Consider the following 56,572-nt stretch of genomic DNA (forward strand, 5'->3'; position numbering starts at 1 on the left):
ATCTGGCTTTTAAGCAGTACCAGGAGCTTTCAAAAGCTAACAAGCCCTTTGGTCTTTTCTTGTTGACTGTAGATACTCACCATCCTGACGGATTTGTTAATAAATCCTGCAGCAAAGATGAGTACATGTTTGATGCAAAATCCAACTCATCTATGTCAGCTGTTTTTTGCTCACAGGAGCAAATTACTAAATTCATAAACAAAGTAAGATCGTCACCTGAGTTTAAAAATACAATTATTGTTGTAACTTCGGACCATTTAGCCATGAACAACACCGCCTACGATGCGTTGATTACCCACCCGCGCAGAGACCTGTTCATGCTTATTGACAGTGACATTAATGCCCGAAAAGTTGATTTAAGCAAAGAAAGAAGCAGTCTCGATAACGGAGCGACGGTCCTGGATGCAATGGGCGGTGATTCACGTATTGGACTTGGGAGAAGTTCGTTTAAAAGCGAAACCCTTTATGATAAATTCCCGGACATGGCTGATAAAGTCAACTCATGGAAAAGCTCCGTTATTGCACTATGGGGATTTCCCAAGTCAATCAGCACATTCACTATTAATAAATCTTCGATGCAGATTGAGCTTCCAGAAACATCATTCAAACTTCCTGTCCTTCTTAAGATTAATAAGGAATCTGTAGAGCCTTATTTCGACAGGGATGTAAGTGAATCTTTAGCTGAGCAGTTATCTTATTTTGATAAGGGTAGTCAGTTCCTGTGGATTGATGATTGCTTTAGAATAACACATATTTTCTCTGATAAAATAGAGCCGGGGCTGTGCGTCGCTTATGGAACAAATGATGGTGGAGTATTCCTAGACAAGATCACTGGTGATGAAAGTAAATCCATCTATGACTTATCTAAGGCTACAAATTTCGATAAAAGCTTTAAAGATCGCATGGCTCAACTTCAAACACCTTTGCGCGAATTAAGGTACCCTGGTAACAGGATTGACTTTAGTTATCCCGGGATGCCTGAGTACGTAAAATCTATAACTGGCGTATCCCACCGAGAAGAATGGGGCAGATGGAGTGATGCTTCTGAAGGGAAGTCTGTAATCATTCAGACAAAATCTCCCCTTCCCGAGAATGTCAGCATCGAGCTTGAGGCTAGCGCCTATAAAGATGGCGATGGTGGATTGGTCGATATCAAGGTGGGAAATGAAAAAAAACGAGTTGATTTCAAAACGATTGGGAATGTTCAAGGCCTGTTTTTTGCCAACAGTGAGCACTCTGACGAGATAGAGATAACGCCTGTGCACCCTTCATCTCCCCTATCACATGGTGAGAGCGGAGATGCCAGAATACTGGGGATTGGTTTAAGAAATCTTGTTGTAAACAACATTCAACAGGGTTAGATATGTTTGACGCTTTAATTGTTGTGATTTTGTGCGCTATTGGTTTCGTAATATAAACAGCAATGATAATTGATTGAAAACGCAGGCCCGGTATATCCGGGCCTTTTAACTACTTAAATGCGGGTTTTTCAGGCCAATTAAGGTCAGGTGGTGACGATGTATCAACTCGATTCAGAAGCACTCGATATTTCTTCCACGCTGTTAGTTGAGACTGCTCATCTTCTGTGGCCTCACCTAAATCAACTGAATCCTAAAGAGGCGCAACAGCATTGGTAATTATTGAAGCGGGCTTTACGCATGGTGATATCCTCAGGGACATAATCAGTATGTCTGAAGATCTCTAAAAGTGAATGATTCGGTTTACTGGGATGCTCACACCATGACGGTGGCATCACCACCATCGACAATTGCTGAAAGGGAATGCTCCGGCAGCCCATACGAATTAACTGCGCCGGTGTCGTTCTCATACAACTTATGCCGTGCCACGCCATTAACTTTGGCCAGAACATCACCGACAGCATTCAGGGCGTGAGCGATGGCAGCGCCACGCTTTGAGCCTGCCTAATGCGCAATCCGAATCCTTTTCGACGGCGGTACTTACTCTGGCCATGTTGGCGTTCATGTCAGATGTCCAGCCGCGTGTTGGCGTGTTGATTTGGCTATGCGCTGCGGCATGGCGATCGGGTCAAGTTGCAGACTCCGGGAGGCAGCGTCGAGGCCCAGATCAGCCTGCTGGATGGCGTGATGCCTGGCGTTATTGCTATTGAGCATGGTTATGGCCATCGCGAGATGGGCGCGCGAATAGACACTCTGGATGGTCAACCGTTGGCCGCGGATGCGCGCATTGCCGTCGGCATTAACCTTAACGATCTCGGCTTGCTCGATCCGACCCGCGAAATCAGCAATAGCTGGCTGGATTGGGTCAGCGGCGCGGCGGTGTGCCAGGGGGGGGGCGGTAAGGCTGCAGCGGTTGAGCTAAGCGGTAGGCCCACGCTCGGTCAATATCGGGAGTGGGCATTCAAAAGGTTAGTGTTGAGGGACGGCGGCCGTAGTGGGCTCTACGCTGTGCAGACGCACATAGCCCAGCTGTTCCGGCGTCAGGCCGCTGAAACGCAGCTCGAAGCTGTGCTCTGTTTTAGGCAGCAGGGAGTCCGCGCTGGCGATCGGCTGTGAAAGCGCATCGGCCGTCAGCGGCTTGCCGGTGGCCGCGTCCAGTTGGCCCCATTCTACCACTGCCGTGAACGCCGGCAGGGAAGCCTGTGACAGGGTGCGAACGTGCAACAAGGCCTGGGTGCCGTTGGCTTCGGTTTTCACGTGGCTGAGCGATACGCTCAGTTCGCCGAGGCTGCTGTGCAGGCGGGCGGCATTATTGGCCGTCGGCACCAGATAGACGCCGCTGGTGGAATTTTGATTCAGCAGGTTTTGCTGTTCCAGCGCCGTGGCCTGTTGGGTCAGGGTGGTTAATTTTTGATTCAGTTCAACCACCTGATTACGCAGCTTCGGCACCTCGCGAGTTTGCGCACAACCTGCCAACAGCACCAGTGCGCTGAGCAGGCAAATTTTGGGGTAACGGTTTGTCATGGCGGGCATTTCCTATTCAACATCTCCTGTTATCAGCTTAGCCCGCCAGACGGGGAAAGTCATGTTCACTGCCCTTTGGGGGGCCATTTCGAAGAAGGGCTCGCAACAAATAACCGGCGGCCTTTGTTGTGACCGAACTTCGGGGTAAACTGTTCTTAACTATGAAAACGTTTATCAGGACGTGTTATGCATTGCCCTTTCTGCGCCGCCGTTGATACCAAAGTCATTGATTCCCGCCTGGTGGGTGATGGTTCGCAGGTGCGCCGTCGCCGCCAGTGTTTGGTTTGTAATGAACGTTTCACCACCTTTGAAGTGGCTGAGCTGGTGATGCCGCGGGTGATTAAAAGCGATGAAGTTCGCGAGCCCTTCAACGAAGATAAACTGCGTCGCGGCATGCTGAAAGCGTTGGAAAAGCGCCCGGTCAGCTCCGACGACGTTGAAAATGCGATCAACCACATTAAATCCCAACTGCGCGCCACCGGCGAGCGTGAAGTGCCGACCAAACTGGTGGGCAACCTGGTGATGGATGCGCTGAAAAAGTTGGATAAAGTGGCCTACATTCGCTTTGCCTCGGTTTATCGCAGTTTCGAGGATATCCGCGAGTTCGGCGAAGAGATCGCCCGTCTGCAGGACTAGGGGAGCTTTGATGCATAACGACGAATTGTACATGGCGCGCGCCTTCGAACTGGCGCGGCTGGGGCGTTTTACTACGGCACCGAATCCTAACGTCGGCTGCGTGATTGTGCGGGATGGTGAAATCGTCGGTGAGGGCTACCATTTACGCGCCGGTGAGCCACATGCGGAAGTGCATGCCTTGCGCATGGCGGGCGAAAAAGCCCGCGGTGCCACCGCTTACGTCACGTTGGAACCCTGTAGCCACCACGGCCGCACACCGCCCTGTGCCGATGCGTTGGTCGCTGCCGGTATCACTCGCGTGGTCGCGGCAATGCAAGATCCCAACCCGCAGGTCGCCGGTCGCGGTCTGTATAAGCTGCAGCAGGCCGGGGTGGACGTACGCCACGGTGTGATGCTGGCCGAAGCCGAGGCGGTGAATCTGGGCTTTCTCAAGCGGATGCGCACCGGTTTCCCGTATGTGCAATTGAAGCTGGGCGCCTCGCTGGATGGACGCACGGCGATGGCCTCTGGCGAAAGCCAATGGATCACCTCTGAGCAGGCCCGTCAGGACGTGCAACGGCTGCGGGCGCAAAGCGCCGCCATTCTCAGCACCAGCGCCACGGTGTTGGCTGATGATCCGTCACTGACGGTGCGCTGGGATGAGCTGGACGCCGCAACCCAAAGCCTGTATCCGCGTGAAAACCTGCGCCAGCCTGTGCGCATCATTCTCGACAGCCAAAATCGCGTTACGCCACAGCACCGGGTGGTGCATCAGCCGGGGGCCACCTGGTTGGCGCGTCTGCAAGCGGACTCTCAAACCTGGCCGCAGGATGTCGAGCAACTGACGTTCCCGGCGCACGGTGGTGGGGTTGATCTGGTGGTGATGATGATGCAACTGGCGAAGCGCCAGGTGAACTCCCTTTGGGTCGAGGCCGGTGCGCAGCTCGCCGGTGCCTTGTTGCAGGCGGGGTTGGTCGATGAGCTCATTTTGTACATCGCGCCAAAACTGTTGGGCGATAATGGCCGCGGTCTGTGTCAACTGCCGGGCCTTGAAGGTCTGGCCGATGCGCCGGAGTTTGTGTTCAGCGAAGTGCGGCAAATTGGCCCCGATTTGCGCCTGCGCCTGAAAGCAAAATACTGAATTTGATGTCCGCGCGCCGGGGCGGTCAGCGTTTTACAAAACCGCCCGCGCAGGCAGATAAAGAATGTGATAGAATCCGCCCCCCTGCGGGGTATTGAACCCATTTTTAAGGAAAGCCCATGAAAGTTATCGAAGGTGTTGTTGCTACTCCAAATGCCCGTGTGGCGATCGCAATTGCACGTTTTAACAATTTCATCAACGACAGCCTGCTGCAAGGTGCTATCGATGCACTCAAGCGTATTGGCCAGGTTGCTGATGACAACATCACCGTTGTCTGGGTCCCGGGCGCTTACGAGCTGCCACTGACTGCACGCGTGCTGGCTAACACCGGCAAATACGATGCGGTTATTGCACTGGGCACCGTTATCCGTGGGGGCACCGCGCACTTCGAATATGTCGCGGGCGAAGCCAGTTCCGGCCTGGGCAGTGTTTCTCTGAACACTGAAATCCCGGTTGCCTTTGGCGTGCTGACCACCGAGAGCATCGAACAGGCTATCGAACGTGCCGGCACCAAAGCGGGCAACAAGGGTGCTGAAGCTGCTCTGACCGCACTTGAAATGATTAATGTTATCAAAGCTATTAAAGCCTGAATTTAGTTAAGGGGAATTCCGTGAAACCTGCTGCTCGTCGCCGCGCTCGTGAGTGCGCTGTTCAAGCGCTTTACTCTTGGCAGTTGTCTAAAAATGACATTGCCGATGTTGAACACCAGTTCCTGACGGAGCAAGATGTCAAAGATGTGGACATCGCCTATTTTCGGGAGCTGCTGTCCGGCGTGGCGGTGAATGCAGGTCTGCTGGATGGCCTGATGGCACCTTACCTGTCGCGTCAGCTCGAAGAGCTGGGCCAGGTGGAAAGAGCCGTCCTGCGCATTGCGCTGTTTGAGCTGAAAATGCGTGAGGATGTGCCGTACAAGGTGGCCATCAATGAAGCGATCGAGCTGGCGAAAACCTTCGGCGCGGAAGACAGCCACAAGTTTGTGAATGGCGTGCTGGATAAAGCAGCACCAAGCATCCGCAAGAAAAAATAAAAAAATTAAGGCCGGTATCCCCGGCCTTAATTTCTTCTATTGGAATCTCGACCATGGCATGTGGCGAATTTGACCTCATTGCCCGCTATTTTGACCGGTTTAAGAGTCTGCGCCGGGACGTACAGTTGGGCATTGGAGATGACTGCGCACTCCTGACAGTGGCAGAAAAACAGCTTTTGGCCGTCAGTACCGACACCCTGGTTGCGGGCGTTCACTTCCTGCCGGATATCGATCCGGCCGATCTCGGCTACAAAGCGCTGGCAGTCAACCTGAGCGATCTGGCGGCTATGGGCGCGGATCCAGCCTGGCTTTCACTGGCATTAACCTTGCCGGACGTGAATGAACCCTGGCTGAAGGCGTTCAGCGACAGCCTGTTCGAACAACTCAATTATTACGGCATGCAGTTGATTGGCGGCGACACCACGCGCGGCCCATTGAGCATGACGTTAACGATCCATGGCCTGATCCCGGCCGGCCGGGCGTTGACCCGCGGCGGTGCGCGTATCGGTGATTGGATTTATACCACGGGTACGCTGGGTGACAGCGCCGCCGGGTTGGCCATCTTGCAGGATCGTCTGCCGGTGGCAGATGCCGATGCTCGCGATTACCTGATAGGGCGTCATCTGCGGCCACAGCCACGAGTGCTGCAGGGGCAGGCGTTGCGCGATCTGGCCAGTTCGGCGATTGATATTTCAGACGGTCTGATTTCCGATCTGAAGCACGTATTGAAAGCCTCCGAGTGCGGTGCACGTATCAATCTGGACGAGCTGCCGCTGTCGCAGGCATTAAGCAGTCACACCGACGCAGAGCAAGCGTTACGCTGGGCGTTGACCGGCGGTGAAGATTACGAACTCTGCTTCACCGTGCCGGAAATCAACCGCGGCGCGCTGGAAGTGGCGCTGAGCCATTTGGGCGCGGATTACACCTGTATTGGTCAGATTGGTCCGCTTTCCGAAGGCATCAAATTCTATCGCAACGATGAAGCGGTAGAGCTGCCATGGCACGGTTTCGATCATTTCAGTGAAGGGCAGGCGTAACATGGATGAAGCTACACGCCGCTTGCGGATGAGCAATCCGTGGCACCTGCTGGCAACCGGCTTCGGTAGCGGTTTGTCACCGGTGGTGCCGGGCACCATGGGGTCGCTGGCGGCCATTCCGTTCTGGCTGCTGTTGATCCAGCTGCCATGGCAGTTATATTCGCTGCTGGTGATGTTCAGCATCTGCATCGGCGTTTATCTGTGCCACCAAACGGCCAAAGATATGAAGGTCCACGACCACGGCAGCATCGTCTGGGACGAGTTTGTCGGCATGTGGATCACGCTGATGGCGCTGCCGGTCAACGACTGGCAGTGGGTCGCCGCGGGTTTTGTGATTTTCCGCATTCTGGATATGTGGAAGCCGTGGCCGATCCGTTGGTTCGATCGCAACGTGCATGGCGGCATGGGGATCATGATCGACGACATCGTCGCCGGGGTGCTGTCCGCCGGTATTATCTACCTGATTGGCCACCACTGGCCGGCTGGGCTGTTCTGATGACAAGGGCGCAGTTCATAATACTGCGCCCTTGATACTCACTGTATTATTCAAATCCTGTCACATGATGCGGCACATAAGCCGTTTCCAGCTCGGCTATCTCTTCCGGTGTTAATTCAAGATCGACGGCAGCGACGGCATCTTCCAGGTGCTCATGGCGTGACGCGCCGATGATTGGCGCACTGACGACCGGCTTGCTTAATAGCCATGCCAGAGCGATTTGCGCTCGAGATACGCCACGCTCCTGCGCAATACTGGCCACGCGTTCGGCGATGATGGCGTCGATGCCTTCGGTTTCATCGTACAAGTTTTTGCCGACCTGATCGGACACCAGCCGCGCAGTGGTTTCGCCCCAGGGGCGAGTCAGGCGGCCCCGTGCCAGTGGGCTCCACGGCAATACCGCGATGCCTTCGGCGGCACACAGCGGCAGCATCTCCCGTTCTTCTTCACGCTGGATCAGGTTGTACTGGTCCTGCATGCTGACGAAGCGCGTCCAGCCGTGTAAATCGGCGGTGTACAGCGCCTTGGCGAACTGCCAGGCGTACATCGAGGATGCTCCGATGTAGCGTGCCTTGCCGGCTTTTACCACCTCATGCAGCGCTTCCAGTGTTTCTTCCAGCGGCGTTTCATAGTCCCAGCGGTGGATCTGCAACAGATCAACGTAATCGGTGCCCAGACGTCGCAAGCTATCGTCGATGGACTGCATGATTTTAGCGCGCGACAGTCCGCGCTCCAGATTGCTCAGCGGGAAATAGACTTTGGTGGCGATCACCACTTCGTCACGGCGTGCGTAATCGCGCAGCGCCCGGCCGACGATTTCCTCGCTGCTGCCATCGGAGTAACTGTTGGCCGTGTCAAAGAAGTTGATGCCGGCATCCAGCGCCTGTTTCAACAGCAGACGGCTGCTTTCTTCCGGCAGCGTCCAGGCGTGGTTGCCACGGTTGGGTTCACCGTAGGTCATGCAGCCAAGACAGATGCGCGAAACGTTCAGATCGGTCTGGCCCAATTTCAGATACTTCATGCTTGTCTCCCGGTGTCAGCACAGAACTATAACTGTAGCGGATTTTCGAGGGGCAGAAATGAAAACGCCCCCGCAATGCGGAGGCGTTAGCCTGATGGCGCGGGGATTATTGCGCCAGCCAGACCTCAATTTTCTGCTGTATTCCGGCGGCATCCAGGCCCAGATCAACACGGACCTCTTCCTGACTGCCTTGTGAGACAAAGCTGTCCGGCAGGCCGATATTCAGCACCGGAACATTACGACGTTTGGCCATCAGCAACTCGTTCACACCGCTACCGGCACCGCCCATAATGGCGTTTTCTTCCAACGTGACCAGCGAGTCATGGCTGGCTGCCAGTTCCAGCACCAGTTGTTCGTCCAACGGTTTCACGAAGCGCATGTCCACCAGCGTGGCGTTGAGGGCTTCCGCTACCTGTGCGGCTTCCGGCAGCAGCGTACCGAAGTTCAGGATCGCCAGCTTTTCACCTTCACGGCGGACAACGCCTTTGCCGATCGGCAGCGCGCTGAGAGGTTCCAGCGGCGCGCCGGTGCCGGTGCCGCGAGGATAGCGTACGGCGCTTGGGCCTTCGTTATAGTGATAACCGGTGTACAGCATTTGACGGCATTCGTTCTCATCACTTGGCGTCATTATCACCATGGTCGGGATGCAGCGCATGAATGACAGATCGAATGCGCCCTGGTGAGTCTGGCCGTCGGCGCCGACAATGCCGCCGCGATCGATGGCAAACATCACCGGTAGCTTTTGGATGGCAACGTCGTGGATCAACTGATCGTAAGCGCGCTGCAGGAAGGTGGAGTAAATTGCCACCACCGGCTTGTAACCGCCAATCGCCAGCCCGGCGGCAAAGGTCACCGCGTGTTGTTCGGCTATCGCCACGTCAAAATATTGCTGCGGATAGTCGCGGGAAAATTGCACCATGCCAGAGCCTTCGCGCATGGCCGGGGTAATCGCCATCAGCGCGCTGTCCTTGGCGGCGGTTTCGCACAGCCAATCGCCAAAGATTTTTGAATAGGTCGGCAGGCCGCCGGCGCTTTTCGGCAAGGTGCCGCTGGCCGGGTCGAATTTTGGCACCGCGTGGAAGCTGATCGGATCTTTTTCCGCCGGTGCGTATCCGCGGCCCTTTTTGGTCATGATGTGCAGCAGTTGCGGGCCTTTCAGATCACGCATGTTTTTCAGCGTGGCAACCAGCCCCTGGACATCGTGGCCATCGACCGGGCCAATGTAGTTAAAGCCCAGTTCTTCGAACAGCGTGCCCGGTACCACCATGCCTTTCAGGTGTTCTTCGGTACGCTTGACCAGTTCTTTGATAGGCGGCAGGCCGGACAGCACTTTTTTGCCGCCTTCACGCAGGGTGGAGTAGAGCTTGCCGGACAGCAACTGCGCCAGATGATTGTTCAGTGCGCCGACGTTTTCCGAAATCGACATTTCGTTGTCGTTCAGCACTACCAGCATATCCGGGTCGATGTCACCGGCATGATTCATGGCTTCAAACGCCATACCGGCGGTGATCGCGCCATCGCCGATCACGCAGACCGTACGGCGGTTTTTGCCTTCGCGTGCCGCCGCTACCGCCATGCCGAGGCCGGCGCTGATCGAGGTGGAAGAGTGGCCCACCGACAACACGTCATATTCACTTTCTGCACGCCACGGGAAGGGATGCAGGCCATTTTTCTGGCGAATGGTGGCGATTTTGTCGCGACGGCCGGTCAGAATTTTATGCGGGTATGCCTGGTGACCTACGTCCCATACCAGATGATCGAAGGGGGTTTGGTACACATAGTGCAACGCCACCGTCAGTTCGACGGTACCCAGCCCGGACGCAAAGTGGCCACTGGAACGGCTGACGCTGTCCAGCAGGTATTGCCGAAGTTCGTCACACAGCTTCGGCAGGCTCTCTTTCGGCAACGAGCGGAGTTCATCGGGATTTTCCGCTAGCGCCAAGGTCGGGTATTTGGCTATATCAAGACTCATTCGATACTCATATCAGAGGAGTTAACGTCACACGTTAATTGTCGCGTTCAATAATGAAGCTGGCTAACGCTCGCAATGGCGCTGTGTTATAAGATTGTGCTGCCAAAGTGTCTAATGCAGCTAAAGCTTCCTGATAGAGATCCCACGCTTTTGCTTTCGCGCTGTCAAGCCCGAGCAAAGCTGGATAGGTGCTCTTTCCGTGTTGCTGATCCGCTCCCTGACGTTTACCGATTTTCTCGGTATCGCCGACAACGTCCAAAATATCATCATGCACCTGAAACGCCAGGCCGATCGCGGCGGTGTATCGGTCAAGCTGCGGCAGCGCGGCACGACCGGGTTCACCGGCGGCCAAGGCCCCGAGGCGGACGGCCGCGCGAATTAACGCACCGGTTTTGTGGCGATGGATCTGCTCCAACGCTTCCAGCCCTATTTGCTGGTCTTCCGCTTCGAGATCCAGCGACTGGCCGCCGCACATGCCGGCAACGCCGCTGGCGGTTGCCAGTTCGGAGACCATCGCCAGCCGATCGCGCAGCGCCACATCGGGCATGTCGGCATCGGCCAGGATGGAGAAAGCCAGTGTCTGCAGCGCGTCACCGGCCAGAATGGCGTTGGCCTCGCCAAATTTGATGTGGCAGGTTGGCTGACCGCGACGCAGATCGTCGTCGTCCATCGCCGGCAAGTCGTCATGGATCAGCGAATAGGCGTGAATGCATTCTACCGCAGCTGCGGGCGCATCCAAATTATTCAGTGATACGCCAAACATCTGCCCGGTGGTGTACACCAGGAACGGACGCAGGCGTTTACCGCCGAGCAGCGCACCGTGACGCATTGCCGCCACCATATTGCCGTCGTTGAACGGCAGCGGTGCGATGAAATCCAGCAGCGTGCGGTCGGCCCGCTGGCGCAAGGCCTGCAACTGGTCAGAAAAAGCGGTCTGTTGGACGATCTCGGACATGGTAATTACTCGGCATCCGGTGTGAAAGGCGCCAGCGCAGCATCATCGGCGCTGTCGTTAAGCAAAATTTGTACGCGTTGCTCCGCCTGCTGCAGCTTTTGCTGGCCCTGACGCGCCAATTGTACGCCGCGTTCGAATTCATTCAGGGCGTCTTCCAGCGGTAACTCACCCGATTCCAGACGCGTCACGATGTTTTCCAGCTCGCTGAGGGAGCTTTCAAAGCTGACGCTTTGCTCTGTACTGTCTGATTGTGCAGGTTTTTTCGGCATAATTTTCTTTTTACATCATCATGTGAGCAGTAGCGCCAGAGCCTATCCTAGCGGATCTTGATTAGCAAATCATGGCGCGCATGTGTGGTTTTGTGCACCGAGCGCCACCAGATAGTGGTATACTCTGCGCCGCAAATGCGATTGATAAAACATTCGGCAGCCCCGAGGGTTTTATCAATCGCATATACATTGTAAATCCTTTTCCCTCGTAATTCTGACAATAAAGACCGCCATGAAGTTTATCATTAAATTGTTCCCGGAAATCACCATCAAGAGCCAATCTGTGCGCTTGCGCTTTATCAAGATCCTCTCGACCAGCATTCGCAATGTCCTGAAGCAGTATGATGAAACACTGGCGGTCGTCCGTCACTGGGATCATATCGAAGTTCGCGCCAAAGATGAAAACCAGCGGCCGGTGATTGCCGACGCGCTGACGCGCATTCCCGGCATTCATCACATTCTGGAAGTGGAAGACCGCGACTATACCGATATTCACCATATTTTCGAGCAGACGCTGGAAGCTTACCGCGATCAATTGCAAGGCAAAACTTTCTGCGTGCGCGTTAAGCGCCGCGGCAAGCAGGACTTCAATTCGCAAGATGTGGAGCGTTATGTCGGCGGCGGTCTGAACCAGCACATTGAGAGCGCGCGCGTTAAGCTGTCGCATCCGCAGGTGACGGTTAACCTGGAAATCGAAGACGACAAGCTGATGCTGGTCAAAGCCCGCCGTGAAGGCATTGGCGGTTATCCGGTGGGGACTCAGGAAGACGTCCTGTCGCTGATTTCCGGTGGTTTCGACTCGGGCGTTTCCAGCTATATGCTGATGCGTCGTGGTTGCCGCGTGCATTACTGTTTCTTCAATCTGGGCGGCGCGGCACATGAAATTGGCGTGCGTCAGGTGGCTCACTACCTGTGGAACCGCTTTGCCAGCTCGCACAAGGTGCGTTTTATCGCCATCGATTTTGAGCCTGTGGTCGGCGAGATCCTGGAGAAGGTCGAAGACGGTCAAATGGGCGTGGTGCTTAAGCGCATGATGGTGCGCGCCGCTTCACAGATAGCTGAGCGTTATGGCGTGCAGGCTCTGGTGACCGGTGAGGCGCTGGGACAGGTTTCCAGCCAAACACTGACTAACCTGCGTTTGATCGACAATGCATCCGATACGCTGATCCTGCGCCCTCTGATTTCCCATGATAAAGAGCACATCATCAAAGTGGCGCGCGAGATTGGCACCGAGGACTTCGCCAAGACCATGCCGGAATACTGCGGTGTGATCTCGAAAAGCCCGACGGTGAAGGCGATTAAAGCCAAGATCGAAGAGGAAGAAGGTCACTTTGACTTCAGCATTCTCGATCGTGTGGTGAGCGAAGCCAAGAACGTGGATATTCGCACCATCGCCGAGCAGACGCAGGAACAGGTGACCGAAGTGGAAACCGTGGCGGCGTTTGGCGCTGACGAGGTGATCCTGGATATTCGTTCTAATGACGAGCAGGAAGACAAGCCGCTGAAGCTGGAGCAGGTTGAAGTGAAACCGTTGCCGTTCTACAAACTCAGCACCCTGTTTGGCGATTTGGACCAGAGCAAAACTTACCTGTTGTACTGTGAGCGTGGCGTGATGAGCCGCCTGCAGGCGCTGTACCTGATTGAACAGGGCTTCACTAACGTGAAGGTCTACCGCCCATAATTAATCCAGGGGGCGCAGTGCCCCCGTGATTTAATCGCGGAAATCGTACATCCCCGGTATCAACACCAACTGAGCGGCGATCTCCGCCGCTTTCGCCTTGCCCAGCAGCAAATCAATCAATTTCAGCGCAAATTCCATCGAAGTTCCCGGCCCCTGGCTGGTAAGCAGGTTAACGCGTGCATCGTACACCACACGTCGCTCCATCCATTTGTCGGTTGGGATTTGCTCTTTCAGCCCTGGGAAACCGGTCATATTGCCGATGGGGAACAGATCGTGGTGTTGCAGCACCAGCGCGGGTGCAGCGCAAATGGCGGCGACGATATTGCCTTGCAGGTGCATCTGGCGCACTTTCTCCACCAGCAGTGGGCTGTCGCGGAAGCATTCGGCCCCTTTCAGACCGCCGGGCAGTACGATGGCATCGAAGGGATCGTCGACAATGGACACCAGCGCCGCATCTGCCAGCAGCTTGACGCCGCGTGAACAGACGATAGTCAGGTCGCCATCGCCGGCTACACTGGCGGTGGTGACTTTAACGCCCGCCCGGACCAACAGATCTATCGTGGTGACGGCTTCGATTTCTTCGCTACCAGGTGCCAGGCAGACCAGCGCCGATACGCTCATATTCATTTTCCTTTCGCTTAATCAATTCAAACAGCCGCGCATTCTCTGGCAGAGTTACGCCATGGCTACGGGCGCGGCGCAACAGGTAGCCGGTAATGTAGTCGATCTCGGTATGCCGCTGGGTGCGGATATCCTGCAGCATCGAAGAGATGTTGTCCGCAGTGCTCTGGATCACCTCCATCACATACTGCTGTAAGCCTTCGCAGGAGGTATGGTAACCCTCCATCGCCATCACGCCGGCGACTTCACGACAAAGAGCCTCAATTTGATCCGGATAGCGCTGCAAATCGCCATTACGGCAGTTATACAGTGCCGTTAGCGGATTGATCACGCAGTTGACCGCCAGTTTGCGCCAATTCGCCGAGGCGATATTGTTGTGCCAGGCGACGTCTGGCAGGGCCTGATGCAGCACTTCCGCCAGGTGGCTGAGCGAGGTCGCCGCCGGGGAGGTCGGGCCGATATGGGTGGTTCCGCCGGCCACATGGATAATAGTGCTGCCGTCATGGCGCGCTGCATGGGTGGTGGTGCCCTGCAATATCGGTTGGTTGTTCGGCGGTAACTCATCCTGGGTGCCCATGCCGTTATGCAACAGCAGAATGGCACAGCGCGGATTTAGCTTCGGCAGCAGAGCGCTGACCGCACTGGAGACCTGCCAGGCTTTCAACGTCACCAGCAACAGTTCGCTCTGGGCCAAATGTTCGGGATCGTTGGTGGGCAAGTTACGGTTGAACGAGATGCCTTCAGGCTCAATGACGTTCACCGCGCAAAAGGGTTGCGGTACCCGTAACCATCCCTGTACGTCGTGGTCCTGCTGATAAAGCCGGGAGAGCCACAGCTGTCCGAGCGCGCCGCAACCAAGAACAGTTATTTTCATCCAAACTCCTTGGGGTAACGGGAAGACCGCTCAATTTCTGTCATATAATTATAGACTTTTCTGCTGTTCGGCGGGGCCGGCAAATTTTGTCTGAGGCGCTAAAGCGGTTATCATGCTCGGCATCGAAATCGCCTATCGCATTAGGCTCTAATTCAGGAGGAAGAAGTATGCCATCTTTCGACATTGTTTCCGAAATTGATATGCAGGAAGTGCGTAACGCCGTTGAGAACGCCACGCGCGATCTCGGCACCCGTTGGGATTTCCGTAACGTGCCGGCCAGCTTTGAGCTGAACGAAAAAAACGAAAGTATCAAGGTTGCCAGCGAATCTGATTTTCAGGTGCAGCAACTGCTCGATATTCTGCGAGAAAAGCTCAGCAAGCGCAGCATTGACGGCAGCGCGCTGGAGATCCCGGATGAGCTGACCCACAGCGGCAAAACCTACAGTGTGGAAGCCAAGCTGAAGCAGGGTATTGAAGCTGCCCAAGCGAAGAAAATCGTCAAGCTGATCAAAGACAGCAAGCTGAAAGTGCAGGTGCAGATCCAGGGGGATGAAGTGCGGGTAACCGGTAAATCACGCGACGATCTGCAAGGCGTGATGGCGCTGGTGCGCGGTGCCGATCTGGGGCAGCCTTTCCAGTTCAAAAACTTCCGCGATTAAGGTTTCATTAGCACCGACAAAGCCAGTTATTAGGGAGAGCGTGCCGAAGGGGTCGTAGCAGCCTTGGCTGCCGGAGCGCCCCTCGGTGCGCTAGGCCCGGGTATCTCGGGCTAAAAACAACTTTATTATCAAACGTGGGCCAGCTTGCTGGCCCTTTTCTTTACAGCGAATTCACCAGGGCTTCCAACTGACCGCGGTTGGTTTGCTTGGTATCGACCTTCACGTAGGCGCTGCGTTCTTCTGGCACCACAATCGCTTCCGCCACGCCCGGCTGGGCCTTCAGGCGGCTTTCCAGCGCCGAATCTTTCACTGCCAGTTCCGACAGCGTAATACGCAGGCTGCTTACGTAGGGCGGTTCCTGCATGGTGCTGCTGACCATGAACCAGATTGCAGCCAGTACCGCTCCGGCGATGAAGACCAATCCGGCACCCTGCAGGCCATACAGAAAACCGCCCAGGCTGCCGCCAATCGCCACACCGATAAACTGGCTGGTGGAGTAAACCCCCATAGCCGTGCCTTTGTAGCCCGCCGGCGACTCTTTGCTGATCAATGAAGGCAGGATTGCTTCCATCACGTTAAACGCCATAAAGAACAACTGCACGCCGGCAATGATGCCCCACAGATGCGCACCGGACAGCCACAGCAATACTTCCGCACAGAACAGTACCGCCACGCAGCCCATGAACACCTGTTTCATGCGGCGCTTCTTCTCGGCATAAATGATAAAAGGCACCACGGCGGCGAAAGAAACCAGCATGGTCACCAGATAGACGATCCAGTGTTCGCTGGGGGCCAAACCGGCTTTTTCCATCGCCAATGGCAACGCGACGAAGCTGGACATCAACAAGATGTGCAGACACATGATGCCGAAATTCAATTTAAGCAGGCGGGAGTTGCTCAATACCTTGCTGAAACTGCCGCGCACGATGCTGGATTCACGGTTCAGCACGTGGCTGCTGGCGGAAGGTACGACGGCCAGAGTGATGACGATACCGGCCAATGCCAGCACGGCAATCATCCAAAACAACGCATGCAGGCCGAAAGCGTGGGTGACAATGGGGCCGACCACCATGGCGATGGCGAAGGTAATACCGAAGCTGACACCGATGAAGGCCATCGCCTTGGTGCGGTTCTGTTCCCGGGTCAGATCTGACAACAGCGCCATCACCGCCGCGGCGATCGCGCCGGAACCTTGCAATGCCCGGCCGAGGATCACTCCCCAGATGGAATCGGTGGCGGCGGCAATTACGCTGCCCAATGCGAAAATTAACAGTCCGCCGACAATCAGCGGTTTACGGCCTATACGGTCTGAAATCAGGCCGAAGGGGATTTGGAACACCGCTTGCGCCAGGCCGTAAATGCCAATGGCGATGCCGATCAGCGTTTCGCTGGCGCCGTTCAACGCCATACCGTAGGTGGTCAGTACCGGCAGCACCATAAACATGCCAAGCATGCGCAGTGAGAATACCGTTCCTAATCCCCAGGTCGCCCGTCGTTCCAGCGGGGTCATTGCATTATCGTTCATTCAAACCTCATTAAAAGCCATTCCGTCAGGCTATCGGTGATAGCGCCTGATGGGATAGCTTCTGTTAAAACTGCGTCATTTTAGTGTGAAGGGCAGGGGGGGTAAATCTAATGTTGTTTAGCAGATATTACAGTTCGTTGGTTTTTCTGCGAGACAAATAAAATGGGCCGCTAAGCGGCCCATAGAGAGCGGACAAAGACCTCAGTAGCTAGTAGTAATGCATTGAGTACTAATAGAAACAAAGGATTATATCTCTGCCTTGCCCCAAACATCCGAAAATCCCATTTTTCGGGTGTTTGTCATCAATTTAATGGGCCGCTAAGCGGCCCATTCACAGACGATTTGGCTTACCAGACGTAAGTCATCAGCGTTTCCGGCGAGGCCGAAGCACTGAAGTCGATAGACATCATCACGCTCAACGAGGTAATGGCAACAATCGAGAACACAAACAGTTTGCGTGCCCAAACGCTGTCATTTTCGGTTTTGTAACCACGCAGCGCCATACCCAGCCACCATACACTTACCGCCGCAGCGACGATCAGGTATTTGTAGCCGGCATAGCCGCCCAGCGTCAGCATCAGTGTGGCAACCATAAACGCCACGATGTAGACAGTGATGTGGTTCTTCGCTACCGAAATGCCTTTGACTACCGGCAATACCGGAATGTTGGCCGCCTGGTAATCTTTAAAGCGGAAGATGGCAATCGCATAGGAATGCGGCATCTGCCACAGGCTAAAGATAGCCAGCAGGATCAACGCACCGGCATCGAACTCGTTGGTCACTGCGCAGTAACCGATAACCGGCGGCGCAGCGCCCGACAAGCTACCGATCAGCGTGCCGTATACCGAGTGGCGTTTCATGTACAGGCTGTAGACGCCGACATAAACCACAAAGCCCATCACCGCCAGCCACATGGCCAGCGGGTTGGCGCCAATATACAGCAACGCAAAGCCCGCAATACCCAGGGCGGTAGCGTAAACCAGGCTTACACTCGGCGCGATCAGGCCTTTAACCAGCACCCGATTCTTCGTTCTCTCCATTTTCTTGTCGATGTCGCGGTCAATGTAGTTGTTAAACACACAGCCCGAAGCGACAACCAACGAGACACCCACCAGGGTGGCGAGAAACAGGGGATAGTCGATGCTTCCTTTGGAAGCCAACAGGAATCCCCCGACGACAGAAATTAAATTGCCGAAAATAATTCCTGGTTTAGTTACTTGCAGGTATTGCTTAATCATCACGTGCAGCTCGACTCTTAACTGACCATCATATTGATGTTGAGGTTGTACATAATCCAGAGTGAACCCACAACAACGATACCGATGATCATAGCGGTGAACAGCAATGCCACCAGGTTCCAGCGCTCTTCCGATGAGGTATTCATGTGCAGGAAGTAAATCAGGTGAACAACTACCTGAATCACTGCCATGCCAACAACAACCGCCAGGATGGTGGAGTGAGAGGCGGTACCGCTCATCACCATCGCAAATGGAATCACCGTCAGGATGATCGACAGGATAAAGCCGATCAGATAGGTCTTGACGCTACCGTGGCTTGCGCCGCCGTGAGAAGTTTCATGGGATGAATGACTCATGACATAACCCCCAGCAGGTAAACAACGGTGAATACGCAGATCCAGACCACGTCCAGGAAGTGCCAGAACAGACTCAGACACATCAGACGGGTTTTGTTGGTTGAAGTCAGGCCGCGTTTGCTGACCTGGATCATCATGATGATGATCCAAACCAGACCGGTAGTTACGTGCAGACCGTGCGTCGCAACCAGCGCGAAGAAGCTGGACAGGAACGCGCTGCGATCCGGGCCATAGCCTTCAACGATCAGGTGATGGAACTCATAGATTTCCATCGCGACGAAGCCCAGACCGAACAGGAAGGTCAGGAACAGCCAGGTATTAACGCTGCTAACCTTGCCTTTGTTCATGCCGATCATCGCCATACCGTAGGTGATGGAGCTGAACAACAGCAGGAAGGTTTCAACCAGAACAAACTTCAGATCGAAGATGTCTTTGCCAGAGGGACCGCCAGCGGTCCCGTTCACCAGTACTGCATAAGTCGCGAACAAGCTCGCAAACAAAATACAGTCGCTCATCAGGTAGATCCAGAATCCGAAGACTTTGGTCTCTCCTGCGTCGTGGTGCCCATGCTCTGCATGGGCTGCGTTATGGTTAGTCAGAGTATCAGTTGACATGTTTCACGCCTGCTTTGCTGATTTGTTCATAGTGTTGGTTCTCAATGCGCTCGATCTCATCAACCTGCACATAGTAATCAACATCTTCATCGAAGCTCTTGGCAATCCAGGTCACGATCATACCTACGAAGGCAGCGATCGCCATCCACCAGATGTCCCAGATCATCGCGAAACCAAATACCAGACTGAAGCCAGCAATAATCACACCGGCGCCGGTATTTTTCGGCATATGAATCGGCTCGTATTTCGCCGGTTTCTTATAAGCTTCGCCTTTTTCTTTCATGTCCCAGAATTCATCACGGTCGTGAATCTGCGGCACTACGGCAAAGTTATAGAACGGCGGTGGAGACGAAGTAGACCACTCCAGCGTACGAGCACCCCATGGGTCACCGGTCAGGTCACGGTTCTGCTCGCGGTCACGCACACTGACGAAGACCTGAATCACTTGGCACAGGATACCGCAGGCAATCAGAGCCGCGCCGCCAGCCGCTACCAGCAGCAGTGGGTGGAACTCTGGGTTGATGTTCTGGCTGATACGACGAGTCATACCCATAAAGCCCAGAGCATACAGCGGCATAAAGGCAACGAAGAAACCGATGATCCAGAACCAGAACGCCCGGATGCCCCATTTTTCGTTCAGCGTGAAGCCGAAGGATTTAGGGAACCAGTAGGTCAGGCCAGCGAAGCAACCGAACACCACACCACCGATGATAACGTTATGGAAGTGGGCAATCAGGAACAGACTGTTGTGCAGCACGAAGTTCGCACCCGGCACGGCCAACAGAACGCCGGTCATACCACCTACGGAGAAGGTGATGATGAAACCGATGGTCCACAGCATTGCGGAGTTGAGCTGAATGCGGCCCTGGTACATGGTGAACAGCCAGTTGAAGATTTTCACCCCGGTAGGGATGGAAATGATCATGGTGGCGATACCGAAGAAGGCATTAACGTTCGCGCCGGACCCCATGGTAAAGAAGTGGTGCAGCCATACGATGAACGACAGAACGGTAATCGCGATGGTTGCCCATACCAGTGAGGTATAGCCGAACAGGCGTTTTCTCGAGAAGGTCGCGGTGACCTCGGAGAACACACCGAATACCGGCAGAACCAGGATATACACCTCTGGGTGACCCCAGGCCCAAATCAGGTTGATGTACATCATCATGTTGCCGCCCATATCATTGGTAAAGAAATGGGTACCCAGATAGCGATCCAGGGTCAGCAACGCGATGGTTACGGTCAGAATTGGGAAAGAAACGATGATCAGGACGTTAGTACACAGCGCCGCCCAGGTGAACACCGGCATCTTCATCAGAGGCATGCCAGGAGCACGCATCTTCAGGATGGTGGCGAAGAAGTTCACACCGGTCAACAGGGTACCAATACCTGAGATCTGCAGACTCCAGATCCAGTAATCGACCCCGACGCCAGGACTGTATTCCTTGCCCGACAGCGGCGGATACGCCAGCCAACCCGTCTGCGCGAATTCACCTACCCCCAGAGAGAGGTTGATCAGCACGACACCTACCACGAAGAACCAGAAGCTCAGGGAGTTCAGGAACGGGAAGGCAACGTCACGCGCACCGATTTGCAACGGTACCACCACGTTCATCAGACCGACCACGAAAGGCATCGCCATGAAGAAGATCATGATAACGCCGTGAGCGGTAAAGATCTGGTCGTAGTGGTGCGGCGGCAGGAATCCGGCCTCGCCGGCAGACGCAAGCGCCTGCTGGCTACGCATCATGATGGCATCGGCAAAACCACGCAGCAACATAACCATTGCCACGATGATGTACATGATACCAATTTTTTTATGGTCGACCGAAGTCAACCAATCGCTCCATAGCCATTTCCACTTGCCGAAATAGGTTATCAGCGCCAGCAGTGCCAGGCCCCCAATAACAATTGCAGCAACGGTGACCATGATGATCGGTTCGTGGTACGGAACCGCATCAATCGTTAATTTTCCCAACATCAGTTTATTCCTCGGCTCCGGCGTGAGCATGTTCACCCATGTCCATACCCTGGCTCATGTCCATACCTTCGTGCGCGGTAGCGCCTTTGTGCATGTTCATATCGCCCATGAATTTGCCAATAGTTTCTTTGAACAAATTCGGTTTGACACTGGAGAAGTACTCGACCGGGTTGTTTTCACTCGGCTCTGCCAGTTTGTTAAAGTCGCTGGTGGCGTTTAGGTTATTCGACGATGCTTTCACCTTGGCAACCCATTGATCGAAGTCGCCTTCGGTTGGGGTGACAATGGCGGTGAATTTCATGCCGGAGAACCCGCGACCGCTGAAGCTGCTTGAAATACCGTCGTATTTGCCTGCTTCATTGCCGATCAGGTGCAGTTTGGTCTGCATCCCGGCCATCGCATAAATCTGCCCACCTAACTGAGGAATAAAGAACGAGTTCATTACCGAGTTAGAGGTGATCTTGAATTCGACTGGAACATCTTTCGGGAAAGCCAGCTCATTAACTGTCGCAATGCCTTGTTCCGGGTAGATAAACAGCCATTTCCAGTCGAGCGACACCACTTCGATCGTCATCGGCTTCTTGTCAGTGACAATCGGCTTGAACGGATCCAGTTCGTGGGTAGTCTTCCAGGTAATGGTGCCAAGGATGGCGATGATAATGATAGGAATGGTCCAGACGACCGCTTCGATCTTGTTGGAATGTGACCAGTTCGGACTGTATTTGGCGTCTTTGTTGGAAGCACGGTACTTCCAGGCAAAGGCGAACGCCATAAAGATAACTGGTACCACCACGATCAGCATCAAAGCGATTGCAGTGATAATCAGTGTCCGTTGCTCAACACCAATTGCTCCTTTGGGGTTCATCAATACCATATTGCAACCACTGAGCATTACAGTGGAGGCAATTAATGACAACATCCCAATACTTTTATTGTATTTCTTAAGTCTCATCTAACGACCTCAATTACAAAGGCTCTATTGTCGTTTCATGTGTGCGGGCATTTTACGGGAAGGTTGCAGTACTGTAAACATGCTTAAGGGAGTGTCAGCGCCTTGTTGACACTTTCTGTTAAGGGTGTCACAGATGTCACGCTGCGTGACAATTTACTAATGGCAACAACGCGTTGGCACGCTGAATCGTGCCGGGCAATTCGTATGTTAAGGAAAACTAAAGGTATGATGAATCTTGCAGGTAAAAACGCTTTTTTGAAATACGAATGAAAGGTTTATTTAATGTAAAATAATTGTGTCTTAAAGGTGAATGTAATTTTATTTCCTGATCGCCACACTCGAATAAAAAAATAATTTGGGCGGGAATTATATTTTTTAACTAAATAAATACATCACACTGATGCATTTTTGCCGACCGGCACGATGGCCGGTCGGCGATATCAGGCCAGCTTGGTACGGCGCAGAGCCAGATAGTCCAGCAAACTGCCCATCGCGATGCCCACCAAACTCAGTGCGGCGCCCAGCAGCAGCAGGCGATCGGCCAGGTTCGGCAAGAGAGTCCAGTCGAGAGCGTTAGTGATCAGCAGAACCAGCCACAGGCCCAATAATGAGCAACCCAAGGTCAGCAGACGCAACGCCCAGCGGTAAAACTGGCGAAATTCGGTGCGCGGCATGAAGTCATCGGTGCGCTGAGTATATTCCAGCGTCTGGCGGCACAGGTGCAGCAACAGCAGGCCGGGCACGGCGGCGATGATCGAGAATAAATAGAACAGCGGCCAGCCGTGCGCTTCAACAAACCAGCCGGCAATTGGCCCGACATACACCCGCCCGACGGCAGACAGCGCTGACAGCAGGGCAAATTGGGTGGCGGAAAATGACTTGTTGCACAGGGTCATCAGCAGCGCGACGAAGGCCGCGGTGCCCATGCCGCCGCACAGGTTTTCCAGGAAAATGGCGCTGCCCATGGTCATGATGTTTTTATCGGTAACCGCCAGGATCCAGTAACCCAGATTGGAAACCGCCTGCAGGATGCCGAACAGCATCAGGGCGCGGAACAGACTGAGGCGCTGCATCAGCACGCCGCCAAACAGTGCGCCGACGATGGTGGCGAACAGGCCGAGGGTTTTGTTGACCAGCCCGACTTCGCCGGCATCGAAGCCGACGCCGCGGATCAGGAAGGTGGTGCTCAGGCTGCCGGCAAAGGCGTCGCCCATCTTGTACATCACGATCAGCAGTAAAATCAGCCAGGCATTGTTACGCGCAAAGAAATCACGCAGCGGGGCGACGACGGCCTGCTCCATGGTGCGCGGTGCCGGAATGCTGTCGTCGGGTTCGGGGGCCAGCAGGGTGGCGGCAATGCCGATCAGCATCAAGCCGGCCATCAGCCAATAGGTTGACTGCCAGCCGAGATAGCGGTCCGCCAGCCACAGCGCCAATCCCCCGGACACCAGCATTGCCAGCCGGTAACCCAGTACCGAAACGGCGGCACCGGTGCCCCGTTCTTCGGCGCTCAGCAGATCGGTTTTATAGGCATCAAAAACAATATCCTGCGATGCAGAACAGAAGGCTACCAATACCGCTAATGCCGCCAGCCACCACAGATGCTGTGCCGGCTGCATAAAGCCCATTGCCACAATCGACACGACCAGCAACAGTTGGCTGATCAGCAGCCAGCCGCGCCGCCGCCCGAGAAATGGCGGGGTGTAGCGGTCCATAAAGGGTGACCACAGGAATTTGAACACATAGGCCTGACCGACCAGCGAAAAAATGCCGATGGTTTTCAGATCGATGTTTTCGACGGTCATCCAGGCTTGCAGCGTGCCGGAGGTCAGTGCCAAGGGCAGACCCGACGCGAAGCCCAGCAGCAGGAGGATGGCGGAATTACGCTGGGTAAAGATGTTCAGATACTGTTTCGACATGAGTTCCCTGTCTGCACCGCCCGATGATCCGGGCGGCACATGGCGTTCGCGGATTAACGCGCGTTTTGCTTGATAAAGTCGTTGACGCTGGTGTCTTGCGCCATATCGGCAATAACGTCACCCAGCACGGTGTTGACCGCGTTAGTGATTTTCTCGTTGGTCGCCGTGAAGGCACCCTGCACGTTATAGGTTGAACGGTAGTTCTTCACCTGCTTGTTGCCGTTCTTCGCCTGGGCGGTAATCGAAATATCGGCCTTGGTGGTGATGTTGTAGCGCAGGTTACCTTCGGAGACGTCCGCATACAGATTATTCACCACGATTTGCAGGTCGACCGCGCCGTCGGCGCCAATCATGTAGCCGCGTGCGCCCATTTGTTTCTCCAGCACTTCCTGCAGCAGGAAGCGCAGATCGCGTGATGGCGTCAACGTGACCAACTGGCCGTCGCGGTTCACTTTCGCCAGCGCCTGATCTTGACGTTGATCCGCGCCATTAATGCTGATGGTCACGCCTTGCAGGGTCGGATCCTGCTGTGGCAGGACGATCTTCGGCGTCACGTTCAGGGTGTTGCTGCTAGCGGCACAGCCGGCCAGCATCAGTGCGGCCAACAGTGGAAGGCAAAGTTTTTTTAACATAGTTACTGTCTCATTCTCGATGGATTTTAAGCCGCCGCAAATTACCGATTTTAACGAAGCGGGTTTGAGCAAGCTTTCTGTAATAATCAGAGCGGGATAGCCAACAACAAATTGTCGACATCATAGCATCGCCGCCAGCCGGAGGAAGCGCAGAACGCACCGGAGTGACAAATTTTTACCTGCCGTTGATAAAAACATGCTTTTTTGGCCACCTCAATCAGATAAACCTCAAGCGGCGGCGGATGTTGGCCATTTTTTGCCCACAGGAAAGAGAAATTTACCTGAGTAATGGTCTAAAAGGGATGAAAGCGGCTAATATTGAAATAGATGGGGGCGGTCCTCTGCCGGTGTAGTAAGGAGATCCTATGATTCGCGAGCAAATAGAAGCAAAGTTAAGGGCGGCGTTTGAGCCCGCGTATCTGGAAGTCGTTGATGAAAGTTATCGTCATAACGTTCCGGCGGGTTCAGAAAGCCATTTCAAGGTGGTATTGGTCAGCGATCGCTTCGTTGGCGAACGTTTCCTGACGCGGCATCGCTCGATTTACGGCGTGCTGTCAGACGAGTTGGCGGATGGCGTACATGCGCTGGCGTTGCACACCTACACCCTGAAAGAGTGGGAAGGGTTGCAGGATACCGTACCGGCTTCCCCACCTTGCCGTGGGGCCGGAACCTTGGCCTGACGGCTAAATTTGCGGTATCAGTGGAACTTTGACCACGATTTGGGGTATTACTACTGACGAATTTTGGAACGGCCTGCGGGCCGTTTCTGTTTTTGACGACGACATAGCCGATGCGTAATACCGCGAAGGCCGGGTAGGCTTCGGTGGCCTTTTGGCGATCAAATCGGCAAAAGTGTGAGTTTTAGCGCGCCGCCGCCGCCTTGCTTTCCTCGACTCGCTCCGCATGCGCCGCTATAATGTCGCGTCTTATTTTTCCGGAATGGTTTCGGGACACTTCTGTCATCAGGAAACTCGGTTCTGTAATGTAGCCGTCCTGGTTCTTGGAACGGAGTTGACCGAGCACTGTGATTTTTTTGAGGTAACAAGATGCAAGTTTCAGTAGAAACCACTCAAGGCCTTGGGCGCCGTCTCTCTATTACTGTACCTGCTGATACTATCAAGCAGGCTATTAAAAAAGAGCTGATCAACGCGGCAAAAAGCGTTCGTATCGATGGCTTCCGTAAAGGCCATGTACCGATGAACATCGTTGAGCAACGCTATGGCGCTTCTGTTCGTCAAGACGTGCTGGGCGAAGCGATGCAACGCAGCTTTGTTGATGCGATCATCAAAGAAAAGATCAATCCGGCTGGCGCACCAAACTACGTGCCGGGCGAGTATAAAGAAGGTGAAGACTTCACTTTCACCGTTGAATTCGAAGTGTATCCGGAAGTTGAGCTGAAAGGCCTGGATGGCATCGAAGTTGAGAAGCCGGTTGTTGAAGTTAACGACGCTGACGTCGACACCATGCTGGACACCCTGCGCAAGCAGCAGGCGACCTGGAAAGACAGCGATGGCGCAGCGCAAGCTGAAGACCGCGTGACCGTTGATTTCTCCGGTTCTATCGATGGCGAAGAGTTTGAAGGCGGCAAAGCCTCTGACTTCGTACTGGCCATGGGCCAGGGCCGCATGATCCCAGGCTTCGAAGAAGGTCTGGTCGGTCATAAAGCCGGTGAAGAATTCACTATCGACGTTAACTTCCCAGAAGATTACCACGCTGAAAACCTGAAGGGCAAAGCGGCTAAATTCGCTATCGTTCTGAAGAAAGTGGAAGAGCGTGAGCTGCCAGAGCTGACCGAAGAATTCATCAAGCGTTTCGGCGTGGCTGATGGTTCTATCGAAGGCCTGCGTGCTGAAGTGCGTAAAAACATGGAGCGCGAGCTGAAAGGCGCAGTGCGTAACCGCATCAAGACTCAGGCAATCGACGGCCTGGTCAGCGCTAACGAAATCGACGTTCCTGCTGCGCTGATCGACGGCGAAGTTGACGTTCTGCGCCGTCAGGCTGCACAGCGTTTCGGCGGCAACGAGAAGCAAGCGCTGGAACTGCCACGCGAACTGTTCGAAGAACAGGCTAAGCGTCGCGTAGTGGTTGGCCTGCTGCTGGGCGAAGTGATCAGCACCAACGATCTGAAAGCTGACGAAGATCGCGTTAAAACGCTGATCGAAGAAATGGCTTCCGCTTACGAAGATCCAAGTGAAGTTGTTGAGTTCTACAGCAAAAACAAAGAGCTGATGAACAACATGCGCAACGTTGCTCTGGAAGAACAAGCGGTTGAAGCTCTGCTGGCAAAAGCGAAAGTGACTGAAAAAGCCACTACCTTCAGCGAGCTGATGAACCAGACTCAACAGGCATAATGTCTGCACGCCAGGGCGCAATTTATTGCGCCTTCAGGGTCGGCTTGCCGGTCCCGGCGTTAAAAAAGCCCGTAACCTTCGGTTGCGGGCTTTTCTTTTTGCCACGTTGCTGATTAATCTCAGGTTAAGCGTGACAATATGCACTATATTTACACTGTTGCTCTTGGCACAGTCTGGCATGATGGTGATCGTCGGCAATACCAGCCGCTAAAAAACGCTGTCGGGCTTGAAATTCTGTCAGTGGCCCCAATCTGTAAAATGTACGTAATACCCTATAGCTTTCAAGTTGCAGCGATGACGGGTATAGGCTGTTTGCCAGAGTGCGCGGGATGAGAAAACCGTCGGGTACGTGTGGCGCGGGTCGAATGCTTGAGCATAGTCATCATGACCGTTCTCAAGTAGAATCGGTGTAATAGGGTGTAACCCTGGCCGCCAAGGCAATTTCTATTAGGAGACGGTAATGTCATACAGTGGCGAACGAGATCAATTTGCACCTAACATGGCCCTGGTGCCGATGGTGGTAGAGCAGACTTCACGCGGGGAGCGTTCTTACGACATCTACTCCCGCCTGCTGAAAGAGCGCATTATTTTCCTGACCGGTCAGGTCGAAGATCACATGGCCAACCTGATTGTGGCGCAGATGCTGTTCCTCGAAGCGGAAAGCCCGGAAAAAGACATTTACCTGTACATTAACTCCCCGGGTGGTGTGATCACCGCCGGCATGTCAATCTATGACACCATGAAGTTCATCAAGCCGGACGTCAGCACCATTTGTATGGGCCAGGCGTGCTCGATGGGCTCTTTCCTGCTGACCGCAGGTGCCAAGGGCAAACGCTTCTGCTTGCCGAATTCGCGCGTGATGATCCACCAACCGCTGGGCGGCTATCAGGGCCAGGCGACGGACATCGAAATCCATGCGCGTGAAATTCTGAAGGTGAAGGCGCGCATGAACGAGCTGATGGCAGAACACACCGGCCAGTCACTGGAGCAGATCGAACGCGATACCGAGCGCGATCGCTTTATGACCGCGGAAGAAGCGGTAGAATACGGTCTGGTTGACGGCATTCTGACGCACCGCAAGTAAGTACCACGCGGCTGGCGAGGTATATGTGCGAGCCGATAGGCTATAGTAATCAGAGCGGGCGCAGCTCGCTCTGGTGAGCATAATCGGCGTTCCCGGTATGCGTTTTGGGCGCACTGCCGCCGTGATATTCCTGCGGGACAAAGACTAAAGAAGAGGTTTACTGATGACAGATAAGCGCAAAGACGGTTCAGGAAAGCTGCTGTACTGCTCTTTCTGCGGCAAAAGCCAGCATGAAGTGCGTAAGCTGATTGCCGGTCCGTCAGTGTATATCTGCGATGAATGTGTTGACCTGTGTAACGACATTATTCGCGAAGAGATTAAAGAAGTTGCCCCGCATCGTGAGCGCAGTGCGTTGCCGACGCCGCATGAAATTCGCCACCACCTGGATGACTATGTCATTGGCCAGGAACAGGCGAAGAAAGTGCTGGCTGTCGCGGTGTATAACCACTACAAACGCCTGCGTAACGGCGATACCAGCAACGGTATCGAGTTGGGCAAAAGCAACATTCTGCTGATTGGCCCGACCGGTAGCGGTAAAACCCTGCTGGCGGAAACGCTGGCGCGTTTCCTGGATGTGCCTTTCACCATGGCCGATGCCACCACGCTGACCGAAGCCGGTTATGTGGGTGAGGACGTGGAAAACATCATCCAGAAGCTGCTGCAAAAGTGCGACTACGACGTGCAGAAAGCGCAACGTGGTATCGTCTACATCGATGAAATCGATAAGATTTCCCGTAAGTCAGACAATCCGTCCATTACCCGTGACGTTTCGGGCGAAGGCGTGCAGCAGGCCCTGTTGAAGCTGATCGAAGGCACCATTGCCGCCGTTCCGCCGCAGGGTGGCCGCAAGCATCCGCAGCAGGAATTCCTGCAGGTTGATACCTCGAAAATCCTGTTTATCTGCGGCGGCGCATTTGCCGGCCTGGATAAGGTGATCGGTCAGCGCGTCAATACCGGTTCCGGTATCGGCTTCGGCGCTACCGTAAAAGGTGAGGCCGAGAAAGCGACCGAAGGCGAACTGCTGCTGCAAGCCGAACCGGAAGATCTGATCAAGTTCGGTCTGATCCCTGAGTTCATCGGCCGTCTGCCGGTAGTGGCAACACTGAGCGAACTGAGCGAAGATGCGCTGATCCAGATCCTGAAAGAGCCGAAAAATGCCTTAACCAAGCAGTATCAGGCATTGTTCAATCTGGAAGGTGTGGAGCTGGAGTTCCGTGAAGAAGCGCTGAACGCCATTGCCAAAAAGGCCATGACGCGTAAAACCGGTGCACGTGGCCTGCGTTCTATCGTAGAAGGCGCGTTGCTGGACACCATGTATGACCTGCCGTCCATGGACAGCGTCGACAAAGTGGTGATCGATGAATCGGTTATCGCCGGCCAGTCCAAACCTTTGCTGATTTACGGCAAACCGGAAGCACAGGCTTCAGGCGAATAATTCGCCAATCAAACCAGAAAGTTAATACCAAAATGGGGGATTTTATCCCCCATTTCTTTTTCCTGCATTCTTGCCGTTGAATGTAAGAGATTCATCCCCATATACTCATTAACCAGATTTTATGAAACGTTTGATGCTTGCGTCTCATGAGATTCCCCTCAACCTGGCGGAAGTTAAACTTAAGAGAGAGCTCTATGAACCCTGAGCGTTCCGAACGCATTGAAATCCCCGTCTTGCCGTTGCGAGACGTGGTGGTTTATCCGCACATGGTGATCCCGTTATTTGTTGGCCGGGAAAAATCGATTCGGTGCCTCGAAGCAGCAATGGATCATGATAAAAAGATCATGCTGGTGGCACAGAAAGAGGCCTCAACGGATGAACCTGGCATTAATGACTTGTTCTCTGTCGGCACCGTAGCGTCGATTTTGCAGATGCTGAAACTGCCAGACGGCACGGTAAAAGTGCTGGTAGAAGGCCTGCAGCGGGCGCGTATTACTACGCTTTCCGACAGCGGGGAGCACTTTGCCGCCCAGGCAGAATATCTTGAGTCACCGGCGATTGACGAACGTGAACAAGAAGTCCTGGTGCGCACCGCAATCAATCAGTTTGAAGGCTACATCAAACTGAACAAAAAAATTCCACCGGAGGTGCTGACGTCATTGAACAGCATCGACGATGCTGCACGCCTGGCGGATACCATCGCCGCGCACATGCCGCTGAAACTCAGCGACAAGCAGTCGGTATTGGAGATGTTCGATATCACCGAACGTCTGGAATACCTGATGGCGATGATGGAATCGGAAATTGACCTGCTTCAGGTTGAGAAACGTATCCGTAACCGCGTCAAAAAGCAGATGGAAAAAAGTCAGCGCGAGTACTATCTGAATGAGCAGATGAAGGCGATTCAGAAAGAACTGGGCGAGATGGACGATGCGCCGGACGAGCATGAAGCGCTGAAGCGCAAGATCGAAGCGGCGAAAATGCCGAAAGACGCGCGTGAAAAGACCGAAGCGGAACTGCAAAAGCTGAAAATGATGTCGCCAATGTCTGCGGAAGCGACCGTAGTCCGTGGTTACATCGATTGGATGCTGCAGGTGCCGTGGAATGCGCGCAGCAAGGTTAAAAAAGACCTGATCAAGGCGCAGGAAGTGCTCGATATCGATCACTACGGCCTGGAGCGCGTCAAAGACCGTATTCTTGAGTATCTCGCAGTTCAGAGCCGCGTAAGCAAAATCAAAGGGCCGATCCTGTGCCTGGTGGGGCCTCCTGGCGTGGGTAAAACCTCGTTGGGTCAGTCGATCGCCAAAGCAACCGGTCGCCAGTACGTGCGTATGGCGCTGGGCGGCGTGCGTGACGAAGCGGAAATCCGCGGTCACCGCCGTACCTACATCGGTTCGATGCCGGGCAAACTGATCCAGAAAATGGCCAAGGTCGGGGTGAAAAACCCACTGTTCCTGCTCGACGAGATCGACAAGATGTCTTCCGACATGCGTGGCGATCCGGCTTCTGCACTGCTTGAGGTGCTGGATCCAGAACAGAACGTGGCGTTTAACGACCACTACCTGGAAGTGGATTACGATCTGTCCGACGTGATGTTTGTGGCCACCTCGAACTCGATGAACATTCCTGCGCCGTTGCTGGACCGTATGGAAGTGATCCGCCTGTCCGGGTACACCGAGGACGAGAAACTCAATATCGCCAAGCAGCACCTGCTGCCGAAGCAACTTGAGCGTAACGCCCTGAAAAAAGGTGAGCTGACGGTCGACGACAGCGCCATCACCGGCATTATCCGCTATTACACTCGCGAAGCCGGGGTGCGTAGTCTGGAGCGTGAAATCTCCAAACTGTGCCGTAAAGCGGTGAAAACGCTGCTGATGGACAAGAAGCTCAAGCATATCGAGATCAACGGCGACAACCTGAAAGATTACCTGGGTGTGCAGCGTGTTGACTACGGCCGTGCAGATACCGAAAACCGCGTGGGCCAGGTCACCGGCCTGGCGTGGACGGAAGTGGGCGGCGATCTGCTGACCATCGAAACTGCCAGTGTTCCGGGGAAAGGCAAATTGACCTACACCGGTTCTCTCGGTGAAGTGATGCAGGAATCGATTCAGGCTGCGCTGACCGTGGTTCGTGCGCGTGCAGATAAACTGGGTATCAACGCCGATTTCTACGAGAAGCGCGATATTCACGTGCATGTGCCGGAAGGCGCAACGCCGAAAGACGGTCCGAGCGCCGGTATCGCGATGTGCACCGCGCTGGTTTCCTGCCTGACGGGCAACCCGGTTCGCGCCGATGTGGCCATGACCGGCGAGATCACGCTGCGTGGTCAGGTTCTGCCGATTGGTGGCTTGAAAGAGAAACTGTTGGCGGCGCACCGTGGTGGTATCAAAACCGTGCTGATCCCGTATGAGAACAAGCGCGATCTGGAAGAAATTCCGGACAATGTAATCGCGGATCTGGACATTCATCCGGTGCAGCAAATCGATGAAGTTTTGAACCTTGCGTTGCAGAATCCGGCCTTCGGGGCACTGCCGGTAGCGGCAAAATAGTGACGAATCGCAAAATCCATTGATAAAACTTATGCTGGCAAGTCATTTCGGACTTGCCAGTCTTTTTTTGTACCGCTAAGTTAGAAAGCTGTCGGCCCACGTTTTGTCACGCTCTCGGTGGCTTGCCAAGGTTCGATGGGATTGATATAACAGCTGCGCTGTCGCAACCGTAGGGATTTTTCGGTGCGACGATTGAATTCTAGAGGGGATGATAGAGTGAATAAGTCACAACTGATCGACAAAATTGCCGCAGGTGCTGATATTTCCAAAGCGGCAGCTGGGCGTGCTTTAGATGCAGTGATTGCATCTGTTACCGATTCCTTGAAGGAAGGGGATGACGTGGCGCTGGTTGGTTTCGGTTCTTTCACCGTGCGTGAGCGTTCTGCCCGTACTGGCCGTAACCCACAAACCGGTAAAGAGATCAAAATCGCGGCAGCCAAAGTTCCGGCCTTCCGTGCAGGGAAAGCGCTGAAAGACGCAGTAAACTGATTGTTTGCGTCTAACCGTTTAGCGTTGCAGGGTTTAGCAATAAACAATCACCTGACGCAACGGTGCTGGTAAGGTAAGATATAAGGCGCATCAGATTGATGCGCTTTTTTTATTTTTGTCGCAGGGAACGCGCCTGCACAAGGGTGTTTTTAATCCACATCACAGCGGAGTGTTGTCACACTATGATGGACAATTTACGCGCGGCAGCTAATCACGTCGTGCTCAAAATCATCCTGGGCTTGATCATTTTGTCATTTCTTTTGACTGGGGTGGTCAGCTATCAGGGGAGTGCCGGTGATTATGCAGCGAAGGTCAATGGCCAGGTGATCGAGCGTGCTCAGCTGGAACAGGCTTTCCAGAGCGAACGCAGCCGCATGCAGCAACAGCTGGGTGACCAGTTCTCCGCACTGGCGGGCAACGAAGGCTATATGCAGCAGATGCGCCACCAGGCCCTGTCACAGCTGATAGACAACATGCTGCTGGATCAATATGCCAAGAAATTAGGCCTGAGCGTCAGCGACGATCAGGTGAAAGAGGCTATTCGTAAAGCGCCTTACTTCCAGACTAACGGCCAGTTCGACAATGCCAAATATCTCGATCTGATCGGCCGCATGGGTTACACCGCAGATAATTTTGCGCAATCAATGCGTCAGCAACTGGTTAATCAGCAGGTGATCCAGGCCTTCGGCGAATCAGGTTTCATCCTGCCAACTGAATCCCAGGGCATGACGGGGCTGGTGCTGCAACAGCGCGATGTACGTCTGGCTACGCTGGATCTGAAAGCGTTGCAGGCCAAGCAAAGCGTGACCGACGAAGAGCTGAAAGACTACTACAGCCAGAACAAGAACAGCTTCATTGCGCCAGAACAGGTCAAGGTGAGCTACATTCCGATGGACGCCGCCTCTATGCAAGACAAGGTGACGGTAGCCGACGCGGATATCAGTGCTTATTACGACCAGCACAAAAGCAGCTACGGCCAGCCTGAGCGCAAGAACTACAGTGTGATCCAGCTGAAAACCGAGGCGGAAGCCAATGCGGTGCTGGATGAGCTGAAAAAAGGCGGCGATTTCGCCACCCTGGCAAAAGAAAAATCCACCGACATCATTTCACGCCGTACCGGTGGTGAGTTGGGTTGGCTGGAGCCGGACACCACGGCGGACGAACTGAAGCAGGCGAATCTGACCGAAAAAGGCCAGCTTTCCGGTGCGGTGAAGTCCTCAGTGGGTTATCTGGTGGTACGCCTGAACGACATCGAGCCGGAAAAAGTGAAACCGTTGAGCGAAGTGCGTGACGCCATTGCCAAGCAGGTTAAGCAGGAGAAAGCGGTAGACGCGTATTACGCACTGCAGCAGAAGGTGAGTGAAGCGGCGACCAGCGATAACGAATCTCTGGCATCTGCCGAAGAGGCCGCTGGCGTGAAAGCGGCGCAGACCGATTGGTTTACCCGCGATAACATCCCGGCAGCGCTGAACTTCAAACCTGTTGTCCAGTCGATTTTCGACGGCTCACTGATTGGCGAGGGCGGCTCACCGGGCAGCAACTCCGATGTGATCACCGTTGATGGCGACCGTGCTTTCGTGATCCGCGTGTCCGGCCACAAGCCGGAAGGCATTGAGCCGTTCGATCAGGTAAAAGATCGCGTGGCGGAACTGGTCAAGCGCAACAAAGCCGAACAGGAAGCGAAACTGCAGGGCGAGAAACTGCTGGTTGAGCTGAAACAGGGCAAGGGCGACGAAGCGATGAAAGCGGCCGGCCTGAGCTTTGGCAGCGTGCAGAAGATGGCTCGTGCGCCGGAAGACAGCCAGCTGGTGCAGAGCGTGTTTGCGCTGCCGCATCCGCAGGAAGGTAAACCGGTTTACGGCATGTCGCAAGATCGCCAGGACAACGTGGTGCTGATTGCACTTGATGCCGTCACTCCAGGCACCTTGTCGGCGGAAGAAATGAAAACCTTCGTCAGCAAAATGGAAGAAGGCGCGACTGGCGTGTCCTTTGACTCTCTGCTGGCCAGCTTGCGCAAAGAAGCCAAAATCACCATGGGTGCCGCTGAGCAGCAACAGCCTCAGTAAAGCGCCGCAGTTTTCTGCAACGCAATGTAATGCTAAAAGGCCGCTTTCGCGGCCTTTTCCATATCTGTTATCCGCCAATTGCTGAATTTCGCCGGCTGCGGCAAGGTGGGCTTGCTGTTAAACACAAGGAGGATACAGCATGCAACTCACAGAAATAAAAGCGGTTAATGGGTATGGTTTCAGCCTCAAAGTCTTGCTGACAGCGGCCCTGATCTGTTTGGCCGGGCCATCGGCGGCCGTTGAGGAAAAGAGGGCCGACGGGCAGCCGGTGTTATCTATGCCGGTGGTGAACGCCGAACAGGGGGCTGAGGCTGCCGACCAGGAGGCATCGGTCAGTATCAATCAGGCCGATGCCGAACAATTGGCCAGCATACTGAAGGGCGTGGGGCTGAAGAAAGCGGAGAGCATCGTGCGTTACCGCGAGCAGAACGGCCCCTTTACGCAGATTGAGCAGCTTCAGGAGGTGCCGGGCATTGGGCCTGCACTGTTTGAAAGGAATCGTGCGCGGCTCAAAATGTGATTTCGATCACGGCTGCGTGGCAAAGTGCCCATGCAGCCCATTTTCCTCTGCTACATTTTACAGGTCTTACCAGTTTGGCGACTTGACCAAACGGGTGAAGGAGCCGCCAGCGGCTCCTTCTTTCTGTAATCACCAGGCAGGAGCGGCCGTTCCCTATGCATCAGACCTTTATCAAAGTCCGTGGTTATCATCTTGATGTTTATCAACACGTCAACAATGCCCGCTATCTGGAGTTTCTGGAGGAGGCGCGCTGGGACTGGCTGGAGAATCAGGAAGGTTTTCGTTGGATGACGGAAAACAACATCGCCTTTATCGTGGTCAACATCAATATCAATTATCGCACGCCGGCGGTGCTGGGGGACAAGCTGCGCATCGACAGCCAGATGGTGCAGCTTAACGGTAAAAGCGGCGTGCTGAGCCAGAAGGTGACGCAGGATGCCACGGGCGCGCCGGTCGCGGATGCGATGCTGACCTTCGTCTGCGTCGATCTGAAAACCCAGCGGGCGTTACCGATTGAAGGGCAACTGCGCGAACACCTGCAGGTGCTCACGCTGTCGGAGGATCAGTAAAGTCACGAGCGGCAATTTTTGCCGCCGTTATTCACTCAGACCAGGCCGGTCTTCTGTTTCAGGCTCGCCATGACTTCGGCCTTGTTGATTTGGTACTGCTTCAGGCCGTTGGCCCGCAGGTGACAGGCGGCACATTCACCGCAGCCATCACCTTTAATGCCGTTGTAGCAGGTCAGGGTTTCCTGCTGAACGAGCGTCAACTGATGGTAGTAATCCGCCAGCGCCCAGGTCTCTGCCTTGTTCAGCCACATCAGTGGCGTTTCAAAACGGATATCGCGAGCGATCCCCAGAACGATCGCCTGGTTCAGCGCTTTGACAAACTCGTCGCGGCAGTCCGGATAACCGGAAAAATCGGTTTCGCAAACGCCGGTGATCACCGCCTCAGCTTCGACCTGATAGGCATAGATCGCCGCCAGCGTCAGGAACAGAATATTACGGCCCGGCACGAAGGTGCTCGGTAGCCCGTTGGCCTGGGTGCTGCCGTAGGCTGGAACCGGAATGTTGTCACGGGTCAGGCTGCTGATCGCCAGTTCATTGAGTAGACCAACGTCCAGTAATTTGTGTGCCTTGGCTCCAAGGGCCACCGACAGCTCTTGAGCCACCTCAATCTCGGCGCGATGGCGCTGACCGTAATCGAAGGTGACGCAGTGAACTTCGTCATATTGTTGCAATGCCTGAATCAAGCAGGTCGTGGAATCTTGTCCACCGCTGAAAACGACAACCGCGCGTTTCATAAAATTACCTCAATTGAATGCTGAGACCCTACCCGATGTACACTCGGGCGGTAGGATAAAAATGCGTTGCGGCAGCAATGGTAGCAGAAATAGCGGGTTACCGCTGGGCCGGGCCCATTAAGTCTGGGGAAAGCGGCTCGGCAGGATCCAGCGGCGGGGGCAGCCAGGCCTGGCAGAAATCGAACCAGCCGTGAGCGGTCAGAGTGACGCCATGAATGCGCGGTGGTGCGCTGATTTGATACTGATAGTGAAACAGCGGCGTGATGATCGCTGCCCTCATCAACTGCTGATAATAATCTTTCAACCGCTCATAACGTGGCTGTCGGGCCGGCAGCTGTTGGATCTGTTGCAGCGTCTGTTGCTGATGTTGCCAACGATCGTCGGGCAGAATGCCGCGCCACAGCGTATCTTGCCGCAGCCAGCTTTCCAGCGTCGCCTCGGGTGACTCTCCGATCAGGTTATCCGCCAACAGCAGGTCCGCCTGCTCGATTTGCTCGGCACTTTGCCAGCGTTTCCCCGCGTAGTAACGCAGCTCCAATTCGCAGCCGTGACGTGCCAGCAGTTGCTGCAGTGCCACCGTGACCGTTTCCAGCTCTACCGGCGGCCGATACAACAGCGTCAATTTGGCGGGCAGGGCAATGTCGTCATCGACCTGATGCTGTGGGATCGCCCAACCGGGCAGCATTTCGTGGCTGGGGGTAATGACGCTGTTGGGCACCGGCAGATTGGCCAACAGGCCGGATTGCTGGATCAACATCAGCAGCTTTTGCCCCTGCGCTTCGTTGAGCACGCCGTGCTTCAAATTCACGGCCAAATAGCACCAGCCCAGACTCATGCTGCGTTGCACCGGTCGTGCCAGCGCCATCTCTTCCTGCTGGCCGATGGTAATGCGCACCGGGTGCTGGCAACTGGTGTAAGAATCACCGACCTGCAACTCCGGCGTGATCCAATACTCGATGCTTTCAAGATAAGGATGCTGCAAATGGTAAAACGGGTGTTGTTCCAGCCGCACCAAATGCGCTTCGTTCAGCGTCAGTTTGAAAGGGCCTGCACCTATGCCCGGGGCGTCCGGGTGGGTCAGCAGGCAAGGCAACTCTGCCAGCCGATGCGCCAGCCAGTAGTCGGGGCACTGCAAATCAAACTGCAAGCACAACGCATGCGGCAAGCTGATGGCGGCTACGTTGGTCAGGCTCGGTCGGCTGCGCGGGTGCTGTTGCAGTTTTTCCAGCGTTTGTAGCAGTTGCTGGCCGGTCAGCATTTCACCGTTGTGCCAGCGCAGTTGGCTACGCAGGAAGAACTGCCAACGCAGGCCGTCATGACTGATTTGCCAGTGATGGGCCAGATCGGATTGTGGCTCGGGATCCCCGGTAATAAAGCGCGTCAGACCGGCATGCAGGGTGGAAACCAAATGCTGTTCGGCGCGGCCTGTCAGGGTCAGCGGATCCAGAGACTCGAGCGTGCGGTAGTAAGGGATACGCAGCGTCGGGCTACCCGCCTGCCATTGGCCACCGAGATGCGGGCTGAGCAATTCATGCAAATGCTGTGGGGCCAACTGCGCCATTTCCAGCGCCCCTTGGTGGTCGCCGTCATGCAGCAACCGTTGCAGGTGGGCGGCGCGCAGCTCGTCTGGGGTTTTCAAGCAGTGCAGGCGCGCGCGTTTACCGCGTCCGGGCTGTGACTGCCAGCTTAGCCACCCCTGATCCTGCAGTTGTTGCACCAAGGTACGGGCATGGCGCTCGCTGCAGTAGAACAGGGCTGCCAGTTCACCGATGGTGATGGCGACCGGCGTGCCACCGAGCTGCTGGTACAGGCGTTGATACTGGCTGAGGCGGTGGGTCAGGCGCATGATGGGAAATCCGGAACAGTTTTCAATAATTGTTCACTATTACTTCCGTAAATACCATCCCATACTGCAGGGACTGTAATCGCGTTCACATTCACGAGGTCTTTATGTATCGCCTGGCGGCTTTTGATATGGATGGCACATTGTTGACACCGGATCACCGGGTCGGGCCGGAAACTCTGGCGGTGCTAAAACAACTGGTTGAACGGGAGATGGTCGTCACCTTCGCGACCGGGCGACACTACCTCGATGCGCAGCCGATCATGGCGCAACTGGGGCTGCAGGGCTATTTGATTACCGGCAACGGCACGCGGGTTTACGACAATCAAGGACAGAAACTGCACGCCACCGATTTGCCTGCCGATATCGCCGAAGAGGTACTGCATACTCACTGGCGTACAGCAGCCAGCATGCATGTCTTCCGTGACGAAGGCTGGATGACCGAGTTCGCGGTGCCGGAGGAAATGCTGCGGGCCCACCACCTGAGCGGCTTTCGTTACCAGCTTACCGAAGTGCGGCGTTTACCGGCCTTCGGCAACAGTAAGGTGTGCTTTGTGGGGCCGCATGTGGAACTGCTGAAACTGCAGATCCAACTGCGGGAACAGTTCGGTACGCGTGTCGATCTCTGCTTCTCGGCTTATGAATGCCTGGAGGTCTTGCCGTTGGGCTGCAACAAGGGGACAGCGCTGGATAGGTTGAGTCGCCATCTGGGGCTGAAGCTGGCGGACTGCATGGCGTTTGGCGATGCGATGAACGACAAGGAAATGCTGGCGACGGTAGGGCACGGCGTGGTGATGGGCAATGCCCTGCCGCAGTTGAAATCTTCGTTGCCCCAGCTACAGGTTATCGGCCACTGCGAACAGCAGGCGGTGGCTCACTATTTGCAACATTGGCTGCGTTCACCTTACCTCACCTATTCCCCCGAATTATGAGGCTTTATTGGCGGCCGGCCGGGTATGATTTACCCGGCTTTTTTTCGCCTGACAACCGCGATTACAAATCTGCCAGCTGTGCCAGATACGGCGTCAGATCGCCGATATTGTTTCTCACCCATTCAGGGTTGTAATAGGTATCCAGATAGCGCTCGCCGCTGTCGCACAGCAGGGTGACGATGGAACCCTGTTCGCCGTTTTCCCGCATCTGTTTCGCCAATTGCAGCGCGCCCCACACGTTAGTGCCGGTAGACGCGCCCACTTTGCGGCCCAGCACCGTTTCCAGCCAATGAATGGTGGCAACGCTGGCCGCATCCGGTACGCGCAACATGCTGTCGACCACTGACGGGATAAACGAGGGTTCGGCGCGTGGGCGGCCAATGCCTTCGATCCTGCTGCCGCAACTGCCGATCAGGGTGCGATCGCGCTGGTGGAAACAATCATAGAATACCGAGTTTTCCGGATCGACGACCGTCAGGCGGGTGTCGTGCCCCTGATAGCGGATATAGCGGCCCAGGGTCGCGGAGGTGCCACCGGTGCCCGCGCTCATCACGATATGTTTGGGGACGGGGAAGGGTTCGCGGGCCATCTGGCGGAAAATACTGTCGGCGATGTTGTTATTGCCACGCCAGTCGGTGGCGCGTTCGGCGTAGGTGAACTGATCCATATAGTGGCCGTTCAGCTCCTGCGCCAACTGCTCCGAGACGGCGTAAATCTGTGCCGCGTGATCGACGAAATGGCAGCGGCCGCCGTAAAACGCAATTTGCTCAACCTTGCGGCGTGCCGTGCAGGAAGGCATCACGGCAATAAACGGCAGGCCAATCAGCCGGGCGAAGTAAGCTTCGGACACGGCGGTACTACCTGAAGAGGCTTCGATAATCGGGGTGTTTTCGGTGATCCAGCCGTTGCACAGGCCGTACAGGAACAGCGAGCGCGCCAGCCGATGCTTCAGGCTGCCGGTAGGGTGAGTGCTTTCATCTTTCAGGTACAGACAGATACCGGGAAATTCGGGCAGGTTCAGGCGGATCAGGTGCGTGTCGGCGGAGCGTTGGAAATCCGCTTCTATTTCACCGATAGCATATTTTACCCAAGAGTTTGTCATCGTCTGGCCTCAGAATAGGGGGCTTATTTGTTGCATAATATAGCCTGCCGCAGGGAAAAAAGGATTGCCATTTTTCCTGTTTAATCGCCTAATGGGAGAAAATTATTCTCCTGGTTGGCGATATGTTAGATAAAACAGACCGTAAATTATTGTGCATGCTGCAACAGGACTGCACCCAGCCGCTGCAGGCGCTGGCCGATGCGGTCAATCTGACGTCGACGCCTTGCTGGAAAAGGCTGAAGCGGCTGGAAGAGGAGGGCTATATCCGTGGGCGCGTCGCGCTGCTGGATAACGAAAAGCTCGGCCTGGGCCTGACGGCATTTGTGCTGATCAAAACTCAGCAGCACAGCAGCGAGTGGTATCAGAAGTTCGTGCAACTGACCAAGCAGATGCCGGAGGTGCTGGCATTTTACCGCATGGCGGGGGAGTACGATTACCTGATGCAGGTGGAAGTGGCGGATATGAAGAGCTACGACAGCTTTTACAAGCGTCTGGTGAACGGTGTACCTGGGCTGATCGACGTCACTTCCAGCTTCGCGATGGAAAAAATCAAATACACCACTGCACTGCCGGTTCCTGAGTGAAAAGTTCACCAAATTGGCAAAGTAACGGTGGTATCCTACTCTGCTGAGGCAGATCGAGAGAAAAAACTATTACATCTACATCCTGGAATAAAACTGCGTGAGATTATTTGCTCAAATCGGCTGGTACTTCCGCCGCGAGTGGCGCCGCTACCTGGGGGCGGTGGCGCTGCTGATCATCATTGCCATACTGCAACTGTTGCCGCCCAAGCTGGTGGGGATCATTGTCGATGGTATCACCGAAAAACAGATGTCCGGCGGCGTGCTGATGGCATGGCTGGGGCTGATGCTCGGCACGGCCGTGGTGGTGTACCTGCTGCGCTATGTGTGGCGAGTGCTGTTGTTTGGTGCCTCTTATCAGCTTGCCGTCGAACTGCGTGAAAACTTCTACCGCCAGCTCAGTCGTCAGAACCCGGCGTTCTATCTACGTCACCGCACCGGTGATTTGATGGCGCGTGCCACCAACGACGTCGACCGGGTGGTATTTGCCGCCGGCGAAGGGGTGTTGACGCTGGTCGATTCGCTGGTGATGGGGCTGGCGGTACTGGTGGTGATGAGCACCCAAATTAGCTGGCAGTTGACCCTGCTATCGTTGATCCCTATGCCGATCATGGCGATCGTCATCAAGTATTACGGCGATCAGCTACATCAGCGCTTTAAATCGGCACAGGCGGCGTTCTCCAGCCTGAACGATCAGGCGCAGGAAAGCATGACCAGCATCCGCATGATCAAGGCGTTTGGCCTGGAAGATCATCAGTCCAATCAGTTTGCTGAAGTGGCCGCGCAAACCGGCGCGAAAAACATGCACGTGGCGCGGGTGGATGCCCGTTTCGATCCGACGATCTATATCGCTATCGGCACCGCCAACCTGTTGGCGATCGGCGGTGGCAGTTGGATGGTGGTCAATGGCACCTTGACGCTAGGGCAACTGACCAGTTTCGTGATGTACCTCGGCCTGATGATTTGGCCGATGCTGGCGCTGGCCTGGATGTTCAACATCGTTGAACGCGGTAGTGCGGCATACAGCCGTATCCGCAGCCTGCTGGAGGAAGCGCCGGCGGTGACCGACGGTGAGCATCGGTTACCGAGCGGGCGCGGCAATCTGGCGGTCGACATCCGGGCATTTCACTACCCGGGCAATACCCACCCGGCGCTGCACGATGTGGCGCTGAAACTGGAGCCGGGGCAGATGCTCGGTCTGTGCGGCCCGACTGGTGCCGGTAAGTCGACGCTGTTGTCACTGATCCAGCGTCAGTTCGATGTTGATGATGGCCAGATTAGCTATCAGGGGCTGCCGCTGCCCCAGGTGAAACTCGATGACTGGCGTTCGCGGTTGTCCGTGGTCAGCCAGACACCATTCTTGTTCTCGGACAGCGTGGCGAACAATATCGCGCTGGGGAATCCGGGGGCGACGCAGGAACAGATCGAGCGTGCGGCCCGCTTGGCCAGCGTGCATGAAGATATTCTGCGCCTGCCGCAAGGGTATGAAACCGAGGTGGGCGAGCGTGGCGTAATGCTGTCCGGGGGGCAGAAGCAGCGTATTTCTATCGCCCGTGCCCTGTTGCTGGATGCGGAAATCTTGATCCTCGACGATGCGCTGTCGGCGGTGGATGGCCGAACCGAACACCAGATCTTGCACAACCTGCGCAGCTGGGGACAAAACCGGACGGTGATTATCAGCGCGCATCGGCTTTCGGCCTTGACCGAAGCCAGCGAAATTTTGGTGATACAACACGGCAGCGTGGCCCAGCGTGGTGAGCATGCTTCTCTGGCAGCCCAACCGGGCTGGTATCGTGATATGTACCGTTATCAGCAACTGGAAGCGGCGCTGGATGAGGCACCGGAAAGCGGCGAGGAGATACTGGTCAATGAATAAGATGCAAAAGCTGTGGCCGACGCTGAAACGGTTGCTGGCTTATGGATCGCCATACCGCAAACCTTTGGGGTTGGCGGTGTTGATGCTGTGGGTTGCCGCGGCGGCGGAAGTCGCCGGGCCGATCCTGGTCAGCTACTTTATCGATAACTACGTCGCCAAGGGGCAGTTGCCGCTGATGATCGTCTGTGGACTGGCGGCCGCCTATATTCTGCTGGAGCTGTTGGCGGCGGCATTGCACTATTTTCAGGCATTGTTGTTTAACCAGGCCGCGGTGGGGGTGGTTCAACGCCTGCGCACCGATGTGATGGACGCCGCGTTGCGTCAGCCGCTGAGTGCCTTTGATACGCAGCCGGTGGGGCAGTTGATCTCACGGGTGACCAATGATACCGAAGTGATTAAAGATCTGTACGTCATGGTGGTGTCCACCGTATTGAAAAGCGCTGCTCTGATCGGTGCCATGCTGGTGGCGATGTTCAGTCTCGACTGGCGTATGGCGCTGGTGGCGATCTGTATCTTCCCGGCGGTGTTTGTGGTGATGGGCATTTACCAGTACTACAGCATACCGATTGTGCGCCGGGTACGTAGCTATCTGGCGGACATCAATGATGGCTTTAACGAAGTGATCAACGGCATGGGCGTGATCCAGCAGTTCCGTCAGCAGATCCGCTTTGGTGAACGCATGAGCGCGGCCAGTCGTTCTCATTACACCGCACGTATGCAGACCCTGCGGCTGGATGGTTTCCTGCTGCGTCCGCTGCTCAGTCTGTTTTCGGCGCTGGTGCTGTGCGGTTTGTTGATGCTGTTCGGTTTCAGCGGCGAAGGGGCAATCGGTGTGGGCGTGCTGTATGCCTTTATCAACTATCTGGGGCGTTTGAATGAGCCGTTGATCGAGCTGACGTCGCAACAGTCTATCTTGCAGCAGGCGGTGGTGGCCGGAGAGCGTATTTTCGAACTGATGGATCGCCACCAACAAAGCTACGGGGCGGACGATCGCCCGCTCGATAGTGGCCGCATTGATATTGAAGACCTGAGCTTTGCCTACCGCGATGACAAAAAGGTGCTGCAGCATATTTCGCTGTCGGTGCCGTCGCGGGGTTTTGTGGCGTTGGTGGGCCATACCGGCAGCGGCAAGAGCACGCTGGCTAATCTGTTGATGGGTTATTACCCGGTCAACCAGGGCGAAGTGCGCCTCGACGGACGCCCATTGTCCAGCTTGTCGCACCGCACGTTGCGCCAGGGCGTGGCGATGGTGCAGCAGGATCCGGTGGTGATCGCCGAATCGGTGCTGGCGAATGTCACCTTGGGCCGTAACATCACTGAAGAGGCGGTCTGGCAGGCGCTGGAGACGGTGCAACTGGCCGAGTTGGTGCGTGCCTTCCCGCAGGGTATTCACACCCGGCTGGGTGAGCAGGGCAACAACCTGTCGGTGGGCCAGAAACAGTTGTTGGCGATGGCCAGAGTATTGGTGCAGGCACCGCAGATCCTGATCCTCGACGAAGCGACTGCCAATATCGACTCAGGCACTGAGCAAGCGATTCAGCGGGCACTGCGTTTGATCCGCGAACATACCACGCTGGTGGTGATCGCTCACCGATTGTCGACTATTGTGGATGCCGACTCTATTTTGGTGTTACACCGGGGCCAGGCGGTTGAACAGGGTAACCATCAGCAATTGCTGGCCCAACAGGGGCGCTACTACCAGATGTATCAACTGCAACTGGTGGGCGAGGAATTGGCCGCTGCCAATCGCGAAGAAATACAAACCGCATAATCTCGGGGGCCGTTTTAACGGCCCCTTTCTGTTGCCGCAACGCACCACAAACAGGCACAGATCCGTTTTAAATCCCTTTCACTGCACTTTTTCGACGCGCCACGCACCAAAATAGTGCGCAATATTTAATCAATTCCTCATGCGGTAGCACACCGTCGGCCGATCGTCACAGGCCACATCCCCTTCCTGCCGGGTAATTTGCTGAATTAGCGTACAAAACCATTTGTGGCATAGCCTTTGCTTTATAAGACCTGTACCAGGGGTGAGTTTGGGCTTAATTCGTGGAGGGGCAATATGAAGCTGGTGACCGTGGTGATTAAACCATTCAAGCTGGAGGACGTGCGTGAAGCCCTATCCTCTGTAGGTATTCAGGGGCTGACCGTAAGCGAAGTAAAAGGCTTTGGTCGCCAGAAGGGACATGCTGAGCTCTATCGCGGAGCCGAATACAGCGTCAACTTCTTGCCTAAAGTAAAAATCGATATCGCCATCGCCGACGATCAATTGGATGAAGTGGTTGATGTAATTAGTAAAGCGGCCTACACCGGCAAAATCGGTGACGGCAAAATTTTCGTTGCCGAATTGCAACGTGTCATTCGCATTCGCACCGGCGAAACAGACGAAGCAGCACTGTAATCACAGGCTCAGTAAAGTAATGGGGATGGATTGATAATGAAAAAACTTTTATCCATGTTGGGCCTGAGTACGGTAACCATGGTTCCTTCTTTGGCCCTGGCCGCTCCGGCGGTCGCAGACAAGGCTGACAACGCCTTCATGATGATTTGCACCGCTTTGGTGCTGTTTATGACCTTACCGGGTGTCGCTTTGTTTTACGGTGGTTTGCTGCGTTCCAAAAACGTGCTCTCCATGTTGACCCAGGTCACCGTCACCTTTGCACTGGTGTGCGTGCTGTGGGTGCTTTATGGCTACAGCCTGGCTTTCAGCGAAGGCAATGCGTTCTTCGGCGGTTTCCAGACGGCGATGCTGAAAGGCATTGGCATCGACAGCGTCACCGGAACCTTTAGCCAGATGATCCACGTGGCGTTCCAGTGCTCGTTCGCTTGTATCACCGTCGCGCTGGTGGTGGGGGGCTTTGCTGAGCGTATCCGCTTCTCGGCGGTGGTGATTTTCGCGGCTATCTGGTTCACCATCTCTTATTTACCTATTGCCCACATGGTGTGGGGCGGCGGCTTCCTGGCGGCTGATGGCGCGTTGGACTTTGCCGGCGGCACCGTGGTGCACATCAACGCGGCAAGTGCCGGTCTGATCGGCGCCTACCTGCTGGGCAAGCGTGCCGGTTTCGGCAAGGAAGCTTTCAAACCGCATAACCTGCCGATGGTGTTTACCGGCGCTTCCATTCTGTACATCGGTTGGTTCGGCTTTAACGCCGGGTCTGCCAGCGCGGCTAACGGTATTGCAGCCCTGGCGTTCCTGAACACCGTGGTGGCTACCGCAGGCGCTATCCTCTCCTGGACCTTTGCCGAGTGGATTGTGCGCGGGAAACCTTCACTGTTGGGCGCCTGTTCAGGCATGATCGCCGGGCTGGTGGCCATCACGCCGGCGGCGGGTACCGTGGGCGTGGGCGGGGCGTTGATTATCGGTCTGATCGGAGGCATTGCCGGTCTGTGGGGCGTGGTCACGCTGAAAAAATGGCTGAAAGTGGACGATACCTGTGATGTGTTCGGCGTGCATGGCGTGTGCGGCATCGTGGGTTGCCTGCTGACCGGCGTGTTCACCTCGGCATCACTGGGCGGCACCGGATACGCAGAAGGCGTGACCATGGGCCATCAGGTGTGGATCCAGTTGTTGAGTGTCGTGATCACTCTGGTCTGGTCGGGTGTGGCTGCCTTCATCGCCTTCAAAGTGGCGGGTGCCATCGTTGGTCTGCGCGTACCGGAAGAGCAGGAGCGCGAGGGGCTGGACGTCAACAGCCATGGCGAAAGTGCCTATAACCAATAAGCCTCAAAGCAGGGCAGTGCGCTAAATAATTCAAAAAATAATGATGATGCAAATAAGGGCGATGGAGACATCGCCCTTATTATTGGATTGGGATTTAGGCTTCGTGCTGGCGGATTACGCCTTCCTGTACCGTGGTGGCGACCAGCACGCCGTCACGGGTATAAAATTGTCCGCGCACAAACCCGCGAGCGCCGGAAGCGGAGGTGCTTTCCACCACGTACAGCAGCCAGTCATCCATGCGGAATGGGCGGTGGAACCACATTGAGTGGTCGATTGTCGCCACCTGCATGCCCGGCTCCAGGAAACCTACGCCATGCGGCTGCAACGCCGTCGGCAGGAAGTTGAAGTCAGACGCGTAGCCCAGCAGATATTGGTGGATGCGCTGATCGTCCGGCATCGCACCGTTGGCGCGGAACCAGATGTAGCGGTGCGGTTCTTCCACACTGCCTTTCAACGGGTTGTGGAATTTGACCGGGCGCATCTCAATCGGTTTCTGGCCGATAAACTTCTCGCGCACCTTCTCCGGCAGCATGTGCGACAGCTTTTGGGCAATGTCCGACTCGGATATCAACCCTTCCGGCGGCGGCACATCCGGCATGGTGTTCTGATGCTCAAAGCCTTCTTCCGGGCTTTGGAAAGAAGCGGTCATATAGAAAATCGGCTTGCCGTGCTGAATGGCGCTAACGCGGCGGGCGCTGAAACTGTTGCCGTCGCGCAAGATTTCCACGTCGTAAATAATCGGCTTACTGCTGTCGCCCGGACGCAGGAAATAGCTGTGGAACGAGTGTACGCTGCGTTCCGCCGGTACCGTTTGTTTGGCGGCATATAACGCTTGACCGACCACCTGACCGCCGAAGACCTGGCGTAGCCCCAGATCTTCGCTTTGGCCGCGGAACAGCCCTTCTTCAATTTTCTCCAGATCCAACAGATCGAGGAGGTTTTGCAGTGCCTGGCTCATAAAGTTACTACCCTTATAATAATCATTTTGCTCAGTGTGCGGAATATCACGGTAAGACGTCAATATGTTGCGTTAAGGCGCAGGGGAAATTGGCTGAATACTGAGCGTTATTAGGAGCGTAAGTGATTAATAGGCAGCGTTAAATGGATTTTTCAGTGTTTTGTGCTAAGTTTAATGGGTGGGGTGGTGGAAGCCACCAACATATTGATAATAAAAAAGGAGACCGATCCATGAAACTCTGGCAAATCGTAGGTGGAGCAGCAGCATTAACCCTCACCCTGGCGGGCTGTGCCCAAAAGAGTGCAGATGTGCCTACTCCAACGGCAGCAAATCCGGCGATTGCGCAAACGCAGATTCAGGGCCCGGCGGTGACTGGTTCGGTTAACATTCGCCAGCGCATTGCGCTGCCACCGGATGCGGTACTGACCGTCACGCTCTCTGATGCCTCACTGGCAGATGCGCCGTCTAAAGTGATCGCCCAACGTGCGGTTCGCACCGAAGGCCAACAGGCGCCGTTTAACTTTGTCCTGCCGTACAATCCCGCTGATATTCAGCCAAATGCGCGCATTATCCTGAGCGCAGCGATCACGGTAAATGGGCAGATGATCTTTATTACCGACACTATCCAGGAAGTGGTGAATCGTAACGGCACCCGTGCCGATCTGCTGATGGTTCCGGTACAGGGGATCCCGGTTCAGGCAACGCCAACGGCAATGCCGTAATCCAGCCATCCTGAAGCAGTAAGCTATTAACAGCCTTTGCGCTCCGGCCAAAGGCTGTTTTTTTGTTACCAGCGCCAGCCGTAAACCAGCAGATCCACCGTACTGTGCGCGCCGAAGATGATCCCTTCACTGAGCAAGGCTTGCCGTTGACGTTGGAAGTCCTCTCCCTGCTGCGAAATTTGTCCGTGCCGATTAATCACCCGATGCCAGGGCAGGCTGCTGCCTTCCGGCAGGCGCCTTAACACGCCGCCGACCTGACGCGCAGCGCGCGGTGAACCGGCCAGCCGCGCCACCTCGCCATAGGTCGTCACTTTGCCATAGGGAATGGCGGCTACCACGTGGAACACGCGCTGGCTGAATGAGGCGTCTTCTGGTTCCATTTCTGTGTTCCTGCTGCAGCGAAATCCAAAGATCAAAGTGTGCCACAGCCGAGGTGGGTAAGAAAACAGCGGTTGGTCCCGGTTGGCTTGCTATTTGGCTGGTCATCACCGATAATGCCCACCGCTTCGCAGTCATAGAAGCCGTCAATGGGGGCCCTGTTGGTTCTCCCGCAACACTAACTTGTGAACTCGGTCAGATCCGGAAGGAAGCAGCCGCAGCAGGTGACGTGTGTGCCGGGATGTAGCTGGCAGGGCCTCCACCAATTTCAGCGCCCTCTTTTATCTATCTGACCCGTCCTATGTCGCAGTATTTACTGGCGAGTAGCGAACAGCTTGAGCTTCGGAAAGCAAGCAGGCCAAAGGCACTTACCTTTAAACCTGTTGCTTTGGTTTGTAGCAACCCGCAGTTACCTGTTATACCGCTATGGCACCAAATCCTTTCCAGATGCCAGGAGAACCTGCGGTGATACAAATCCAGCCTATAAATGCTCCAGCCGTTGGCGTTGTATTATATCTGATATCGCCAATGCGATAGGTGCCGGAGGCGGGAGCGCTGACACCGATAGATTGTTTTCTCGTGGGTTGGACGTAGTAAGGGTCTACGCTGCTTTGCAGCAATGCCCCTGTATGTTTTATTGGATTGAATACTCCACCGCCAGAACCAAAAGATGCATCACCAACGATGTAACCACCAAAGATGAAAATATTTCTTGCCGCACTATTAAAATTCATACTTGCAGCGAAATGGCAGGAGTTAAAATAAACACCAACATTGCCATTAGATGAACTGGAGCCTGTAACCTGTCCCCGGAACTCACAGTTATCGAAATAAGTAATGTTATCGGGGTAACTGATGGTTATATCCTTAGTGAAAATGCAACTATCGAATCGTTTAAATGAGCTGGTTGCTAATGCAGATAAGCTGGAAATATTTATACGGTGGAAGAAAACTCTACCATTACTTCCTGATGCCATGGATAAATCAATCCCAGGTGTGCACCTGACATTATACATATATAATTCACAGTGACCGATACTGATAACTCGATATTCAGCAATGCCTCCATCATTAAATGTATAAGCCCCTTCGCTTCCTTGGAAGAAGGTTCCGCCATTGGTATTGGAAGTGTCAACGTTAGCATTATATTCAATATGGCAGGAGTTAAACTCGCAACAAATTCCGCCGATAGTACTAAGGACCGGACAAACCCAGTTATCTTCAAACTGACAGTGATTAAAACGCAGGAAATTAGCCCTGTCGTTACCGTAAGTACTTCTAATCATTATAGGATTTCTTAGTGTTTTTGATGTATCGAAACTGTCGACAGGATTTTTCCTGTCTCCGGAGCTTGAACCGCTCTCCCAAACATCAACTGCATCGAAAACGCTGTCTTGGCATTTATCTATGAATAATGCGCAACCATTGAATTTCTCAATGGTGAGATTGCGATATGTTGCCCTGTATTGTGCCTGGAGATAAAGCCCGTCACCTAAGTAAGCAGGATTGCCTAATAAGCTGAAATTTTCCAGAATGATACCGGCATAACCTTGTTCGGAACCGTCCCATATTGGGTTGTTTTTTGAGGGGAAATTTAACAATGCCTGATTTTCATTGTTAGATCCTCTCATGTCAGAAAAGACGCTTCTGTCTTTTGCTCCATGCCCTATCAGATGAATGCCGCTGTTATTTTGAAAATAAACGGGGCTCATTAATCGCATCGGATTAGCATGCGATGCCTGTGGAAGAATAACCGTTCTCTTTCGTGCACTGGAGGCAATTCGTTGCAGCGCGGGTGAACAATCTGGCAAACTAGGATCCAGACCAAACCATGATGCATACCACTCTCTTTTTTGCGACTCGACTCTTTTCCATCTTTTTCCCGTTGCAGTCACGACAATGGTGCCTGCATCGTCAGGTGTTGTGGTATCTGCTTGATCATAATAGAATTCACCACCACCAAAAAGTGCTGTGGTATAGTTATAATAAGAAGACAGAAAAACACGCTGTGCGTCCAGTGTTGGTTCCAGGATCCTTAATTCGTCCATGCTGGACAGGTTTTTTTGTGTCATACATACCTCAGGGTTCTAATCGAATTTATTTTTTCACTGAGGAAGTAGATGTGTTATCCCCAGCGCTGGATTTTCATCTGGGGTATTCTCTCCCCATAATTAGAAAACTAATGAATAAGGTCTTGTTCGTCTAATTTTCAGTGTTGTGTGATAGCGTGATAAACAGAATTATTGTAGATGGAGGGAGAGGAAGTAGAACGATGAATATATTTTATGTGGGGATGGCTTTCTTATTTAAGCAGTGTACTGATACAGCATCAGCACACCGCTTTCACATCAGTGCCTGACCAAAGTGGCAAAATAGTACGCCAGTGGGATGGCCAGCAGATACAGGCCGACGGGGACCTCACGCCATTTACCGGCAATCACCTTGATGATGATATAGAACAGCAGCCCGCCGGCGATGCCGGTACCGAAGCTGTTGGCAATCAGGGTGATCATCACCATCATCAGCACCGGCAGGCCGTCGGTGAAGTTCGCCAAATCGACTTTGCGCAACCCGCTGAACATGTTCAGACCGATCAGGATCAGCGCCGGTGCGGTAGCCTCTTTCGGGATCATCAAGGCAATGGGCGTAAACAGCAGCATCAGCAGGAACATAATGGCGGCCGCCAGTGCCGTGAGGCCGGTCTTGCCACCCGCCTCGGCGGCGGCCGAGGATTCGATCAGGGCGGTGGCGGCTGGAATACCGACCCAGGGCCCGAGTGCGGCGGCGATAGAATCCACCATAAAGGGACGGTTGATGTGCGGCATATTGCCGTGCTCGTCCAGTAACCCGGCTTCACCACCGACGGCGAGCGTGGTGCCCATGGTGGAGAAAAACTCCGAGGCGAAGAACACAAACAGGTACGGCAGGAAGGCAATATTCAATGCGCCAATCATATCGACGTGGCCGAGCACTGGAGCCAATGAGTGTGGCATTGCCATCAGACTGGCGGGCAGGTGCGTGACGCCGAATGGAATACCCACCAGAGTCGCGACCAGGATCGCCCACAAAATCGCGCCCGGGATGCGTCGAGCCTGCAAGGCAATGGCCAGAAACAGACCGCACAGGGCGATCAATGCACCGGGAGCGGTAAAGTCACCCAGCATCAGCGCATTGGATTTGGCGTTGGCCAGCACCAGCCCGGCATTGCGGAAACCCAGCACCGCTACAAATAACCCGATAGAGGCCGTCAGTCCCAGTTTGATGGACTGCGGCACCGAACGGGTAACCACCTCACGCAGCCCCAGGCGGGTCAACGCGAAAAACAAAATGCCGGACCAGCAGGCGATACCCAGGCCAATTTGCCACCCGATACCCTCGCTGCCCGCCAGCGTCACGCCGACCAACACCGAACCGCCGATGCCCGGTCCGACGATAAACGGCAGGTTGCCGTAAAACGCCATGAGCAAGGTGCCGATCACAAACACCAAAATGGTGCCGGTGGTCACTGCGCCCTTATCCATACCGCCGACGGCCAGTAATCCGGGGATCACCACCAACAAATAGGCTGCCGCCAGAAAGCCGGTGATACCGGCCAGGCATTCGGTTTTGACATTACTTTGCCGCTCGTGCAGTTGAAAACGCCGTTGCAGCCAGCCCCCTGGTGTTGGAGCATTTACTGAATTCTCAGCCATATAAACAATCTCCGTTGCTATCTCATTATTATGATTATTTTTATGCCGGGGTTTCCCAGCAGGCGATCAGCGGATCGACAATTTGGCGCGTGGTGCCGTCGGTCAGGCCGAGATCGGTCAGGTGCGGCCCGGCGTTACACGCCAGGCAGGTGCCCTCAATCGCCTTGAAAACCCGGTAAGGCGGTTCCCAGTCGGCAATTTGTGCGCTCAGATCGCGCAGTTTCTTAAACTGTTGCGCCAGCTCGGTGGCAGGCAGGTCAGAAAGCATACCGGCAATCGGCATCGCCACCTTGGCCAGAATCTCCCCGTTTTGGCTTAGGGCCATGCCGCCACCACAAGCGATCAGGGCATTGGCAGCCAGCGCCATGTCGGCGGCATCACGGCCCAACACCACCAGATTGTGCGAGTCATGTGAGTAACTGGTGGCAATAGCGCCGCGCAGTTCACCCCAGCCTTCCAGCAGCGCCAGTTGTGGTGTGGCCTGATGCCGACCATGGCGGTGTTGTACCCAGATTAGGCTAAAGCCGTCCGGGAGCTGAACCGCACCGTCACGCACTTCAACGGTTGTTTCGTTCCACTGGGTGAAACGCGCGCCTTTAATGTGGCGCAGAGTGGCTCTGCCGTGGCGGATTGTCGAGACCTTTAAAACGAAATCCCCGGCAGTCAGGGGGGGAAGCCGCAGGGTATCGCGCGGCACCGTCACATTGGGATCGGCACTGAGTGGCGCCAGTATTTTCCCGTGTTGCGCCATCAGTTTTCCTGCGACGTAGACCCGCTGCGCACTCAGTTGAGTGAGTGAGTCAAAGACCACCAGATCGGCGATGCGGCCCGCAGCAATCAGCCCGAGATCGTTGCGTTGCAAGCGAATGGCCGCATTGAGCGTTGCCATCCGCAATACCTCAGTGCCTGACATCCCCTGTTCGATCAACATATTGAGTAATGCCACAATGCCGCCTTTTTCCAGCAGCGTATCCGGCGGGACATCGTCGGTGCAGACGGTGATTTGCGAGGACAGGTGCGGCAACGTTTTCAGGGCCGCGACGATCTCCGGCAACAGATAGGGGTGGGATCCTCTGATCTCCAGCGTCAGCCCGGCGCGTAATTTCTCCAGCGCGTCGGCACCTGAGGTCAGCTCATGATCAGACGTCACGCCCGCCGCCAGATAGGCCTGCAGCTGAGCGCCATTCAGTCCGCGAGCATGGCCTTCGATCAATTTGCCGCTGTTCAACCCGGCGTTGAGGATATCCAGCATGCGTTCGCTACCGTTCAACACGCCGTGCATGTCCATCACTTCGGCGACGCCGCCGACTTCCGGCCAGGCCAGCATGGTTTCCATTTCCTGGCCGCCAAAATCAGCGCCGGACATTTCCAGTCCCGGCGTGGAAGGAACGCTTGAGGGTGCCGCACAGATCACCCGGAGCGGCAGACCGCGGCTGGCGTCGACTGCGTAGCGCACGCCTTCAACGCCGAGCACGTTGGCCAGTTCGTGCGGATCCCAGAAAATGGTGGTGGTGCCTTGGGCGACGACGATTTCGGCGTAGCGTTCCGGCGGCAGGTGCGAGCTTTCAACGTGTACGTGGGTATCGATCAGCCCAGGACTCAGATAAGCACCGGCCAAATCCTGTGTCTGCAAGGCTTCGGTCATGGTGCCGCAGGGATGAACGCTGGCAATCAGCGCACCGACGATGCCGACATCGGCGCCACGGATTTCGCCGGTGGCCATATCAATCAGCGCGGCGTTGGTCAGCAGTAAATCAAAAGGAAGTTGGCCTAATGCGGCCTTCACCGCGCGTCGGCGTTCGCTCGCGCTGATGCAATGAGTGGTCATGGTAATTACCCGGCATGATGACAGGGTTGTTACTCTAGGGGGGCGGGCAGGCTTTGCACAGATGATTTAATTTATTGCCTGATAAGAAACGTTTATGCTGTCGCAAACGTTTACCTTGTTAGCGGACGGAAACCTGACATGTCTGAACCCTGGCGCCGGTTGCCCGCGCTATCTCTAAAGCAGATCCAATATTTCGTGACTCTGGCGCGGCTACGGCATTTTACCGATACCGCGAACCGTCTGGCGATCAGTCAACCGGCACTCAGCAGCGCGCTGCGGCAGATAGAGCAGGTGCTGGGCGGCAAGTTGGTGAACCGTACCGCTGCTGCGGTGACCTTGACCGAGCAGGGCGCGGCAATTTTGCCGCATGCCGAACGGTTGCTGAATGTGGCGCAGGCGTCTTTCGACGATATGCAGCGGATTATGTTGGCGGGGGGAGACGGTACCTTGCGCATTGGTTTGGTGCCCTCGGTCAGCAGGCTGTTATTTCCGGCCGTGCCGCAGTTGCTGGCGGCGAACTTTCCACGGTTGCGCGTGGAATTTCACGATCAAACCAATGATTCGCTGTTATTGCAATTAGAGAACGGCCTGATTGATTTTGGCATTGGGGCACTCGACAGTTCAGTACCGGAGTCGCTGGAGATATATCCCCTGCAGGAAGATCCCTTTGTGGTGGTCATGCGTCGTGACGATCCGCTGGCTGAATCACACCATCTGCCGTGGCGGCAATTGGCCCGGCGCGATATAGCCGTGTTTTCCAAGGGGAACATCAGTCGGTTGGTATTGGCGCTGGCGGAAAGCCACCGTCTGAATTTAACCGCACGCTATCAGGTGGATTTTCTGGAGACGTTATACGGTTTGGTGCGTTCGGAATTAGCGGTCGCTATTTTACCGCAGCTTTACACCGCCCATTTGAACGACGATGAATTAACCGTGGTTCAACTGCAGCAACCGATGTTAAGCCGCACCGTGGCGTTAATGCGCAGCGCACATCGAAATCACCCGGCATTAATTGAGGATTGTTTCCAATTGTTATTACAGGATTTTCAACAGCGGATGAAAGTACAGTAAGTCAATGAGATAAATACGAGAATTCGTTTAACATTGAGGCCGACGAATGTATCGGCTCAACGCATCTTCAGCCTGGATTAACGTACGAATTTCCAAACGGCCGTTGGGATTTTATCGTACAGCTTATTCATGGTGAGTTCGGCCAGACGGTGGTCGGCTGCAGAGTAAAACAACTCCAGCTCGTCATCCGAAAGCTCGTACTTATTTTTTTCAATAACGCGTTCAAGAGTGTCAATCGTGGTGCATTTACGTAAACGCATCAGATAATCAATTTTAGTCATGATAACCTTTGGTGTAATAAACCGCAGAATAGAATAAATTAGGGATAATTATCCCCTAAGTTTTCATTGTCGTACAGATGTCCTCTCCTGAGAACATTCTGAATAATCGCGCCTTGGTCTTTTGCCAACGACGCAGATCGGAATCATTGATACCGTAACTGCTGAACAGCGTGTAGGTATCATCGAGGTATTCCTCGACCAACTCCGATAAATCACTTTCGTCCATGTATTTAATTTTATAACTCATCACAAACGAAGCAATATGTTCAATCAGCTCATTAAGCTGGAGGTTGACGGAAGAGGTTGGGTCGTTCACCCAACCGTGGTGGCTGTCACCCAGCGTGGCTATGCCTTCGTCATACAAATTTTCGCACAAGAATTTCAGCTGAGCAATATCGTGCCTTTTAGGCGAATACTCATCCATATCATCCCCTCCGTAAGTCTTAATTTCGGTGTTGATAACACTCTGTGAGTAAGCTGATTTACATCATGGACAGAGGTAGCTTAATGATGGTGATAAAATAAACTTCCCATATAATGAATATAAATCATTTCTCCGCGTCTGGCCTGCTGTTATTACGTAAACTTACAATTCATCTGCGGTAGATGGGCGGGAGTTATCGATGATGTCAAAGATTAACCCCGACGCGGCCACGCTAAAAGTGACACTCTCTCTGATGTATTCCTCGGCGCTGATATCCAGACAGGCGTTGAAAATTGTCCATTTATAGCGGTAACTCATTGAATACAGGCTGTCGCTCAAGGCATGAATATCAAGTATTTCTAATGAACCTTCAGTATAGCGCGCATTTTCTGAATAAAAACTCAGGCCGCTGGTCAATGCCGGCACCAACTCTGACATTTTATCGTTAATCACTTTCTTTAGTTTTTTAACAGAAAGTGCTTCTGCCATTGTGTTGTAGCTAAGAGTTACCTGCATTTAATGCCTGACCGTATAGCGATCCTATCTATTAATCTTACTCCTTTTTCATCACTCCGTCGGTAAACTTTTCGTTAACCGGAAGCTTTTTTACAGTATCTCAACGTTGTTTACCGGTTAATAACCCTGACGTTTCTCAGTATATGCTGCCAAAAGGCTTTCCGGCGTTCGAAAATCAACGATGGCCAACGCTGATGCCGCTTTATTGTTACGTTCAGTTGCATTAATCCCCCCAGCAGGCGCTTGAGTTACAGAGAAGGTTGTGATGTTATATTATAACAATAAAATCTCTTTTCGTTTGGCCATGAAACTGACAT

53 protein-coding genes, 1 other RNA gene and 3 pseudogenes (2 of these 57 running past the window's edge) are annotated in these 56,572 nt (G+C 54.5%); 29 read left to right on the plus strand and 28 right to left on the minus strand.

The window, feature by feature from the left end:
• Positions 1–1,361, plus strand: the 3' portion of a protein-coding gene (gene opgB, locus ACGS9J_RS05785) for a phosphatidylglycerol--membrane-oligosaccharide glycerophosphotransferase (RefSeq protein ID WP_442230074.1). 934 nt of this gene lie to the left of the window's left edge; the window shows 1,361 of its 2,295 coding nt (coding positions 935–2,295); its start codon lies off the left edge, out of view; the stop codon is at positions 1,359–1,361.
• 109 nt (positions 1,362–1,470) lie between these two features.
• Here the strand turns inward: opgB and ACGS9J_RS05790 are convergent.
• Both ACGS9J_RS05790 and ACGS9J_RS05795 read right to left on the minus strand, forming a co-directional pair.
• Positions 1,471–1,611 (minus strand): annotated as a pseudogene (locus tag ACGS9J_RS05790) (tail fiber assembly protein); the annotation flags it as partial.
• 134 nt (positions 1,612–1,745) lie between these two features.
• A pseudogene (locus ACGS9J_RS05795) lies at positions 1,746–2,034 on the minus strand (hypothetical protein); the annotation flags it as partial.
• Here ACGS9J_RS05795 and ACGS9J_RS05800 point away from each other — a divergent pair.
• A pseudogene (locus ACGS9J_RS05800) lies at positions 2,022–2,309 on the plus strand (molybdopterin dinucleotide binding domain-containing protein); the annotation flags it as partial. The pseudogenes ACGS9J_RS05795 and ACGS9J_RS05800 sit on opposite strands and share 13 nt — an antisense overlap.
• A gap of 78 nt (positions 2,310–2,387) precedes the next feature.
• On the opposite strand, the gene ACGS9J_RS05805 reads toward ACGS9J_RS05800, so the two are convergent.
• Positions 2,388–2,942 carry a DUF3251 domain-containing protein gene (locus tag ACGS9J_RS05805; RefSeq protein ID WP_442230075.1) on the minus strand — a complete coding sequence of 185 codons (555 nt, stop codon included), beginning with the start codon at positions 2,940–2,942 and terminating at the stop codon, positions 2,388–2,390.
• Between the two features lie 186 nt (positions 2,943–3,128).
• On the opposite strand from ACGS9J_RS05805, the gene nrdR reads away from it, so the two are divergent.
• From nrdR to pgpA, 6 genes are all read left to right on the plus strand, one after another.
• Positions 3,129–3,578, plus strand: coding sequence for a transcriptional regulator NrdR (gene nrdR / locus ACGS9J_RS05810; RefSeq protein ID WP_004949256.1), 450 nt, complete (start codon positions 3,129–3,131; stop codon positions 3,576–3,578).
• Between the two features lie 10 nt (positions 3,579–3,588).
• Entirely contained in the window at positions 3,589–4,698 is a 1,110-nt protein-coding gene (gene ribD, locus ACGS9J_RS05815; protein ID WP_442230076.1) for a bifunctional diaminohydroxyphosphoribosylaminopyrimidine deaminase/5-amino-6-(5-phosphoribosylamino)uracil reductase RibD, read from the plus strand.
• 119 nt (positions 4,699–4,817) lie between these two features.
• Positions 4,818–5,288: a 6,7-dimethyl-8-ribityllumazine synthase gene (ribH, locus tag ACGS9J_RS05820; protein ID WP_012005513.1), complete on the plus strand. Its 471-nt coding sequence runs from the start codon at positions 4,818–4,820 to the stop codon at positions 5,286–5,288.
• A gap of 20 nt (positions 5,289–5,308) precedes the next feature.
• On the plus strand, positions 5,309–5,725 hold the full coding sequence (nusB, locus tag ACGS9J_RS05825; RefSeq protein ID WP_020825472.1) for a transcription antitermination factor NusB: 417 nt from the start codon (positions 5,309–5,311) through the stop codon (positions 5,723–5,725).
• A gap of 53 nt (positions 5,726–5,778) precedes the next feature.
• Positions 5,779–6,762: a thiamine-phosphate kinase gene (thiL, locus tag ACGS9J_RS05830; RefSeq protein WP_442230077.1), complete on the plus strand. Its 984-nt coding sequence runs from the start codon at positions 5,779–5,781 to the stop codon at positions 6,760–6,762.
• 1 nt (position 6,763) lies between these two features.
• Entirely contained in the window at positions 6,764–7,258 is a 495-nt protein-coding gene (pgpA, locus tag ACGS9J_RS05835) for a phosphatidylglycerophosphatase A (protein WP_442230078.1), read from the plus strand.
• Positions 7,259–7,304: 46 nt separating this feature from the next.
• On the opposite strand, the gene ACGS9J_RS05840 is transcribed toward pgpA, so the two are convergent.
• The 4 genes from ACGS9J_RS05840 to xseB all read right to left on the minus strand — a co-directional run bounded on the left by ACGS9J_RS05840 (position 7,305) and on the right by xseB (position 11,475).
• Entirely contained in the window at positions 7,305–8,279 is a 975-nt protein-coding gene (locus ACGS9J_RS05840) for an aldo/keto reductase (RefSeq protein ID WP_442230079.1), read from the minus strand.
• A gap of 106 nt (positions 8,280–8,385) precedes the next feature.
• A complete protein-coding gene (gene dxs / locus ACGS9J_RS05845) occupies positions 8,386–10,251 on the minus strand; it encodes a 1-deoxy-D-xylulose-5-phosphate synthase (protein WP_442230080.1) in 1,866 nt (621 codons plus the stop codon).
• A gap of 34 nt (positions 10,252–10,285) precedes the next feature.
• A complete protein-coding gene (gene ispA, locus ACGS9J_RS05850; RefSeq protein ID WP_442230081.1) occupies positions 10,286–11,206 on the minus strand; it encodes a (2E,6E)-farnesyl diphosphate synthase in 921 nt (306 codons plus the stop codon).
• Between the two features lie 5 nt (positions 11,207–11,211).
• Positions 11,212–11,475: an exodeoxyribonuclease VII small subunit gene (gene xseB / locus ACGS9J_RS05855; RefSeq protein WP_261251693.1), complete on the minus strand. Its 264-nt coding sequence runs from the start codon at positions 11,473–11,475 to the stop codon at positions 11,212–11,214.
• 232 nt (positions 11,476–11,707) lie between these two features.
• Here xseB and thiI point away from each other — a divergent pair, with 232 nt between their 5' ends.
• Entirely contained in the window at positions 11,708–13,156 is a 1,449-nt protein-coding gene (gene thiI, locus ACGS9J_RS05860) for a tRNA uracil 4-sulfurtransferase ThiI (protein ID WP_442230082.1), read from the plus strand.
• A gap of 30 nt (positions 13,157–13,186) precedes the next feature.
• Here the strand turns inward: thiI and yajL are convergent, their stop codons facing one another.
• Together yajL and panE are read right to left on the minus strand one after the other, a co-directional pair.
• A complete protein-coding gene (gene yajL / locus ACGS9J_RS05865; RefSeq protein ID WP_442230083.1) occupies positions 13,187–13,777 on the minus strand; it encodes a protein deglycase YajL in 591 nt (196 codons plus the stop codon).
• Entirely contained in the window at positions 13,740–14,651 is a 912-nt protein-coding gene (gene panE, locus ACGS9J_RS05870; protein ID WP_442230084.1) for a 2-dehydropantoate 2-reductase, read from the minus strand. The genes yajL and panE overlap by 38 nt, the downstream gene beginning before the upstream one ends.
• A 167-nt stretch (positions 14,652–14,818) precedes the next feature.
• On the opposite strand from panE, the gene ACGS9J_RS05875 reads away from it, so the two are divergent.
• Entirely contained in the window at positions 14,819–15,310 is a 492-nt protein-coding gene (locus ACGS9J_RS05875; protein WP_442230085.1) for a YajQ family cyclic di-GMP-binding protein, read from the plus strand.
• A 160-nt stretch (positions 15,311–15,470) separates the two neighbouring features.
• On the opposite strand, the gene ACGS9J_RS05880 is transcribed toward ACGS9J_RS05875, so the two are convergent.
• The 8 genes from ACGS9J_RS05880 to ACGS9J_RS05915 all read right to left on the minus strand — a co-directional run bounded on the left by ACGS9J_RS05880 (position 15,471) and on the right by ACGS9J_RS05915 (position 24,527).
• The gene (locus ACGS9J_RS05880; protein ID WP_020825483.1) at positions 15,471–16,835 is read right to left on the minus strand and encodes an MFS transporter; all 1,365 of its coding nucleotides are present in this window, start codon (positions 16,833–16,835) and stop codon (positions 15,471–15,473) included.
• Between the two features lie 347 nt (positions 16,836–17,182).
• A complete protein-coding gene (cyoE, locus tag ACGS9J_RS05885; RefSeq protein WP_442230086.1) occupies positions 17,183–18,073 on the minus strand; it encodes a heme o synthase in 891 nt (296 codons plus the stop codon).
• Between the two features lie 17 nt (positions 18,074–18,090).
• Positions 18,091–18,429: a cytochrome o ubiquinol oxidase subunit IV gene (locus tag ACGS9J_RS05890; RefSeq protein WP_020825485.1), complete on the minus strand. Its 339-nt coding sequence runs from the start codon at positions 18,427–18,429 to the stop codon at positions 18,091–18,093.
• Positions 18,426–19,043: a cytochrome o ubiquinol oxidase subunit III gene (locus ACGS9J_RS05895; RefSeq protein WP_442230087.1), complete on the minus strand. Its 618-nt coding sequence runs from the start codon at positions 19,041–19,043 to the stop codon at positions 18,426–18,428. Before ACGS9J_RS05895 ends, ACGS9J_RS05890 begins: the two co-directional genes overlap by 4 nt.
• A complete protein-coding gene (cyoB, locus tag ACGS9J_RS05900) occupies positions 19,033–21,024 on the minus strand; it encodes a cytochrome o ubiquinol oxidase subunit I (RefSeq protein WP_442230088.1) in 1,992 nt (663 codons plus the stop codon). The genes ACGS9J_RS05895 and cyoB overlap by 11 nt, the downstream gene beginning before the upstream one ends.
• A gap of 4 nt (positions 21,025–21,028) precedes the next feature.
• Complete coding sequence (gene cyoA, locus ACGS9J_RS05905; protein WP_442230089.1) at positions 21,029–21,976, minus strand: cytochrome o ubiquinol oxidase subunit II; 948 nt, start codon at positions 21,974–21,976, stop codon at positions 21,029–21,031.
• Positions 21,977–22,416: 440 nt separating this feature from the next.
• A complete protein-coding gene (gene ampG / locus ACGS9J_RS05910; protein ID WP_442230090.1) occupies positions 22,417–23,895 on the minus strand; it encodes a muropeptide MFS transporter AmpG in 1,479 nt (492 codons plus the stop codon).
• 53 nt (positions 23,896–23,948) lie between these two features.
• On the minus strand, positions 23,949–24,527 hold the full coding sequence (locus tag ACGS9J_RS05915; protein WP_442230091.1) for a lipoprotein: 579 nt from the start codon (positions 24,525–24,527) through the stop codon (positions 23,949–23,951).
• Between the two features lie 365 nt (positions 24,528–24,892).
• Between ACGS9J_RS05915 and bolA the strand changes: the two genes are divergently transcribed.
• From bolA to ACGS9J_RS05960, 9 genes are all read left to right on the plus strand, one after another.
• Positions 24,893–25,207, plus strand: a complete 315-nt coding sequence (bolA, locus tag ACGS9J_RS05920; protein ID WP_004949296.1) for a transcriptional regulator BolA — start codon at positions 24,893–24,895, stop codon at positions 25,205–25,207.
• A 366-nt stretch (positions 25,208–25,573) separates the two neighbouring features.
• Positions 25,574–26,878 (plus strand): trigger factor, encoded by a 1,305-nt coding sequence (gene tig, locus ACGS9J_RS05925; RefSeq protein ID WP_442230092.1) that lies wholly within the window; start codon positions 25,574–25,576, stop codon positions 26,876–26,878.
• Between the two features lie 460 nt (positions 26,879–27,338).
• Entirely contained in the window at positions 27,339–27,962 is a 624-nt protein-coding gene (gene clpP, locus ACGS9J_RS05930; protein WP_020825491.1) for an ATP-dependent Clp endopeptidase proteolytic subunit ClpP, read from the plus strand.
• 163 nt (positions 27,963–28,125) lie between these two features.
• Positions 28,126–29,397, plus strand: coding sequence for an ATP-dependent protease ATP-binding subunit ClpX (gene clpX, locus ACGS9J_RS05935; RefSeq protein WP_182821771.1), 1,272 nt, complete (start codon positions 28,126–28,128; stop codon positions 29,395–29,397).
• 194 nt (positions 29,398–29,591) lie between these two features.
• Positions 29,592–31,946, plus strand: coding sequence for an endopeptidase La (gene lon / locus ACGS9J_RS05940; protein ID WP_442230093.1), 2,355 nt, complete (start codon positions 29,592–29,594; stop codon positions 31,944–31,946).
• 216 nt (positions 31,947–32,162) lie between these two features.
• Entirely contained in the window at positions 32,163–32,435 is a 273-nt protein-coding gene (hupB, locus tag ACGS9J_RS05945) for a nucleoid-associated protein HU-beta (RefSeq protein ID WP_017891836.1), read from the plus strand.
• Between the two features lie 182 nt (positions 32,436–32,617).
• Positions 32,618–34,501 carry a peptidylprolyl isomerase gene (ppiD, locus tag ACGS9J_RS05950; RefSeq protein WP_442230094.1) on the plus strand — a complete coding sequence of 628 codons (1,884 nt, stop codon included), beginning with the start codon at positions 32,618–32,620 and terminating at the stop codon, positions 34,499–34,501.
• Positions 34,502–34,640: 139 nt separating this feature from the next.
• A complete protein-coding gene (locus ACGS9J_RS05955; RefSeq protein ID WP_442230095.1) occupies positions 34,641–35,021 on the plus strand; it encodes a ComEA family DNA-binding protein in 381 nt (126 codons plus the stop codon).
• 155 nt (positions 35,022–35,176) lie between these two features.
• On the plus strand, positions 35,177–35,590 hold the full coding sequence (locus ACGS9J_RS05960) for an acyl-CoA thioesterase (RefSeq protein WP_442230096.1): 414 nt from the start codon (positions 35,177–35,179) through the stop codon (positions 35,588–35,590).
• A 35-nt stretch (positions 35,591–35,625) separates the two neighbouring features.
• Here the strand turns inward: ACGS9J_RS05960 and queC are convergent, their stop codons facing one another.
• Entirely contained in the window at positions 35,626–36,324 is a 699-nt protein-coding gene (gene queC, locus ACGS9J_RS05965; protein ID WP_442230097.1) for a 7-cyano-7-deazaguanine synthase QueC, read from the minus strand.
• A gap of 97 nt (positions 36,325–36,421) precedes the next feature.
• Positions 36,422–38,170, minus strand: coding sequence for an SgrR family transcriptional regulator (locus tag ACGS9J_RS05970; protein ID WP_442230098.1), 1,749 nt, complete (start codon positions 38,168–38,170; stop codon positions 36,422–36,424).
• Positions 38,171–38,274: 104 nt separating this feature from the next.
• Between ACGS9J_RS05970 and cof the strand changes: the two genes are divergently transcribed.
• Entirely contained in the window at positions 38,275–39,099 is an 825-nt protein-coding gene (cof, locus tag ACGS9J_RS05975; RefSeq protein ID WP_442230099.1) for an HMP-PP phosphatase, read from the plus strand.
• A 61-nt stretch (positions 39,100–39,160) separates the two neighbouring features.
• Here cof and ACGS9J_RS05980 read toward each other — a convergent pair whose 3' ends face one another.
• Complete coding sequence (locus ACGS9J_RS05980; protein ID WP_442230100.1) at positions 39,161–40,201, minus strand: PLP-dependent cysteine synthase family protein; 1,041 nt, start codon at positions 40,199–40,201, stop codon at positions 39,161–39,163.
• Between the two features lie 122 nt (positions 40,202–40,323).
• Here ACGS9J_RS05980 and ACGS9J_RS05985 point away from each other — a divergent pair, with 122 nt between their 5' ends.
• From ACGS9J_RS05985 to amtB, 5 genes are all read left to right on the plus strand, one after another.
• On the plus strand, positions 40,324–40,785 hold the full coding sequence (locus tag ACGS9J_RS05985) for an Lrp/AsnC family transcriptional regulator (RefSeq protein ID WP_182821783.1): 462 nt from the start codon (positions 40,324–40,326) through the stop codon (positions 40,783–40,785).
• A gap of 97 nt (positions 40,786–40,882) precedes the next feature.
• Positions 40,883–42,658 (plus strand): SmdA family multidrug ABC transporter permease/ATP-binding protein, encoded by a 1,776-nt coding sequence (locus ACGS9J_RS05990; RefSeq protein ID WP_442230101.1) that lies wholly within the window; start codon positions 40,883–40,885, stop codon positions 42,656–42,658.
• Entirely contained in the window at positions 42,651–44,429 is a 1,779-nt protein-coding gene (gene smdB, locus ACGS9J_RS05995) for a multidrug efflux ABC transporter permease/ATP-binding subunit SmdB (RefSeq protein WP_442230102.1), read from the plus strand. Before ACGS9J_RS05990 ends, smdB begins: the two co-directional genes overlap by 8 nt.
• 294 nt (positions 44,430–44,723) lie before the next feature.
• Entirely contained in the window at positions 44,724–45,062 is a 339-nt protein-coding gene (glnK, locus tag ACGS9J_RS06000) for a P-II family nitrogen regulator (protein WP_012005549.1), read from the plus strand.
• A gap of 36 nt (positions 45,063–45,098) precedes the next feature.
• Positions 45,099–46,385, plus strand: a complete 1,287-nt coding sequence (gene amtB, locus ACGS9J_RS06005; RefSeq protein WP_261090352.1) for an ammonium transporter AmtB — start codon at positions 45,099–45,101, stop codon at positions 46,383–46,385.
• A gap of 94 nt (positions 46,386–46,479) precedes the next feature.
• On the opposite strand, the gene tesB is transcribed toward amtB, so the two are convergent.
• Entirely contained in the window at positions 46,480–47,343 is an 864-nt protein-coding gene (gene tesB / locus ACGS9J_RS06010) for an acyl-CoA thioesterase II (RefSeq protein ID WP_442230103.1), read from the minus strand.
• Between the two features lie 230 nt (positions 47,344–47,573).
• On the opposite strand from tesB, the gene ACGS9J_RS06015 reads away from it, so the two are divergent.
• Positions 47,574–48,065, plus strand: coding sequence for a YbaY family lipoprotein (locus ACGS9J_RS06015; protein ID WP_442230104.1), 492 nt, complete (start codon positions 47,574–47,576; stop codon positions 48,063–48,065).
• Between the two features lie 65 nt (positions 48,066–48,130).
• Here the strand turns inward: ACGS9J_RS06015 and ACGS9J_RS06020 are convergent, their stop codons facing one another.
• Complete coding sequence (locus ACGS9J_RS06020) at positions 48,131–48,445, minus strand: MGMT family protein (protein ID WP_442230105.1); 315 nt, start codon at positions 48,443–48,445, stop codon at positions 48,131–48,133.
• Positions 48,446–48,602: 157 nt separating this feature from the next.
• Here ACGS9J_RS06020 and ffs point away from each other — a divergent pair.
• An RNA gene (gene ffs / locus ACGS9J_RS06025) (signal recognition particle sRNA small type) lies at positions 48,603–48,699 on the plus strand.
• A gap of 160 nt (positions 48,700–48,859) precedes the next feature.
• On the opposite strand, the gene ACGS9J_RS06030 is transcribed toward ffs, so the two are convergent.
• From ACGS9J_RS06030 to ACGS9J_RS06040, 3 genes are all read right to left on the minus strand, one after another.
• Positions 48,860–50,515 carry a hypothetical protein gene (locus ACGS9J_RS06030; RefSeq protein ID WP_442230106.1) on the minus strand — a complete coding sequence of 552 codons (1,656 nt, stop codon included), beginning with the start codon at positions 50,513–50,515 and terminating at the stop codon, positions 48,860–48,862.
• A gap of 276 nt (positions 50,516–50,791) precedes the next feature.
• The gene (locus tag ACGS9J_RS06035; protein WP_442230107.1) at positions 50,792–52,135 is read right to left on the minus strand and encodes an NCS2 family permease; all 1,344 of its coding nucleotides are present in this window, start codon (positions 52,133–52,135) and stop codon (positions 50,792–50,794) included.
• 40 nt (positions 52,136–52,175) lie between these two features.
• The gene (locus ACGS9J_RS06040; protein WP_442230108.1) at positions 52,176–53,963 is read right to left on the minus strand and encodes an adenine deaminase; all 1,788 of its coding nucleotides are present in this window, start codon (positions 53,961–53,963) and stop codon (positions 52,176–52,178) included.
• 138 nt (positions 53,964–54,101) lie between these two features.
• Here ACGS9J_RS06040 and ACGS9J_RS06045 point away from each other — a divergent pair, with 138 nt between their 5' ends.
• Positions 54,102–55,034, plus strand: a complete 933-nt coding sequence (locus ACGS9J_RS06045; protein ID WP_442230109.1) for a LysR family transcriptional regulator — start codon at positions 54,102–54,104, stop codon at positions 55,032–55,034.
• A gap of 77 nt (positions 55,035–55,111) precedes the next feature.
• Here ACGS9J_RS06045 and ACGS9J_RS06050 read toward each other — a convergent pair whose 3' ends face one another.
• From ACGS9J_RS06050 to ACGS9J_RS06060, 3 genes are all read right to left on the minus strand, one after another.
• The gene (locus ACGS9J_RS06050) at positions 55,112–55,315 is read right to left on the minus strand and encodes an HHA domain-containing protein (RefSeq protein WP_044548719.1); all 204 of its coding nucleotides are present in this window, start codon (positions 55,313–55,315) and stop codon (positions 55,112–55,114) included.
• A gap of 55 nt (positions 55,316–55,370) precedes the next feature.
• The gene (gene tomB, locus ACGS9J_RS06055) at positions 55,371–55,739 is read right to left on the minus strand and encodes an Hha toxicity modulator TomB (RefSeq protein WP_004940312.1); all 369 of its coding nucleotides are present in this window, start codon (positions 55,737–55,739) and stop codon (positions 55,371–55,373) included.
• A gap of 162 nt (positions 55,740–55,901) precedes the next feature.
• Positions 55,902–56,255 carry a hypothetical protein gene (locus tag ACGS9J_RS06060; protein WP_442230110.1) on the minus strand — a complete coding sequence of 118 codons (354 nt, stop codon included), beginning with the start codon at positions 56,253–56,255 and terminating at the stop codon, positions 55,902–55,904.
• A 265-nt stretch (positions 56,256–56,520) separates the two neighbouring features.
• Between ACGS9J_RS06060 and ACGS9J_RS06065 the strand changes: the two genes are divergently transcribed.
• Positions 56,521–56,572, plus strand: partial view of a hypothetical protein gene (locus tag ACGS9J_RS06065; RefSeq protein ID WP_442230111.1) — the beginning only. It continues 134 nt past the right edge of the window; only the first 52 of its 186 coding nucleotides appear in the window; it begins with the start codon at positions 56,521–56,523; its stop codon lies beyond the right edge, outside the window.

Origin of the sequence: Serratia quinivorans (assembly GCF_052113645.1) — a bacterium.
In the GTDB taxonomy this organism is placed as follows: Bacteria; Pseudomonadota; Gammaproteobacteria; order Enterobacterales; family Enterobacteriaceae; genus Serratia; species Serratia quinivorans_B.

Excerpts from the sequence above, each read along its gene's own strand:
- ACGS9J_RS05805 (WP_442230075.1), bottom strand. The coding sequence starts at position 2,942 with ATGACAAACCGTTACCCCAAAATTTGCCTGCTCAGCGCACTGGTGCTG.
- nrdR (WP_004949256.1), top strand. The coding sequence starts at position 3,129 with ATGCATTGCCCTTTCTGCGCCGCCGTTGATACCAAAGTCATTGATTCC.
- ribD (WP_442230076.1), top strand. The coding sequence starts at position 3,589 with ATGCATAACGACGAATTGTACATGGCGCGCGCCTTCGAACTGGCGCGG.
- ribH (WP_012005513.1), top strand. The coding sequence starts at position 4,818 with ATGAAAGTTATCGAAGGTGTTGTTGCTACTCCAAATGCCCGTGTGGCG.
- thiL (WP_442230077.1), top strand. The coding sequence starts at position 5,779 with ATGGCATGTGGCGAATTTGACCTCATTGCCCGCTATTTTGACCGGTTT.
- pgpA (WP_442230078.1), top strand. The coding sequence starts at position 6,764 with ATGGATGAAGCTACACGCCGCTTGCGGATGAGCAATCCGTGGCACCTG.
- ACGS9J_RS05840 (WP_442230079.1), bottom strand. The coding sequence starts at position 8,279 with ATGAAGTATCTGAAATTGGGCCAGACCGATCTGAACGTTTCGCGCATC.
- dxs (WP_442230080.1), bottom strand. The coding sequence starts at position 10,251 with ATGAGTCTTGATATAGCCAAATACCCGACCTTGGCGCTAGCGGAAAAT.
- ispA (WP_442230081.1), bottom strand. The coding sequence starts at position 11,206 with ATGTCCGAGATCGTCCAACAGACCGCTTTTTCTGACCAGTTGCAGGCC.
- xseB (WP_261251693.1), bottom strand. The coding sequence starts at position 11,475 with ATGCCGAAAAAACCTGCACAATCAGACAGTACAGAGCAAAGCGTCAGC.
- thiI (WP_442230082.1), top strand. The coding sequence starts at position 11,708 with ATGAAGTTTATCATTAAATTGTTCCCGGAAATCACCATCAAGAGCCAA.
- yajL (WP_442230083.1), bottom strand. The coding sequence starts at position 13,777 with ATGAGCGTATCGGCGCTGGTCTGCCTGGCACCTGGTAGCGAAGAAATC.
- panE (WP_442230084.1), bottom strand. The coding sequence starts at position 14,651 with ATGAAAATAACTGTTCTTGGTTGCGGCGCGCTCGGACAGCTGTGGCTC.
- ACGS9J_RS05875 (WP_442230085.1), top strand. The coding sequence starts at position 14,819 with ATGCCATCTTTCGACATTGTTTCCGAAATTGATATGCAGGAAGTGCGT.
- ACGS9J_RS05880 (WP_020825483.1), bottom strand. The coding sequence starts at position 16,835 with ATGAACGATAATGCAATGACCCCGCTGGAACGACGGGCGACCTGGGGA.
- cyoE (WP_442230086.1), bottom strand. The coding sequence starts at position 18,073 with ATGATTAAGCAATACCTGCAAGTAACTAAACCAGGAATTATTTTCGGC.
- ACGS9J_RS05890 (WP_020825485.1), bottom strand. The coding sequence starts at position 18,429 with ATGAGTCATTCATCCCATGAAACTTCTCACGGCGGCGCAAGCCACGGT.
- ACGS9J_RS05895 (WP_442230087.1), bottom strand. The coding sequence starts at position 19,043 with ATGTCAACTGATACTCTGACTAACCATAACGCAGCCCATGCAGAGCAT.
- cyoB (WP_442230088.1), bottom strand. The coding sequence starts at position 21,024 with ATGTTGGGAAAATTAACGATTGATGCGGTTCCGTACCACGAACCGATC.
- cyoA (WP_442230089.1), bottom strand. The coding sequence starts at position 21,976 with ATGAGACTTAAGAAATACAATAAAAGTATTGGGATGTTGTCATTAATT.
- ampG (WP_442230090.1), bottom strand. The coding sequence starts at position 23,895 with ATGTCGAAACAGTATCTGAACATCTTTACCCAGCGTAATTCCGCCATC.
- ACGS9J_RS05915 (WP_442230091.1), bottom strand. The coding sequence starts at position 24,527 with ATGTTAAAAAAACTTTGCCTTCCACTGTTGGCCGCACTGATGCTGGCC.
- bolA (WP_004949296.1), top strand. The coding sequence starts at position 24,893 with ATGATTCGCGAGCAAATAGAAGCAAAGTTAAGGGCGGCGTTTGAGCCC.
- tig (WP_442230092.1), top strand. The coding sequence starts at position 25,574 with ATGCAAGTTTCAGTAGAAACCACTCAAGGCCTTGGGCGCCGTCTCTCT.
- clpP (WP_020825491.1), top strand. The coding sequence starts at position 27,339 with ATGTCATACAGTGGCGAACGAGATCAATTTGCACCTAACATGGCCCTG.
- clpX (WP_182821771.1), top strand. The coding sequence starts at position 28,126 with ATGACAGATAAGCGCAAAGACGGTTCAGGAAAGCTGCTGTACTGCTCT.
- lon (WP_442230093.1), top strand. The coding sequence starts at position 29,592 with ATGAACCCTGAGCGTTCCGAACGCATTGAAATCCCCGTCTTGCCGTTG.
- ppiD (WP_442230094.1), top strand. The coding sequence starts at position 32,618 with ATGATGGACAATTTACGCGCGGCAGCTAATCACGTCGTGCTCAAAATC.
- ACGS9J_RS05955 (WP_442230095.1), top strand. The coding sequence starts at position 34,641 with ATGCAACTCACAGAAATAAAAGCGGTTAATGGGTATGGTTTCAGCCTC.
- ACGS9J_RS05960 (WP_442230096.1), top strand. The coding sequence starts at position 35,177 with ATGCATCAGACCTTTATCAAAGTCCGTGGTTATCATCTTGATGTTTAT.
- queC (WP_442230097.1), bottom strand. The coding sequence starts at position 36,324 with ATGAAACGCGCGGTTGTCGTTTTCAGCGGTGGACAAGATTCCACGACC.
- ACGS9J_RS05970 (WP_442230098.1), bottom strand. The coding sequence starts at position 38,170 with ATGCGCCTGACCCACCGCCTCAGCCAGTATCAACGCCTGTACCAGCAG.
- cof (WP_442230099.1), top strand. The coding sequence starts at position 38,275 with ATGTATCGCCTGGCGGCTTTTGATATGGATGGCACATTGTTGACACCG.
- ACGS9J_RS05980 (WP_442230100.1), bottom strand. The coding sequence starts at position 40,201 with ATGACAAACTCTTGGGTAAAATATGCTATCGGTGAAATAGAAGCGGAT.
- ACGS9J_RS05985 (WP_182821783.1), top strand. The coding sequence starts at position 40,324 with ATGTTAGATAAAACAGACCGTAAATTATTGTGCATGCTGCAACAGGAC.
- smdB (WP_442230102.1), top strand. The coding sequence starts at position 42,651 with ATGAATAAGATGCAAAAGCTGTGGCCGACGCTGAAACGGTTGCTGGCT.
- glnK (WP_012005549.1), top strand. The coding sequence starts at position 44,724 with ATGAAGCTGGTGACCGTGGTGATTAAACCATTCAAGCTGGAGGACGTG.
- amtB (WP_261090352.1), top strand. The coding sequence starts at position 45,099 with ATGAAAAAACTTTTATCCATGTTGGGCCTGAGTACGGTAACCATGGTT.
- tesB (WP_442230103.1), bottom strand. The coding sequence starts at position 47,343 with ATGAGCCAGGCACTGCAAAACCTCCTCGATCTGTTGGATCTGGAGAAA.
- ACGS9J_RS06015 (WP_442230104.1), top strand. The coding sequence starts at position 47,574 with ATGAAACTCTGGCAAATCGTAGGTGGAGCAGCAGCATTAACCCTCACC.
- ACGS9J_RS06020 (WP_442230105.1), bottom strand. The coding sequence starts at position 48,445 with ATGGAACCAGAAGACGCCTCATTCAGCCAGCGCGTGTTCCACGTGGTA.
- ACGS9J_RS06030 (WP_442230106.1), bottom strand. The coding sequence starts at position 50,515 with ATGACACAAAAAAACCTGTCCAGCATGGACGAATTAAGGATCCTGGAA.
- ACGS9J_RS06035 (WP_442230107.1), bottom strand. The coding sequence starts at position 52,135 with ATGGCTGAGAATTCAGTAAATGCTCCAACACCAGGGGGCTGGCTGCAA.
- ACGS9J_RS06040 (WP_442230108.1), bottom strand. The coding sequence starts at position 53,963 with ATGACCACTCATTGCATCAGCGCGAGCGAACGCCGACGCGCGGTGAAG.
- ACGS9J_RS06045 (WP_442230109.1), top strand. The coding sequence starts at position 54,102 with ATGTCTGAACCCTGGCGCCGGTTGCCCGCGCTATCTCTAAAGCAGATC.
- ACGS9J_RS06050 (WP_044548719.1), bottom strand. The coding sequence starts at position 55,315 with ATGACTAAAATTGATTATCTGATGCGTTTACGTAAATGCACCACGATT.
- tomB (WP_004940312.1), bottom strand. The coding sequence starts at position 55,739 with ATGGATGAGTATTCGCCTAAAAGGCACGATATTGCTCAGCTGAAATTC.
- ACGS9J_RS06060 (WP_442230110.1), bottom strand. The coding sequence starts at position 56,255 with ATGCAGGTAACTCTTAGCTACAACACAATGGCAGAAGCACTTTCTGTT.